Source organism: Furfurilactobacillus sp. WILCCON 0119, assembly GCF_053471565.1.
On sequence record NZ_JBPCCV010000005.1, the window covers coordinates 169394 to 227064 of the forward strand.

Below are 57671 nucleotides of genomic sequence, written 5' to 3' on the forward strand. Positions count from 1 at the left end.
AACAAAACATCACGTAAATGAACGTCTGGTGCCATCCCACCACAGGAGCCAACCCGGATGATCGTCTTAACACCGAAAAACTTCACCAGTTCGTTAATGTAGATCGACATCGACGGAATCCCCATCCCGGAACCTTGAACGGAAATGCGATGTCCTTTATATTCACCGGTGTAACCGAACGCGTTTCGCACAGAGTTGACCTGCTTAACGTTGGTTAAGAAGTTTTCAGCGATGTACTTTGCCCGTAATGGGTCGCCTGGTAGTAACACCGTGTCTGCATAGTCACCGTCATTTGCGCCAATATGTGTACTCATGTGTTGCTCCTTTCAATTCCGTCTGAATTAGTCGTTTGTCACTGCCGTTAAGAAACTGGTGCCGTCAGTCCCGCCGGTAACGCCGAAGTTTTCCAGAACCGTTGCGCCCATGTCAGCAAATGTCTTGCGGACACCTAAGGACTGGTTTGGTTTCGTCATTGATGGGGAGTAAGCCAACATTGGAACGAATTCACGGGTGTGGTCTGTCCCCTTGAAACCAGGGTCATTCCCATGGTCGGCAGTCAGGAGCAGCAAATCGTCATCCTTCAAGTTGGCCATGACTGTTTCAAGCCGCTTGTCAAAGTCCATCAGCGCTTGACCAAACCCTTCAGGATTCCGCCGGTGACCGTACATTGCGTCAAAGTCCACCAAGTTTGTAAAACAGAAACCGTGGAAGTCTGTCGCCATGACCGTGTCCACGTGGTCCATCCCGTCCATGTTACTTTCGTTGTGGTAACCCTTGGTGATGCCGTGACCAGAGAAGATGTCGTTGATCTTCCCAATTCCAATCACATCAAGACCAGCAGCCTTCAACCGATCTAAGTCCGTTTCGCCCGTTGGTTCTAAACTAAAGTCATGCCGATTTGCTGTCCGCGTAAAGTGGTCCTTATCTGGGCCGACGTAAGGCCGCGCAATGATCCGTCCCACTGTCCATTCTGGACCGTTAACTAACGTCCGGGCATATTCACAGATCTTGTATAATTCATCAACTGAGATCACGTCTTCATGCGCCGCAATTTGGAGCACTGAGTCGCCGGAGGTGTACACGATCAGATCACCGGTCGCCATCTGTTGTTCACCGTAATCATGAATAACATCAGTTCCCGAATATGGCTTATTCACGATCACTTTCCGACCAGAAAATTCTTCCAGTTTTGTTAAAATTTCTGCTGGAAAACCGTTTGGAAATGTTGAAAGTGGGTGGCGAACTGGCAAGCCCATCATTTCCCAGTGGCCGTCCATACTGTCCTTCCCCGCTGAGACCTCTTCCATCTTCCCAAAGGCACCGAGTGCTGGCGTTGCAACAGGAACCCCTTCAATGGGCTTGTCTGGGCGAATGTTGCTCAGCCCCAACTTAGCCAAATTTGGGAGGGCAAGGTTCCCCGCAAAGTGGGCCCCCACGTGTCCTAATGTATCTGCCCCAACATCATCAAAGTTTTCGGCGTCTGGTGCTTCACCAATCCCAACTGAATCCAACACAATTGCAAAAATTCGTTTATAAGCCATGATCAAACGTTCCTTTCCGTCTCTCAGAATCGTTCCTGCGTTATTTTAAAGCGCTTACATAATCTTGCCGGCAAAAATTCCGACAGTCTACTGTTCCGCTGCTTCCTTCAGGATCGCAACGGACGCAGAAACACCTAAACGGTTTGCACCCGCTTCAATCATGTTGTACGCGTCAGCCAATGAATGAATCCCACCAGCAGCCTTGATCTTGAAGTCTGGACCAACTGCCTTCCGCATCAATTCAACGTCTTGAACACGGGCACCAAACGTGGAGAACCCAGTTGACGTCTTCACAAAGTCAGCGCCACCTTTAACGGTCAATTCAGAAGCACGCCGTTTTTCATCATCTGTGAGCAGGGCATTTTCGATGATCACCTTCAGCAGTTTCCCCTTAGCATGGGTTGCGTCAGCAACGGCCTTGATGTCTGCCAAAACAACGTCATCATGGTTTGATTTTAATTCACCAATGTTGATGACCATGTCCACTTCATCAGCACCATCATCAATAGAATCGTTTGTTTCGAAGACCTTCACAGCCGTTGTGTTTGCCCCCAGAGGGAAGCCAATAACGGTACAAGTTGCCACGTCAGTTCCGGCTAACCCTTCGTGAACCCGCTTAACCCAGTATGGGTTGATGCAGACGGATGCTGTGTTATATTCACGCGCTTCCGCAATCGTTTGGTCGATCATGGCTTCCGTTGCTTCAGGCTTGAGCATTGTGTGATCCATGTATTTGGCTAATTCTGCTTGAGTTAATTTCATCGTTATGAAACCCCTTTCATTTCTTGGTTTCAGTATAGCAACACCCTTGAACATTTGTCCAGCAATTTCGCGAACATTTTTTCACATTTGCTTTTTTGCCGGGTAAACTCATCCGTTAAATGGCTGTTTTAGCCGGCTATCATCGCATTTCCTCCACGATAAGGATCAATAACAACACCAGCTACTCACCACGGGCATCTGACGCTAGTGATGGCTCAGATTGACGGATCATTTTTCAACCTGTGGCCCCTCGCGTTTATGCCAGCGCATCCACTACACTGTTCTCGACCAAAGGCCTTTGGATCATGCATAAAGGACGGTATCTCCATGACCAAAATTTGTTTGCACGATTACCCGGCACTCACTCAAGCCGGCTTTACCTTTATTTTGGCACCAGCAAATGCCCGCGTTTTATACGGGGTGGTCAAACGACTCCACGTCCGCCCAACCGATTCCTATTATGACGACGTCTGCTCCGAGGGCCGTTTACAATACGTCCAGGTGTACGTCGAATACGTGCTCAAGTTTACCAGCTACGATCCAGAACAATTACGCCGCTATGCATATCAACGCTTGTATTGGCGCCTCTTGGATTGGCTTCGTGCCACGACCCGAACAATGAGCCACCAAGCCCCCTTAACCGAGACCACCATTACCAAGACGACGACCACTGACTTCACGGCCCCCATCGCAGACCATGCGTTTTTGACGCAGGTCCTGGCGCGGTGTACAGACAGCGAACGCCAGCTGCTCACCGTCCTCTTGGTTCCAGATCAATCAGTAACCACTGCGGCCAGTCAACTTCACATTTCGCGCCCGACGTTATACCGCCGACGCCGAGCACTGGCAGCCACCCTGCGCCACCGATACCCAACCCTTTTTCCACCAGAATAACGGCCCCCCGTTAATCAACCAAAGAATGGCTGTCATCCCAGTAACATTAAGGGATGACAGCCATTTTTAAATTATCGGGATAAAATTGAAAAACCAAGGGCTTGGCTATCCGCTTTGAACCGTTTCACCGTTGCCAATGAATAATCTTCTAGCGGTGTTCCAAGAAGCGTCAATTTTTTCAAGAGTTCTGGTGGACATGTAATAATATCCGTGTGTGTTTGGGCAGCTTGCATGACGTTGTAAACTTCCCGTTGACTCGCCCACAGAAGCTTCAATTCTGGCTTAAAGTGAACAATGTCAGCGTATTTGGACATCAATGGGCGTGGGTCGACACCCGTATCAGCAATGCGTCCAGCAAAGACCGACACGATTCCGCCGGTTGTTTCGTCCAGCGCGTCAGTCACTTCACGAACCTGTTGCTCCGTAAAGATCGCCGTGGCATTGATCTTGATGCCCTTTTGCGATAGTTTATGAATCAACGGCACGGTTGATTCACCTAACGAATTCATCACCGGAACTTTAACGTAGACGTGCGTGCCAAAGTGACTGATGAGTGTTGCTTCTTTTTCCATCTCTTCTAAATCGTCACTAAAGACCTCAAACGAAATTGGCACATCAGGAATTGCGGCCACCGCTTGGTGGGCAAATTCAACATAGTCAGTTACCCCGGCTTGTTTCATTAACGATGGGTTCGTTGTAAACCCGCTTACGATGCCAGAGTGATAAGCTTCGACCATCTGATTAATGTCTGCACCATCTGCATATAATTCCACACCTAATTGATTCATTTTAACGTTGTTATTCATTGGTATCATCCTTTATATCTTTGTGTATAGCCAATCTTTTCGATATAATCATAATTGGTCTATGTAAAAAACATACTCGTTGCGATTATCAGCGACAAGCCTTGTTTTATGATAGAATGATTAAAAGACAGTTTTTCTCTCATATTGGTTAATCTTAAAATTGCTGGCAATCCCTAATAAATTGCATTTTTATCCCAATTGGTCTAGGTGATTTGCACCGGTTGCACAATTCTCATTAAATTCGTTACTAATTAACCCTTGTGACCAATTAAAACTGCCGTTTAGGAGGTTGATGTTATTATGAATAATGAAGAAGCGGTCGCATTTTTACGTGATCTCCTTCAAATTGATTCCCGTAACGGCCACGAAGAGGCCGTTGCCGACAGAATTGTGACCGAACTTGCGGCTCATCAGATTTCGGCCACCAAGATTCCGTACGCTCCTGGCCGTAGTAACCTCTTTGTTGAACTCGATTCTGGCCGACCTGGTAAAACATTGATGCTCACTGGCCATTTAGACACGGTAGCCGCCGATGAACATGATGACTGGCAGTTTCCACCGTTGGCAGGTCACATCGACCATGATGTGTTGTACGGCCGGGGGGCAGCTGACATGAAAAGCGGCCTCGCCGCCATGGTGGCTACGTTAATTACCCTCCATGATGCCCGCAAACCGACCCGCGGCAAACTCCAATTTCTCGCAACGGTTGGGGAAGAATATGGGGCTCCGGGTTCACGAATGCTCACTCAAAAGGGCTACGTCGACCATGTTGACGCCATGATTGTGGGCGAACCAACCAGTAACCAAATTATCTTTGCTCATAACGGTTCCATTGACTATTCAATTGATGCAACCGGTCGCTCCGTGCATTCATCGATGCCTGAACAAGGCATTAACGCCATTGATCTTCTTGTTCAGTTTATTAATGAAGAAGCCCATGCATTTGACGACGCCCCGATCAGTGACATCTTGGGCCCCGTTGTCCACGCCATCACGGTGATCAACGGTGGTGATCAGGTCAACTCGATCCCGGGAACGGCCCATTTAGAGGGCAACATCCGGCCGATTCCTGACTTCGATAATGACAAGGTCATTGCTCGCCTTCAACAACTTGTCGACACCATCAACGCCCGTCAGGAGGGCACCCTTGCCCTCACCGTTGACTTTAGTTTCTTCCCAGTCATTTCGGACCGCCAATCAGCCCTCGTCAAAACGGCGCAAGCGGCCTTTCAAACGGTTCACCAAGCCCCCGCGCAGTTGGCCGTTATTCACGGGGCAACGGATGCGTCTGAATATACAAAAGCAACCCATCAATTTCCCATTATCGTGCTTGGTCCGGGTCGTTGGGAACTTGCTCACCAGGTCAATGAACGGATCGAATTGACCGACTTTCAACAAATGATCGCTGTTTATCAGCGCATCAGTACCGATTTTCTAAACTAACCTACCGAAACAGAGGAGTTTTCATGACCATCAAACTTATCGCTGTCGACATGGACGGCACCTTTCTAAACGACGCAAACACCTATAATCACGATCGTTTTGCCGATCAATTACGCGCACTCACGGATAAGGGCATTCACTTTGCGGCAGCGTCTGGTTCCCAGTATCAACGCCTCGTCAAACAATTTACCGAATTCAAACATCAAATGGACTTCATTTCCGACAATGGCGCCATTGTCCACGCCAGAGATGAACTGCTCTTTGCCAGTCAAATTCCTGATGACCTCATCGTCCAAACGCTGCAAACGTTGAAAACGCACTTCCCCCAACCGTTTGCGCTGACCACTGTCTCTGGGGTTCGCAGTGCCTACGTTGATGGCATCACCCCGGATCCCGTTTTTGAACATATTAAACTGTATTATGATGCCCTTGACCGCTTAACCGATTTATTTGATGTCAACCCGCAGCAACTCGCGGACCAAGTGGTTAAAATTGCCCTCACCTTTGATCCTACACGGGTTACGCCTGCGCAAGCTGCAACGTTACCCGCGCTGCTTGATCCCCACCTCACCGCCCTGAACTCTGGTTTTGATACCCAAGATATCGGTCTTACCGGCATCACCAAAGCGACGGGTCTCCAGCACCTTCAGGAACGGTATCACGTTGCTAACGATGAGCTCGCCACGTTTGGTGACAACGAAAATGACCTGGACATGTTAACGATGACGCCCCATGGTTACGCCATGGCAAACGCTCATAAAAGCATCATTGACCAAGCCCCAAAACAGGCTGGGCACAACAACGATGACGGTGTCTTAAACGTGATCGATCAAATTTTGGCAGCAAACTAACTGCCCTCACCCAGCGCAATTAAAAAAACGGCGCCAAGATAATCATCTTGGCACCGTTTTTTCGTTCACACTGATCTTAAAAGTTCAGGGTTGTCTCTTTTGGCGTCGTTTGGGCAATCACCTTCCCGTGACGAATTGAATACAGCACCTCTGCGTGCTCATTTAGTGTGTTGTAGAAATCATGTTGGTTGTAAATGATGCAGTTTGCCGGTTTGCCCACTTCGATCCCGTAATGGTCCAAAATGTGGAGGGCCTTGGCTGCGTGGCTTGTCACAAATTCAAATGAATTATTGATTTCGTCATACCCCATCATGTGCCCAACGTGTAGCCCCATTGAAACGGGATCAAGCATGTTCCCATTCCCCATTGGGTACCACGGATCACGAATGTCATCCTCCCCAAAGGCAACGTTGATTCCATCAGCGGTGAGCTCCTTGACCCGCGTCATTCCCCGTCGCTTCGGATACGTGTCAAACCGACCACCCAAGTTTGTGTTCACCAGCGGATTGGCGATCATGTTAATGTCAGCCATCCGTAATAACCGGAACAACTTATACGCGTACGCATTATTATATGAACCCAACGCTGTGGTGTGACTTGCCGTGACACGGTCACCCAGACCCGTCTCGTAGGCGATGGTGGCCAGTGTTTCAAGGTGCCGTGAAGCCGGATCGTCAATTTCATCGCAGTGAACGTCGATCAAACGGTCGTAGCGTTCTGCTAACTCGGCAATGTAATGAAGTGAGTCGATCCCATATTCGCGGGTAAATTCAAAGTGCGGAATCCCCCCGATCACGTCGGCCCCCATCTTCACGGCTTCTTCCATCAGTTCTTTTCCATGTGGAAACGATAAAATCCCTTCCTGTGGAAACGCAACCAACTGTAATTCGACTTCATCAGCCATTTCTTCTTTAACCGCTAACAGGCCCTTTAATGCGGTAAAGCTTGGGTCCGTTACGTCAACGTGTGACCGAACCACCTGAATTCCGTTCGCAATTTGTTTGCGTAGGGTCAGCTTAGCCCGCTCCTTCACGTCGTCAACCGTTAGTGTCTTTTTTCGTTCAGACCAGATCCGAATCCCGTCAAACAACGTGCCCGATTGATTCCACTCTGGATCGCCAGCCGTCTGGGTCGCGTCCAAATGAACATGGGGATCAACCAGTGGTGGAAGTAACAGTTTATGGTCAGCATTGATGATCGTTTCACCATCTCGTGGTTCAATGTGGTGATCAATGGCCGTAAACTGACCGTCCTCAATTCGTAAGTCACATGGTTCTTGTTGATTGTTGATTAACGCTTGTTGGATAAGCATTCGTCTGGCCCCTTCCAAATATTGGTTTTACACAACAATAAAACTTTAATTTAGAATACGGCTAATTATGAACGATTGCAAACATTCACGCCAATAAAGTTCGTTAATTAATTCGATTAATCATTTTATTAATGACAAAAATCCATCTGGCGAGCACAAAAAAAGCGACCAGCCACAGTCGCTTTAGGAGTGAAACCAGATTTCATTAGATGGCTTGTGACGAGCTTTGCTCAACCGTTGGTTCGGGGATCGGCCGGGCCAACTTGAGGTTCGTTTCAAACCATTTTCGCTTGGCTTCGTTCAGTTCACGAATGCCAGCGGAGATCGAATCGGCTGCAACGCCCAAGCCCGTTAATTCAGGAATGCTAAGGGCAAAGTAGTGCTTGCCCGCGCCCTCCTCAATCGAATTAACGACCACCTGGTAACACAGCCCCATGTAATACTCGACAGACCGATTTCCGGATTGTCGCATTTGGACCGCCTCCAATAAAAAGAAGATGGACTTTCTCTCATTCGAACAGCCTTAATTTTACCGATGTAACAATTAAATGACAAGGATGTTACAAGGATTTTTTTGACCTTTAAAAAGTCTCAAACTTCTTTAATAAAAGCTTACCTTTACCACGTCAATTAATTAACTAAAACAACATAAAATGCCCCCCCCTTCACGATACGACATCATTGAATGGCTTCACGGTCAATCAATTAACGGACTTAATCGTTTGAAATGACTTTACAAGTTTGTTCTTGATTTTTGAAAAAACTTTTCATATAATCAAAGAGTAATAAAACACAAATACCGAAAGAGGGATTTCTCAAATGAAATTAGGTTTAATCGGTTTAGGTAAAATGGGCCTGAACTTAGCAGAAAACATGATGGACCACGATAACCAAGTTGTTGGTTTTGATTTAAACAAGGACTTCGTTGCCCAAGCAGTCACTGCTGGTGCAGAAAGCGCTGAATCATTGGAAGACATGGTTGCTAAGTTACCATCACCAAAGATTGTTTGGATCATGGTACCTGCCGGTAAGCCAACTGAAGCAACCATCGATAGCCTCCTCGACTTAATGAGTGCCGGCGACTACATCATCGATGGTGGGAACTCCTTCTGGAAGGACTCCGTTGAAGACGCCAAGAAGGCTGAAGCCAAGGGCATCAACTTCTTTGACTGTGGAACTTCTGGTGGTCAATCAGGCGCTCGTCACGACGGTAACTTCATGATCGGTGGCACTAGCGCCGAAGCCTTTGAAACACTACGTCCTCTGTACGAAGGTATCGCCCAAAAAGACGGTTACTTGTACACTGGCAAGCCTGGTTCAGGTCACTACCTGAAGATGGTCCACAACGGGATCGAATACGGGATGATGGAAGCCATTGGTGAAGGGTTCGATGTTTTGGAACACAGCCAGTTTGACTACAACAACGAAGACGTTGCCCGCCTGTGGAACAACGGTTCAGTTGTTCGTTCATGGTTGATCGAATTAGCGCAAGAAGCCTTTGCTAACGACGCTAAATTGGACAACATCAAGGGAACTATGCACTCATCTGGTGAAGGTAAGTGGACCCTTGAAGAAGCCATGGAACAACAAGTGGCAACCCCTGTTATCGCAATGTCACTGTTGATGCGTTACCGTTCAATGGAAAACGATACCTTTACAGGTAAGGTTGTTTCATCATTGCGGAACGGCTTCGGTGGTCACGCCGTTGACAAGGCCTAACCCAATTAATTGATTATCATTGCAACAGGTGACTGAAAATTCAGCCACCTGTTTTTTTTTGCTCAAAAAGCACCAGCAAATTCATGCATGAGGGTACAAAAAAACGATTATCGACTCCCCATTGAGTCAATAATCGTTTTACTTTTTTACCGGACCACCAGAACAGAAACTGGTGAGTATTTAGCAACATACGCTGCCTGGCTCCCAAAGTACTTGGCAACCCCTTGCCGTGATAATGATCCCACAATGACGAGGTCAGGATCAACCTGTGGAATGACCTGCTTCACGATTGTATCACCAGGATCCCCTTCAGCAATTAAGGTCTTAACGACCTTCACACCGGAATTTTCTGCAGTCTCACGGTAGTCATCCAGCCGCTTTTGAATGGCATCACGTTGCTGGTCCAGCATTTCTTTACTGAGCGCAGCGAAGACGTTCACATCCTGTTCTTCCAAGATGCTGACGATAACCAGTTCAGACTTGTCTTCCTTCGCCTGTTTGACCGCATATTGGTAGGCCAATTGTGCATCTGGCGAGTCATCGACCCCGACCAAGATCCGCTTATAATCGTACACTTTTCCCTTAATGACGTCGGCCTTGTTCTTGCCGCTCTTCTTTTCATTATCTGACATGGTTTACCCACCCCTTCTCTATCTATTGTAACCGTTAACAAACATGGAAAGCTAGTCAAAACGCTATTTTTGCAATTGATCCACAAATTCCTTCGTTGCGATCAACGTTGTCTTCGTTTGGGTCATTTTAAGCGCCGGTTTTTCAGCACCCGTAATGACCTTTTTCTTCGTGTTGACCGTGTAGTTCATTGGTTGACCAGCGGCGCTAAACGTCAACTTGCTGTTAAAAGCAGACCCGCTTTGGTGATAGTTTGCTGGTTTGTGGGCCTTCTGATCTGCCGCTGTCTTATAAACAACCGTTGCTGTCGATTCCGGCGTCAACGTCAGTTTGTTGCCATCCCGTTTGACCGTACCGTCTGTGACCTGTTGCTGAATCCCAGAGATGCCCAGTGAAGTCGTCACTTGTTGCGTAAACCGATTATCACCCTTGCTAAACCGAACCACCACTTTGTTTGTGAGTGATTTGTTCTTTCCGGCCGCACTTTGACTTTTAAACGTCCCTTGGTAAGCTTGCTGCTGCCAAAACGGTGTCTGTGTTGAAGCCTTTTTATCTGCATGCGCCGCTTGATTGCTCTGTGCTAAACAAAAACCCGCTGCGACCAGTAAAACGCCCTTCACTAAGTTACCCAACCAGCGTTTTGTCTGTGTTGTTGTCATTTATCCGTCTACCCCTTAATTAGCCCTGACTGCTTAACGATGCCAGTCAACGTCATTCTCCAGAATGACAGCTTTTTCTTTTTAGTTACTTCTGCTTTCTATTATCGCAAACATTAGCAAACTTTTCAGCGAAAAAAACTTGTTAATCCATTAGGAAACAACATCAATATTGGTCTCACAAACCAAACAGCCGCAGTCACGGGTCATCTAACCCACGGCTGCGGCTGTTTCAGATTCAATTACTGGTTGGCCAATTACCGGTGATCTGTGCGTTTAGCCCACCAATCACCAATGATTTGAACCAAAAATACTAACGCTAGGATGATGATCATCGCCATGATCGTAATGTCATTTTCAAACCGGTCGTACCCAATGCTGATGGCGGTGTTCCCAAGACCACCACCACCAATGGCACCCGCCATCGCGGTTAACCCGATCAAACTGATGATGGTCACCACAGACGTCCGAATGAGGTCTGGCAACGCCTCCCGCAGATAAACGCGGAAGATGATTTGTAGCGGTGAGGCACCAACGGCTTCAGCCGCCTCAATGATGCCCCGATCCACATCAACCAAGGCATTTTGAACTTGACGGGCATAAAACGGTGCACAGCCAATCGTCAAGGGGACTAATGCTGCCGTTGTCCCGATGGACGTCCCAACAATGAGCCGGGTAAACGGTGCGATCACTGCCAATAAAATAATGAACGGAATGGACCGAAAAATGTTGACCAGTTTATCCAGGATCCAGTACGTTGGCTGGTTGGCAAGAATGCCACCAGGTGCCGTCACCACGAGGGTGATCCCAATAATTAACCCTAAGATCCCGGCAATCACACCGGAAATCAGTGTCATGTAAATTGTTTCCCACGTTGACTGAATGAAAACATCCGTATTTGTCACAACGTTTGGCATGAGTGATGCCCAAAAACCACTTGCTAATACTGTTCCCATGCTAGTTCTCCTCCGTTTCAGCGGCTTCATCCGCCCGTTGTGCCAGTTCAGCACGGTAGGCAGGGACATCAATTTCACGAACCGTGACCCCTTGTTGCTTCACATAAGTCAACGCATCCGCCACCTGATGACCTTCTCCACTCAGCACAAGCCCGAGGGTCCCAACCGGCGTATTTTGCAAAATTTCGACGTTTCCAAACAGGATGTTTGGCGTCACCTTAAACTGTTCATACAACTGGGCAATCAGTGGTGCCTCCGTTGAATCCCCTGCATAAGACAAGACCACTAACCGATCATTCGCCCCCATTTGTTGGATGGCCGGTTGTTCGACAACGTTTGCCAAGGCGGAATCAACCTGTGACGACGTTTCAATGAACTCCTTTGTCAACTGCTGCGTTGGGTTTGAGAAGATCGTTAACAGATCCCCCCGTTCGATCATTTCACCATTCTGCATCACGGCAACCTGATTACAAATTGCCTTAACGGCCTGCATTTCGTGCGTGATTAAAACGACGGTGAGCCCCAACGTTTCGTTTAAATGCTTCAACAACGCCAGGATGGCTGCCGTCGTCTTCGGGTCCAATGCGGACGTTGCCTCATCAGAGATCAAAATTTCCGGGTCGTTGGCCAACGCACGGGCAATCGCAACCCGCTGTTTTTGTCCACCTGACAACTGAGTTGGGTAGTCATTCTTTTTTTCAGCCAGGCCAACCAGGTCCAGTAATTGGTCCACCTTCGCTTGTTTTTCCGCCTTGCTCAGCTTCTTGTTCAGCAACAACGGAAACATCACGTTATCACCAATGGTGCGCTCGTTCATTAAGTTAAAGTGTTGAAAGATCATCCCAATTTTAGTTCTGGCCTGGCGCAGTGTCTTCCCGGTCAATTGCCCCATATCCTGACCATTAACCACCACGGTTCCGGCCGTTTGCCGTTGCAGTTGGTTAATGACCCGGACGAGTGTACTTTTACCGGCACCAGAGTAACCAACAATGCCGTAAATATCACCGCGGTTAATCGTTAGGTTGACCTGTTTAACCGCTTGAACCGCGCGGTCAGCCTCTTTAAACGTTACATCAATGTCCGTTAACTCAATGATTGGGGTTGTCGTCGCCGTCGTTGTTTTCATCATTTTTTCCTTTCATTTCCCTGCCGATATGTTGCCGTAGTGCGGATGGTGCTTACTATTCTATGTATGGGGGCGTCTTTGCCCCCGAATTGATGCTTACTTTTCAATCTTTAGGTTCCACGCTGGAATGGATGTTCCGTTAAAGTCCTTCTTGATCAACTGTGCGTTTCGTTCAGTTTGGTAAGCCTTCACGATTTCCTTGATTGCCTTATTGTTCTTATCAGCCTTCCGTGCTGCGATGATGTTAATGTATGGCTTAACGTTATTATCGATCTTTTCAGCGTAAACGGCCTTTTTGATGTCGAGCTTAGCATCAACGGCGTACGTATTGTTGACCACAGCAGCCGTTGCAGAATCCAGTGACCGTGGTGTTTGGTCGGCAGCCACTGCGGTGATCTTAAGGTGCTTTGGATTAGCCGTAATGTCCTTTGGTGTTGGCAACTTGGCGTCATTCAGTTTGATCAAACCAGCATTCTTCAGAAGATTTAATGCCCGTCCCTCATTAGTGGCGTCGTTTGGAATGACAATTTGGTTACCCTTCTTGAAGTCAGAAACGTCTTTGATCTTCTTGCTAAAGAGTCCCAGTGGCGCAACCACCGTTTTCCCAACGGCTGTTAAATCTGTCTTGTGGGCCTTATTCCATTGGTCCAAGAAGTAGTAGTGTTGGAACGCATTGATGTCAATCTGCTTATCACTCAAAGCCTGGTTCGGTTGCGTGTAATCCGTAAACGTAACGATCTTCAGGTTGATGCCCTTTTTCTTCACGTCCTTGGCAATTGGCTTCCAAATTTTTTCATCGTCAGTGCCAACGATTCCCACTTTAACGGTCGTCTCGTTGCTTGATTTGCCACACCCCGTTAACACGACTACCAGCGCTAACAACGTTGCTACACCCAATAATAAATGCCGAATTTTTTTATTCATAATCATCTCTCCCTTAATGTTGTTAGGCGCATTGCGCCACCTAAATAATTTACGGTACGCTTCACATGACGACTGATTTGGCTGGTAAAACAAAAAAGCCCGCTTCTAATTATCAAAAATTAGAAGCGAGCCATCGCGTTACCATTCTAAGTTCAAGTCAAACTTCCATTTGACTTCTCATCAACCGACACAAAGAAAGGGTCTAGAATTCCTTAGTAACGGTGTGCGCGGTAATGGGCGCCAAGTCATTGCTAACTCACCACTAGTTACCTAGTGGCTCGCTAACACCAATCGCAGGCCATATTCGTCGGAGTCTCCCTGACCTGCTCTCAGCATACGCAGGCTTTCTGGACAGTTCAACTACGACTACTCTCCTGTTCAAATTGTTTAATCGTCATCTGAAATTAAATAAAGATTACCGCACTCAAAAAACGATGTCAACAAGTTTTTTGAGAAAATGATGAGGCTAACCGCGTTTTTCTCATAAATGTTTTTATAAAGCGGCCCCGTTAGCGGTTCAAAATACTTTCGATCTGGACCAATTCATCCGCCGTAAAGGCCAAATTATTCACGGCCTGAAGGTTACCTAACAAATGATCAACATGGGAGGCCCCAATAACAACACTGGTCACCACGTCATCATGCAAAAGCCAGGCCAATGCCATCTGCGCCAACGTTTGGCCACGGTCAGAAGCAAGCTTGTTCAGATCGTTCAGCTTTGCAACGACCTTATCTGCTCCCTGTTCAAGTGACAGTTTGTTACTCCAATGAATTGGCATGTCAGCAGGGATTCCCTTTAAGTAGCGGTCCGTCAGTAACCCTTCAGCCAGCGGCCCGTACGCAACGAGGCCGAGCTTATTGTCCTTTAACACGTCGAGTAAACCATCTGCTTCAACGCTTCGGTTAATCATGTTGTAACTGCTCTGGTTCACGACAAATGGCGTGTGGTGTTCCTTAAAGAGCTTGGTAATGGCGGCCGTTTGGTCAGCTGTGAAGTTTGAAACCCCAACGTATAACGCCTTTCCTTGCCGAACCATCAGGTCCAACGTTTCAACCTGTTCTTCTAATGACGTGTTAGGATCAAACCGGTGCATGTAAAAGACGTCGACATAATCTAAGTTCATCCGGGTTAAGGATAATTCCAGTGCGTTCATCAACGTCTTCCGTGATGAAAATTCACCGTACGGGCCAGGCCACATGTGAAAGCCGGCCTTCGTTGTAATGACCAATTCGTTCCGGTAAGGTTTTAGGTCTTGTGCAAAGACGCGACCAAAGGTTTCTTCCGCGGTCCCATTACTTGGCCCGTAGTTTGACGCATTATCAAAACTAAAAATCCCGTTATCAAACGCCTTCAGCATGACTTCCCGACTGTTTGCGTAGGGTTGTTGATCCCCTAAGTTCCGCCACAATCCAAAACTGACTGCAGGGAGCATAAACCCTGTGTCTGCGACCCGGCGAACGGGCATGTTGTTATAACGTGTTTCATCTGCTTGATACATATAAAAACTCCTCTCTCACCTGTTTACAGCTTTCTATTCTACCGTATTTTGCGGATGAACACGACTAAGAGACCGTCCTGACACGCAGTTGGGAGAATTGGGCTAACGCCTAATCGCTCATCTGTTTAGCTTTTCACCCATTGTTGTTTTAATGGTCTAAAAAAAGATCGTTCTTCCATGCATAGGAAAAACGATCTTTTTAAAAATCACGCTTCTGATTACCGTAACTTAACGTCCGGATTTTGCTTACTGATGAACAGTTCATCCACGGGTTGGTTGTTATGAATCCGCATGATGGCTTCACCCATCAATTCAGCCACCGAAATCACTTCCAGCTTATCAAACGCCTTCGTCTCAGGAACAGCAATTGAATCAGTCACAATAACCTTCTTCAGTGGAGATTGATTTAGTGTTGCTGCTGCATTTCCGGAAAAGACGGCGTGGGTTGCCACGGCATAAACATCCTTGGCTCCGCCAGCCTTCAACACATCTGCTGAAATGGCCATCCGGTCTGCCGTATCGATCATGTCGTCAATGATGATGGCCGTCTTGCCATCAACCTCACCGATAATGGAGTCTGGTTCAGGATCGAATTCATCCTCCGACCGGTTATCAATAATAGCAATCGGTGCCTTTAATAACTCGGCAAAGTTCCGGGCCCGTGAAACACCCGCATGATCCGGTGCCACCACGACCACATTGTCCAACAGATCATTTGTGTAGAAGTATTTGGCTAACAGTGGTGCACCCAGTAAATGATCCACCGGAATGTTGAAGAACCCTTGCACCTGATCAGCATGAAGATCAAGCGTTAACACCCGGTCAACACCATCGATTTGGAGGAAGTTTGCAACCAACTTGGCTGTGATTGGTTCGCGGGACCGCGCCTTCCGGTCAGCCCGAGCATAGCCATAGTATGGAAGAACCACGTTGATTTCACCGGCACTTGCCCGCCGTAACGCGTCAACCATGATCATCACTTGCATAAACGAACTGTTAACGGGATCACTAACAGACTGAATGACGTACACTTCGTCGCCTCGAACACTTTCATCAATGCTGATGGCAATTTCGCCATCGGCAAACGTGCTAATCGTGGTGGGACTCAGCGGAATGTCAATGGCCGCTGCGATTTTTTCAGCCAGTGGCCGGTTAGTGTTTAACGAAAACAGCTTAATGTTGCCGCTCGTATGTTGATCCTTCATGATTGCCTCCGTGTTCTTAAATCAATAATTTACCCACTCGTTGTGGGATGATGGCTGCCTTGCTTGACGCTGGGCGCCTCGTTACAGTCCGTTCATTTGAATACCACTATTATCGCAAGCCGCTCACGTAATGACAAGCCCTAAAGCAACCACGGGAGCGCTATCATGCTGATTTTTAATCAGTTCCAACTGTTTCATCCTGTTCACGGTGCGCTAACGCCCCGTTAAACCACCAGGCAACCCCCACTAATGCAAGACCTGAAGCCATAAAGATCCATTTGATGGCCACGACGTCTGCCAGTGGGCCAAAGAAGAGCATCGCCACTGGATAAATCCCGGTTGATACAATTTGGTAAATAGAGAACACCCGCCCCATCATGTTTGGGGCCACCGTTTCCTGAATTAAGATGTTACTGGTTGCCTGAATAATTGGCATGGCGATTCCGCTGATAAACATAAAGACCAGATATACATAAAATGGCTCCGGGACACCCATGAAGAAGAAGGCAACCCCGCTGACTCCTAGTGCAATCGCAATCACCGGCACCTTTTTACCGATGTGTTGATGACTACTGATCCAAATGCCACCAACGGTTGCGCCCGCCGTCCATAACAGTTCGTTTAGGGTCAGCAGCATGACCTTTCCACCAAACGTTTGCTTAACAAACAACGTAGATAACTGGGAACTCGGCGCGACCATGATAAACGCTAAGGCAATGAGGAGCATAAAGCGTTTCATAAAGGCGTGGTTAAACGTAAACGATAACCCACCGCGAATTTGTTTCAGTGTCGAGGTCACCGCGCCGGCTGTCACCTTTTGCTCCGCCAAAACTGCCGGTGCAATCCGAATGAACGCCAGTAATAAGAGTCCAACGGCGGCCGTTACAACGTCAATCACAAAGATAAAGATGATTCCTAACCGACCCAAGATAATCCCTGACACAATCGGCGTAATCAGTAAAAGAACGGCGTTGATCAACTGGTTTAACCCATTCATTCGCGTCAATTCATTTTTGGGCGCCAACTGTGGGAGTAAGGCGTTACCGACGGGCATTTCAATTCCTGTCCCCATGGAGCGAACCGCTGCAATCAATAAAAGTAGCCACAGGTCCCGCCACCCGAAGTAAAACAATAGCGCAATTCCAAGCGTCACAACGGTGACCATTCCGGTTGCCCACATCAATAGGTTGCGACGGTTAGAACGGTCGGCCCACACGCCAGCCCACAATGAAACCAGGATTTGTGGCAAGCTCTGGGCCAGTGTCGCCAGCATCATCCACGTTCCGGACGACGTTTTTAACGCAATGTACCATAAAATGGCGAAGAAAACGGAGGACGACCCAAATAAAAAGAAGTTTTGCGCCGCCAAAAATAGTCCCGTATTTCGCCGCCAGTGTTGTTGAACGGCCACGTTGGCCGGTGTTTGTGTCTCTGACATGTTCCTCTCCCCCTCAATCAATCCTTACGCAAAGTCGCCTGGTGTCAGCGCCGCCATGCCGATCATAGGATCCACCTCACCACTAAGAACCATCGCTGTGGTGAGCGACGTTAACGCTGGCACACTTGGTTCATCATGAATCACCGGCGCTGGTGTTATTTCACCAGCCGGTTGTTTGTCGTCACTAGGTTCGGCGTCGCCAACTGATGGCGCCACTGGTGCAGTGACTGGCTTCTCATCTTCACGGTGGAAGACCGTCTTCAGACGTTCTTTCAATGTGGTGTGCCGCACCGCAGAAGCATTTTCAGCAGCTTGGACAAACGACTGTTGATCCCCCACCAAAATCAGCCACTGCTGTGCCCGTGTGACGGCCGTGTATAACAAGTTTCGTTGGAGCATCCGCCGAAACTGTGGCACTAAGGGAACAATGACCAATTTGAATTGTGACCCCTGTGCTTTATGAATAGAGACACAGTACGCTAAAGTTAGCCGATCAAAGTTTTGGCGCCCATACGTGACCTCCGTCTGATCAAACGCAATCGTTAGCTGGTCGACGTGATCCTCATTCCCCTTGTCGCTTGCTAAATCGATTCCGACAATCTGTCCCATGTCACCATTAAACACGTTGTTTTCTGGACTATTCACCAGGTGGAGCACCTTATCGCCAATCCGAAAATGTTCCCCGTGAGCTTCCAGTTCCTTGGTCTTTGGCCCCTTCTTCGGATTCAAAACGTCCTGAAGGGCCGTATTCAGTGCGTTAATACCGGCCGCCCCACGATACATCGGTGCAAGCACCTGAATGTCTGCCTTAGCAAACCCTCGCGCCTTGGCCCGGTCGACCACCTGACTGATCAGGGGCACAACCTGAAATGGTTTTGCCGCAAAGAAACTTCGGTCACTTTGATTCTGCGTAAAGTCCGCCGGTAAGCCGCCCTCTTTAATTTCATGGGCCAGCGGAATGATCGATGACTTATCGTCCTGTCGGTGAATCCGGGTAAGTTCCATGAATGGCAAACACTGTGAATCCAGCAGGTCGGCAAAAATTTGCCCCGGGCCAACTGATGGCAATTGATCACGATCTCCGACGAGAATCACTTGCATGTGATTTGGAACCGCCGCAATCAGGGTCTTAAACAAGAACGTATCGACCATTGACATTTCGTCAACGATCAACAGCCCGCCCTCCAGATCCTTACCAGATTCCTGACTGTCCTCATCTTCTCGCCCGGTCAATCCCAGCAACCGGTGAATCGTTCCGGCCGGCAGATCGGTCACCTCACTCATCCGTTTGGCAGCACGCCCTGTGGGGGCTGCCAGTAAAATAGGAAAGGTGCCTGCTTCATACTCGTTGACATCTAAGGACACCTCGTGAATGCGGGCAAACAACGCGACAATCCCGTTAATAATGGTCGTCTTCCCGGTTCCAGGGCCACCCGTCAACAGGTAAACTGGCGATGTAATGGCTGCTTTCAGGGCCGCTTTTTGCGCATCATCATAATCAATACTCAGCTGGCGTTCCACCCAGCGAATTTCATGATCTAAATCCACATCCTGTGTTACCGGCTTTTTCCGGTTCTCTTGCAACCGCATCAAATGTTCAGCGCTCTCCCATTCTGTATCATACATACTTTTGGGATAAACAAGTTGCCCGTTACCAACAATGATTTGATCCTTTGCCAAGGCTAGCATTTGATCAGCGAGCGCATCGGGGGCGATCCTGACGTTTCGCGCCGATTCTAACAGCCGGGTGGCGCCCGTCATGAGGGGTTGCAACTGCGCATAAGTATCCCCAGATGAAAAACACAGTTCATTAAGGGTCTCGACCAGTGCGGCGCGAAGTCGGCCCGGCGCGTCAGCGTCAAAACCCATCTGTTCAGCGACCTGGTCCGCCCGTTTAAAGCTAACCCCGTTAATGTCTTCAACCAGCTTATACGGGTTGTCATGGAGAATGTTCAACGTGTCCCGCTTATACTTGTCGTAAATGCTGGCCGCCAGTTGGCTCCCAAAACCAAATCCGTTCAACCCAATAATGATTTGTTCCGTCCCGTGGTTTTCACTTAAGACCTCAACCAAATGATCCTGAACGGACTTTTTCAACCCGATCCCGTTTAAAACAGTGGGATCCTGGGCCACTTTATCAATAACATCTAATCCCACCGTCTCGACGATTCGTTCTGCCGTCTTCTTCCCGAGTCCCGGAAAGATGTCACTTGAAAGGTATTTGATGAGCCCCGTCTTTGACGTTGGTGTTTCATTTTCATAATTGCTAGCCGCAAATTGCTTCCCGTACTTTGGGTGATCCACGATTTTTCCAAAAAAGCGGTACGTGCCCTCTTCGTTAACATCCCCAAAGGACCCCGTTACCACGATTTCATCTTCCACCCAGTCCAACGTGGTCTCATTAACGTGAACAAGCAAAACCTTGTAAAACGAGTCACTGCTACTAAAAAAAATGGTGGCCACTTTGCCCACCACATAATCCGGTTTGAATTCTGAATCGTCAAAAAGACCGATGTTTTCTGACATCATGGTCACCCCCTTCATTCATCTAATGTGTTTGTTGCTTCCGATCGTTGATCAGTGTCACGATGTCATCGATTCGCTGCTGCCCATCCGCCACGAATTGTGGATCGGCTGCTGTGGCAGCCGCCATAAACCTATCAGGGTCTTGATCAAGCACCATTGCGGTCAACGCGCGGCTAAAGTTGACCGGGCCATTTTTAGGGTCACTGGCAAGTGACTGATCGTAAAAATCGGCCGCCTGGTTAAAGTTTCCCATGGCTAGCAGGATGTCACCAAGCATCGCATTAACCGTTTTGTCCTGGCGCTTAGCGTCGTGAACTGTCAAAGCAAATGCAAACGCCTTTTGATAGTCATTCTGCTGCATGTACGTTTGCGCCAACATTTGGTAGGCCTCGACCTGCAACGTTTTGTCTGTTACCGCGCCAAACGCGGCCGCCGCTTTATCATAAAGGGCCGCCTGGTAATAAACGTTTCCTAGCCCATACGTAAGTAAGGCGATTGCCGCTTCATCATCCGGGAATAAACTCCGGGTCTTTAACAGCAACTCTTCGGCCTGCTCATAATCCTGCATCTCTAACAAAACCGTCGCCAACTCATAACTCAAATGATAATTTTGTGGTGCTTCATCAATCTGCTTAATGAGCTTGGTTACCGCGGCATTGGCAGCCGCCGTTTGGGCTGGCTCCGTCATATGGTGTTCAGTCACTTTTTTTGTCTGCTTTTTGTGATCACTCATTGTCTTGCTCCCACTTGTCGTGTCCACGTGTTCGCCTAGATGGTGTTAGTGGCACTCGCCTGTTCATTTAAATAACTCGTAATGTTGCGGTCAATTAACGTAAACGACTGGCCACCATCCGTTGTTTCCAAAATGGTGGTACTGGTGTTTGCCAGCCCACCCTTGGCGCGCATCTCCGCCAGGGGCACATTAAGTAACCCATTGATCCCGGCGTTTAACGCAGCACCATGTGACACAAACAATAAATTATCCGTTTCATTTGGGTGAACGGCGGCCGCCTGCCGGATAACGGGTGTCATTCTCGCAATCACGTCAGCAAAGGATTCTCCGTTGATTTCTGCCGGATCATACTGGTCCGCGTGGTACCGAAACCCATCATACGCCTTGGGAAATTGCTCTTTTACGTCTGTAAACGTCATGCCTTCCATTTTACCAAGGTTAAATTCCTGTAGTCCAGAGGCCAGCGTTAGGTCTGGATGTTGCTTCAAGCCTTGCAACAGCCGCATGGCCGTTACCCGTGCACGTTTAATTGGACTGGCATAGGCGTGAACAAACGGGACATCCCGCAAATAATCTGCCAGCCGTTCAATTTCCTCGTAACTACTGGGCAATAATGGGGAATCACCATTAGCCCCCTGGTACCGCCCTGATAAATTCCATTCCGTCTTACCATGACGAATAAAGTATAATTTGGTCACAGTTTTGCCACCCTAATTAAAAATAATGTGTTTTCATTATGGCATTTTTACCGCTTAAATAAAAGCCAACCGTGCTTTCCATCATAATGAAACGGGCGCCCTGACTGATTCGTCAAGACGCCCGCTGTGTTAGTTGATTTACGTTAACGCTTAAACGTACTGAAGTGTCTTCGTTTCGTTAAAGGCAGCATCAATGATGCCACTCCCAAGACACTCTTCACCATCATAGAACACCACGGCTTGGCCCGGTGTAATGGCACGAACAGGTTGGTCAAACGTCACGGTGGCCACCGTGCGGTCCTCGTTTAGGTGAACCGTCACACCGGTATCCTTTTGGCGATACCGGAACTTGGCCGTAACGTGGAAGTCATTTTCATCACTTTCATTGACCCAGTTCAGGTCAGAGGCGGATAAGCTGGTTGCCAACAAGTGCGGATTGTCAAAGCCCTGACCCACATACAAAACGTTCTTGCTGAGGTCCTTGCCAATAACAAACCACGGCTCGTCGCCTTCCTTTTGACCACCAATGCCCAGCCCCTTTCGCTGACCGATGGTGTAGTTCATTAACCCGTAATGGGTTCCCTTGACTTCACCATCGAGCGTCAACATCTGGCCTTCTTGCGCTGGCAGGTACTGGTTTAAAAAGCCCTTCCAGTTCTTCTCACCAATGAAACAGATCCCAACGGAATCCTTCTTTTCAGCGGTAGCAAGCCCAGCCTCCTCGGCCAGCTCCCGAACCTGCGGCTTCTCGATCTCACCCAGTGGGAACATAACCCGGTCCAACTGGTCAGATGAAAGCTGACTCAAAAAGTACGTCTGGTCCTTGTTGCTGTCCTCACCACGAAGCAAGTGACTATGCCCGTCTTCATCGTGTGTCACACGGGCGTAGTGCCCCGTTGCGATATAGTCGGCACCAAGTTCCAACGCATAGTCCAGAAAGGCCTTAAACTTGATCTCCTTGTTGCAGACCACGTCAGGGTTCGGTGTCCGCCCCTTTTTGTACTCGTCCAAGAAATACGTGAACACACGGTCCCAGTATTCCTTTTCGAAGTTCACGGAGTAGTAAGGAATGCCAATCTTGTTGGCAACCTTTGCAACGTCCTTATAATCTTCTGTCGCCGTACAAACGCCATTATCGTCGGTGTCGTCCCAATTTTTCATGAACACACCAACCACATCGTAGCCCTGCTGCTTGAGCAAGAGCGCCGTTACTGACGAGTCTACCCCACCACTCATGCCGACGACAACACGGGTCTTGGAATGATCAACTGCTTGATCAGTCATGGTATCACCATCATTTCAATTAGATTCTGAGAATCAACGATTTGAAGGTCGTTATTATCAGTGAGAATAAGTATAACAGGTGACACTTACCATTTTCAAGTGCTGACTCACGGGAACAAAAACCGCCTAGACGATGTCACGCTTCCGTGACCGCCCAGGCGGTTTAATGATGGCTACTTTTCAACAGGTGTTAAGACGTTTCGTTCCACCAAATTTGCCACTTGATAACCATATTGTTCCACCAACACATCGTGGTTCGCGTTGGTAAAGATGTTAACATTACCGGTCCCACTAGGATTAACTGTGCTCATTTTAAACACATCAAGGTTTTTCCCAATTAGCACACGAAGTTTAATTGAATCCGCCACGCCAGCAGCTGGGTCCAACGGCCGTTCTAAACTAAAACCACCCGCATTTGTCTGTGTGAATCCAAGGTCGCGCAGCGTGTATTTTTTAATTTGATCGCTTAATCCGTACGTTGTTGAATCTCCCGTAACCGTTACTGTTTTTCCAAATGCCATTAGTTTTCCTTCTTTCCGACAGCCTGTGGTTGTAACCGTGCTGCCACTTCAGTTAGTGCGTGAACAAAGCCGTCAATATCGTCTGTGGTCGTATACCGGCCAAAACTGAGGCGAATGGACTGCATAATGCGCGGTGACCCTTCACCAAACATGGCGACCAGAACGTGACTTGGGTCTAATGAGCCAGCCGTACATGCGGACCCAGCGGACACCGCAACCCCGGCCAGGTCCAGGTTTGTCAACAAGACGTCATTTTCTACGCCCTTGATCCACAGATTCAAAACGTGCTGTAAATTATCGGATTTGAGACTGCCGTTGACTTCAAACATCACACCGGCATCCGTCAGTCCATCGATCACGGCCTGTTTGAAACCAGCATACTTGGCCTGACGGGCAGCCTTTTCATCCGGTGTCAACGCCGTTACGGCCGTTGCAAAACCAGCGATGGCTGGAATGTTCTCCGTGCCTGCCCGCCGCTTATCTTCCTGGTCTCCGCCCTTCATGAAGCTTGGGAACTTAATGCCATCTCGACGATACAAAAAGCCCATTTGCTTCGGACCGTTAATTTTGTGCGCAGACGTGGATAACATGTCAATGTGATCACGGTTTACATCAATGTCCAATAACCCATAGGCCTGCACGGCATCCGTATGGAACCATGCCTGATGATCCTTTAACAGTTCCCCAATTTCGTGAATGGGCATTACAGACCCTACTTCATTGTTTCCCGTCATGATGGAGACCAAAATGGTGTCATCAGTTAAGGCTGACTTGAGGTCGGTCAAACTGATCTCCCCGGCCTCGTTAACGGGCAAGTACACAATGTCAAAGCCATTTTCACCCAGCCACTTGGCCGTTTTCATCACGGACTCATGTTCAATGGCGGTGGTGATGATCCGCCGACCAAGTGCTTTTCTCGCGGTGGCTGTTTGCATCCACACCGTATTGTTGCTTTCCGTTCCACCAGCTGTAAAGACGATTTCATCATCATTCGCCTTAATACTTGTTGCAATAACGTGCCGCGCGTCATCAAGAACGGCCCGCGCCTTTCGACCAAACGCATGAACGGAACTTGCGTTACCAAAATCATGCTGCATTTGGTCCATCATCGTTGCAACCACTTCGTCACTCATTGGCGTTGTGGCAGCATTATCTAAATAAATCGGTTGCACGAATCTGCCTCCTCACCTTATCACTACTTATGCGGTTGCTTGGTTAGCAAAGAAGTTTAACAACATGTTTGCTGACCGCTGACCGGCTTCAATAATAAACTCATCGAATGACACACCAGCGTCACCGTTTCCTGTATCGCTCATCGCACGGATCACTAGATATGGCACGTTGAACTGGTGGGCCACCTGACCAACCGCAGCCCCTTCCATTTCACAGCTTAGCGCCGTTGGGAAATGTGACTTGATCATTGCCGTCGTGGTGTCACTGGCAACAAATGAATCCCCCGTCACGATCAGCCCCCGTTTAACAGCGAGGCCCGTGGCGTCCGCCGCCTGTGTGATGGCTTCTGCCCATTTATTCGAGGCCGCAAACCGTGCTGGTTGTTGTGGAAGTTGCCCATAAACGTAGTTAAAGGCGGTGGCGTCAACATCCCAGTAGGCTGTTTCGTCAGCAATGACCACATCACCCACGTTCAAGCCCTCACCGATTCCACCGGCAGAACCACTGTTGATCACAACGTCGACTGCAAAGTTTGTAATTAACAATGCGGTAGTTAAACCGGCCTCAACCTTACCGATTCCTGATTGAACCAGCACAACGTCTTGCCCACTAATGGTTCCGGTAAAGAAATCAATGTTTCCAACCGTCACAATTTGTTCGTCAGCCAGTTGGGCCGTTAATTCCTTGATTTCTTCTTCCATGGCACATAAAATTCCAAATTTCATCATGATCCCCTAACGTTTACTTTTATTAATGTGCTGCAATCGCCCTAGCCGATAAACCGCAAAATGACGTAGACCACTGCAATCAGGGCCACTAACGTAATGATTACAACGTTCAGTCGCCGTGCCAGCCGTTGACTTTTCTCTTCACCAGTCAGCTTGCCGTCCGGTTTAACCCGGCTTTCCGGCTGATTGGGATCCACAGTGGGCGTGACGGGTTCCGTCGTTTCATTTTTTTGTGACCGGCGCCGTAACCAGGTTGGCCACTGCCATCCCCGACGTTTTTGTGTTGCCCGTCTTGACGGCTCAGCTGCCGCACTCGTTGAAGGTTCTGGTTGCGCTGTGGCCTGTTCACTACCACGTTTTCGGTACTGTTCACGCGTTAAATTGGGCTCAGACCCAGGTTGTTGATCATCGTTCATCTTGTTCCCTCAATCAATCTTTCGCTTCGCATCGGTTAGGACAGTCTAATCTTCAAACGTCACTAACCCGGCATCAAATAACTGCCAGTAATAAACGGCCATCACGGTCTTTTGATCATCAAGCTTTCCGTCAGCCAACAATTGTTTGGCTTCAGCCAGTGTGTATTCGTGCAGGACGATATTTTCATCTGCATCCTGTGGCAACGCGTCGGCGACAGGCTTCAACCCCGTCACCATGTATAACGTCATGTATTCATCCGTAAACCCAACCGAGGTGTAAAAACCAGCGATTTTATGAATTTCGGTTGCTACATACCGCGTTTCTTCGTTTAACTCACGAATTGCGGCCTCTTTCGCGTTATCGGCGTCACGATCATCCAGTTTCCCTGCTGGGACTTCCAACGTGGTCTTCCCGATGGGGGCCCGCCACTGTTCTTCAAAGATGGCCTTGCCGTCTTCTGTAATGGCCAACATTGCCACCGCGTCTGCATGGTGAACCACATCGCGGTGCGCAATCCGGCCATCGGGTAACGCAACGGTTTGATTTTCAACATCAATGATGGCGCCGTGGTACTTGGGGCTTACTGCTGTCACTTTTTCTTCAAAGTTCATTGTGCGTCCGTCCCTTCACCGCGTTTGGTTACCTTCGCGGCTTGCGGGCCACGAACCCCTTCAACAACGACAAAATCGACTTCATCGCCAACCGTTAATGATTTAAAGCCGCTGCCCTCGATTGCCGAAAAATGAACAAAAACATCTGGGTTACCCATAACGGCAATGAAGCCAAACCCCTTTTCTTGATCAAACGTTTTAACAACACCGTGTTCACGGCCATCCGCTAATTTCGCCATGGTTACTCTTCTTTCATGTTTAGACTTTTGTCTAAGTATATGAAACATTCAGCATTTTTTCCAGTTCTGCCCGCTGACTGAGCGAATCTTAACGTTCCCCAATTGATTTTTTAATACATTTTTTAGAAAAGTGACTAAAAAGGTGGTAAAACCGCGATCTCATCGCAATATTATTTAATTTTATTTTTACAATAAGGTTTCTTAAAAATCATGCAGAACATTGAATATTCTGTGATTTAACAGTCTTTGTAGGTGCATGATTTATTTGTGAAAGTTTGTGGATGAATCCGGCTGAACAGCGGCCCGGTTGCGTTTTTCTGCCAGCCCTGTATAATTTCTTTGTCATGAATTACTCAAATTTTCAGACAACCTTTTGAAATTACCCCCTTGGAGGTGGCTAACTTGTTAGGAGTTTTATTGAAGGAACAACGCCTTAACCGCAACATGACGTTAAGACAGTTGGCTGCAACGTTGAACGAACGTTATGGATTGAACCTTTCAGCTGGAATGTTGTCTCGTTATGAAAACGGCACAAACGTTTCAACAGGCAATTTATTCTTCATTGCAGATTTTTTTGAAATTGACTTAACGTCTTTTGCAAAAACATTTGTGGACCAACGCCGAACGGACTTAGCCCGTTAAGCATTAGATCGTCAACCGTCTGAACCTAACCAGTCAGACGGTTTTTTTGTGTTCTCAACCGCAATCGTCTCAAGTGCAATTAAAAGCCGCCTTCCAATAACTGGAAGACGGCTTTTAACTAAGCAAGGTTTATTCCTGAATGGTTACTTTTCTAACCCATCGGTAACAGATTCTGGAAATTCAGTCCGCACAATGTGGGCACAACGCGCACATAACATTGGGTAGGCGTCGTCACTACCAACATCAGTTTTGATCATGCGACAACGTTGACAAACATCCCCTTCGGCGTGGGCAACCACCACCGCAACATCATCATAATGAGCGGCTTCTTGTGGTGCTTCTTCCAACGGATGAACATGAAGTTGCGACACGATCAATACTTGCGCCACATCACTGTTCAACGTGTTCAGAACATTCGCGTAGTGATCACTAACGTACAGGTCAACAGCTGCTTCCATTGGGCGACCGATCAGCTTCTCGTCACGGGCTTCTTCCAATGATTTAAGCACGTTTGACCGGATCTGCATAAAGTCAGCCCACTGTGCAATTAACGTCTCATCCTGCCATTCTGGTTCGATCTCAGGCATTTCTGATAACTGCGCGTACGCAACATCTTCATGAAGGAACGGCCAGATTTCTTCAGCCGTATGAGGCAGCATTGGCGTCATTAACTTAGTGATCCGTGCGATCACTTGGTACAACACCGTTTGCATGCTCCGCCGGGTCTTTGAATTTGCGGCATCAATGTACAAAATGTCCTTTGCAAAGTCCAGGTAGAAAGCGGACAGATCATTCGTGATGAAACTCAAAAGTGCCTTCGAAACGTCAATAAAGTTGTACGCATCGTAGTCGGCCCGAATTTGTTCAACCAGTTTGTTCAACCGGCTTAACATGTACCGGTCTGCACCAGCCAAATTAGCATACGCAACGCCATTTTCTTTAGGATCGAAATCCGTGACGTTTGCTAACATGAACCGCATTGTATTCCGCAATTTCCGGTAACTTTCAGAGATTTGGGTGAAACTTTCCATGGAAACACGAACGTCGGCAGATGAATCAATGGAAGCAACCCATAACCGGAGAATTTCTGCCCCCATCTGCTTGATGATGTCATCGGGTGAAATTGTGTTCCCGATGGACTTACTCATCTTCTTTCCGTCTTTATCCAACGTAAACCCTTGGCTCATAACCGCCTTGTATGGCGCGTGACCAGAGATTGCAACGGAAGTGATCAAACTTGAGTTAAACCACCCACGGTACTGATCTGAGCCTTCAAGGTACAGGTCAGCAGGGTATGTCAGTTCATCACGAGCAGCCAAAACAGCCTGATGACTTGAACCAGAATCGAACCAAACATCCATGATGTCCGTTTCTTTGGTAAACGTGCCATTTGGTGAATGTTCTGAAGTGAACCCTTCTGGCAGCAATTCCTCGGCGTTATGTTCAAACCAGTAGTTTGAGCCATGTTCAGCAAAGAGATCAGCCACATGGTTAATTGTTTCTTCCGTCATGATCGGCGTGCCATCTTCTGCATAGAAGATTGGGAGCGGTACACCCCAGGCCCGTTGCCGTGAAATGACCCAGTCACCACGATCTTTGATCATGTTGTACAAACGCCGTTTCCCCCAATCAGGGTAGAACTTAACGTCTGCTAACGCATCCAAGATCTGTTGACGGAATGAAGACACACTGGCAAACCATTGCGGCGTTGCCCGGAAGATGATTGGCTTTTTGGTCCGCCAGTCAAACGGATAACTATGCGTGTATGGCATGTACTTCAATAACAGGTTATTTTCCTTCAGTTTATCCAGACTGATCTTGTTGGCATCCTCATAGAAGACCCCTTCAAAACCAGGGGCTTCTTCGGTCATCCGCCCCTGTTCATCAACTGGTGACAAGATTGGGAGTCCGTACTTGCTTCCGACGTTAAAATCATCTTCACCAAACCCAGGGGCCGTATGAACCAAACCAGTTCCGGCATCCAACGTTACGAAACTCCCGTTCATCACAAGAATGTCACGGTCATAGTATGGGTGGTGCGCCGTCATGTTTTCTAATTGGGCACCCTTCAGCGTTGTGACCGTCTGAACATCTTCCCAGTCCAGCTTTGCGGCAACATCGGTTAAGAGTTGCTCAGCCACAACAAACTTCCGGTCATCGCCAGCAACGGTCACAACCGCGTAGTCAAAGCCAGCGTCAACGGTAATCCCCTCAGAAGCGGGAATCGTCCATGGTGTCGTTGTCCACACAACAAAGTAAGTGTTGTCATCTAACAAACCGTGGCCATCCTTTACCTGTTCAGCAAAGAATGCGGATGGTGCTTCAACGTCCTTGTAGTCCACTTCGGCTTCCGCCAAAGCAGATTCAGAGGACCATGACCAGTAAACGGGTTTTTGTCCCTGGAAGATGTAACCACGTTTAACAAATTCACCAAAGACCCGAATTTGAGCGGCTTCATATTCTGGTTGAAGTGTGATGTATGGCGTGTCCCATTCACCAGCGACCCCTAACCGTTTGAAACCAGTCCGTTGCTTATCAATTTCCTTCAGGACAAACTGCTTACATAGTTCACGGAACTCAGCGGTTGACATCGCTTTACGGTCAACCCCTTGATTTGTTAAGGCTTGTTCCGTTGGCAACCCATGAGTATCCCACCCAGGCACATATGGTGACCGGTAGCCACTCATTGATTTGTAACGAACGATGAAGTCCTTACTGATCTTGTTCATTGCGTGACCGATGTGGATGTCACCATTGGCATATGGCGGGCCATCATGAAGAACAAACGTTGGCTTGCCCTCGTTTAACTTTTGTCGCTGCTCGTACACCTTGTTTTCAGCCCAAACATTTTGCCGTTCAGCTTCCGTTACAGGTAAATTTCCCCGCATCGGAAACCCGGTTTTGTTCAGGTTCAATGTTTCTTTAATCCGCATTATGTGAGCTCCCTTCCCTTATTTCCATTTTGAACACAAAAAAACTCATCCTGCATCAGGACGAGTTCACTCGTGGTACCACCTAAATTTAGACCGTTTCTTGCCCACCCGTCACTTTGGGCGGATGAGTCAACAAATGATCCCTTAAGACCGGATAACGGACGGCGCCGCTTTTTCTTACTACCATTGCTGGCGTTCAGAAAAACACTTCCCAAAGTGATCACTCACCGCATGGTGCCGACTGATCTCTCACCACGTGATCAGTTCGCTGTTCGGACATGCCGTGAGCCCTGGTTTTGGGCACATTACTACATTGCTTATTTAAAATCTGGGTTTGTTGGGGCCTGGCTCATACTCCCGTCCTGTTGGTCATCATTTTCAGGGAAAATCACCACAGTCTGTGATTGTGCCGGTGCTGCATCGTTACTGTCAGCAGCCCCACTTGAATGAACTGGTGTTGAGGTTGCCATGTGACTTGGTGCAACCTGGCTGATGGCTTGTTGCAGTTCAGGATAGTTATCTAACCCGGTTGGTTCCAAGAGTGGACCCCAGTTATCTGCATTCACCAAATCAAGTTGTGATTGTAACATTGCTGCTAACCGTTGCTGGAAGACCTTAGTCTCCTCACGCAATGCGTTCGATTCATTGTTCAACCGGGTTGCATTGTTAGCGGCATCAGTCGTAATTTGGCCAGCCTTTGCCTGTGCTTCAGCAACAACCGCTTGTGCTTGTTGTTGGGCTTCACGGGAGATGTTCCCTGCTTGGGCGCTGGCTTCTTGCTTCACCTTGTCGGCTGCTTCTTGGGCCACCAAGATTGATTGATTCAGCGAGTTCTTCATTTCATCATACTGGCTCAGGTTATGGTTCGCCTTATCCAGTTGATCTTGTAAATCTTTGTTCTGGTTCAGAACCTGTTGGTACCCAGCAATGATTTCATCCAAAAAGTCGTCGACCTCTTGGGCTGCGTAACCGTTACGGCCCTTACGTGTAAATTCTTTGTTGTGAATATCCATTGGACTTAATGCCATAATGACTTCCTCCATCCGAAACGAAATCCGTAAATTGCTTACGTCTTCATACATCCTTAAGCATAAGTTAACTACGGACAACTGACAAGTCGATTTTTAGTTTATCTTTCCGTGTTTTACCATTTAATGCATCTAGCCGAACCCGACCAAAGTGCCGGACAGAAACCATGTCCCCTGCGCCAAGGTCAGCGTCCGCATGTTGATTGGTCATCCAGTTTAAGCGAACGTCACCACTTTCAATGATGCCCTTCGCACGGTTTCGAGACAGATTGAATGCCTCTGCGACCACCGTGTCTAGCCGTAGTGACGCCACTAACCCAGTTATGTGCTCCCAATCAATCTGGGGCCGCGCCATGTCGCCAAGTTCACGTTCACTAAGATGAACCTTAATCTTACCGATCCGGTCCACCTGGAGTTTGAAATACTCGGCCATGTTCTGGGCCACCACAACCTGCCAAACCCCATCATCAGTCACAATGTCACCAAAAATGGTGGGGTCGATCCCCTGGTTAGCCAGGGTCCCTAAAATTTGTGAGTGATGCAGCTCGGCAAACTTTGTTGGATAAACGATTTCAAACAATTGTAACTCAAAATCCGCGGTTTGGGGGGTGTAATAATCTGGGAAGATCAACGCCCGTTGCTGTTCAGCACCAGGATACCCACCATTCATATGAACCGCTAACCCGTCTTGCCGATTAATCAACGTTTGCAAGATGTACAGCTGGCGCGGATTTAAGAAGCCCGTTAAATACGGGCGGTACTGACTGGCCGCGGTTGCGATCCATGTCTGTGCCGTTTCAACAAACGGGGCTTCTTCGGCACGAAAGTGTTGTTCAATGTTCCCTTGCCCTACCAATGCCTTCGCACCTCCCTCACCGAATAACGGTCAGATTACAGTAATGTCAACAGGTACTGCACACCGCGTTGCGCCAATTGCAGGACGATGATCCCAACCAATGGGCCAAAGCTCAACCCAAAGAATGGTGGGACGAAATCAAACATCCGCAGATAAGGTTCACAAAGACGGGTTAAAAATTGACCAAATGCTGTTCCATAGGCGTTAGGAAACCATGACATGAGAATGTAAATCACAATTGCTAACATGTACAGTTGAAACGCCGAGTTAATGACAAACCCAATAAAACCAAGTACAGCCATAACGAAAGTTACTCCATTTCACACGTAACCACTGTTGTTACGTAAGTTCTAAAACGACGAATTCTGATCAAACCGGGTGCTAAGATCACCCGAAATTTCAAAGTTATTTGGCGTGCACAAGAAAATTGTCTCACCGACCCGCTTGATTTCACCACTAATGGCAAACACCGTTCCGGTTAAAAAATCAACAATGCGTTTACTTGACTCATCATCCAACTTTTCAAAGTTAACGATGACCGCCTGATTTTCAATCAGCTGCTGAGCGATGCCCTTCACATCTGAGTAAATCCGGGGTTCAAACAGCGCAATGTGCGTTGGCGCTGCACTGCGCCCAGCCATGTCGACCACCTTTGCCGCCGTCCGCTTCGTGTTCATGTTTGAAGCTGAGGCAGTTGAACGAGGCATGGACTGTGTTTGCGATGTTGGCTCATCCATTTCTTCTGTGCCAAAGAAGTTGCTAAAGCTAAATGCCATGTTAATCTCCTCTAACAATAAAGTCACTCAAACGCTTGAGTGACTCGAAGTTATCAATTTACCTAGTCTTTGTCCTGACGGTGACGCCGCCGGAAGAACGCTGGCGTGTCTAAGCCATCATCTGAACTTTGGCTAGCTTCACTGGTTGGTGCGCTGGCCGCAGAGTTATTAAAGACATCAAAGTCCGGTTTGTCAACGCCCGCAAACTCACCGTTCGCTTGTTGTTGCTCGCTTGTTGGCCGGTTGTTGGTCGTTGGTTGTTGCCGGATGTCCCAGTTACCAAACGGATCTGTGTTAGTAACCGTTTGTGTTGGGGCTGCACTTGCAGGTGTTTCATCAAACGGTGTCCGTGTTGATGTTGCACCTGTTGAAGCGTTATTTGCTGACCGGCTAGCCTTCTTATGGTCGATTCCAGTCGCAATAACCGTCACGCGGACTTCATCACCTAAGTTTTCATCAATTGATGTCCCGAAGATAATGTTAACGTCCGTTGTGGCTGCTTGCGCCACAATGTCTGATGCCGTTTGGGCTTCAAACAGGGACAGGTCTGGGCCACCAGTGATGTTCAGTAAGACCTGTTCGGCACCATCAATAGAAACTTCCAAAAGTGGTGAAGAAATGGCCGCTTTGGTGGCATCACCAGTCCGGTTTTCACCAGAAGCAGAGCCGATTCCCATCAGGGCAGTTCCTTGGTCCTGCATAACTGTCTTCACATCCGCAAAGTCCAAGTTAACGTAACCAGGTGATGTAATCAAGTCAGAGATCCCTTGGACCCCTTGACGCAACACATTGTCGGCTTCTTTGAAGGCTTCCATCATTGGCGTCTTCTTATCAACCATTTCTAACAACCGGTTATTGGCAATGATGATCAATGTGTCAACGTTGCTCTTTAAGTTGGCAATTCCTTCAGCGGCGTAACGCCCCCGCTTTGGTCCTTCAAACGTGAACGGACGGGTAACAACCCCAACCGTTAATGCACCCTGTTCCTTGGCGATCCGCGCAACAACTGGTGCAGCACCGTTCCCGGTTCCACCACCCATCCCGGCCGTCACAAAGATCATGTCAGCGCCGGATAGTGATTCAGCAATTGCATCTTCACTTTCTTCCGCTGCCTTTTGACCAACTTCTGGGTTGGACCCTGCGCCCAATCCACGGGTCAATTTTGGCCCTAATTGGATTTTAGTGGTTGCGTTGCTGGCATCTAATGCCTGAATATCCGTGTTGGCAACAATAAAGTCAACTCCGGTTACCCCTTCATCGATCATTCGGTTGACGGCATTGCTACCCCCACCACCGACACCGATGACTTTGATTTTTGCGCCAACTGGTTGGCTGAAATCCGTTGCGTTTTCCATGTTATGGTTCCTCCAATAACTTAATCGAAGAAGTTGCGGAAGAAATTACGAACGCTACTCGTCCGGTCCTTCTTAACTTCTGCGGTGTCACTTGATTGACTGTTGTTTGTTGATTGTTGACGTGCTGTTGGTGCGGCAGCACTAGCGGCCTGACGGCGTTGTGCTTGCCGATCAACGGCCGGTTCAATTGGCGCTTGGGGCACAAACTCACCCATTAACGCATCCTTTACCAACCGCTGCGTTTCTGTTTGCCAGCCACTGTACGTAATCAACGCCAAGGCCGTTGCGTTTTGTGGATGGCGCAGTCCCATTTGATCAGGTACATAAATGTGGACATGAACGCCGAACACTGATTCGGCAAGTTCCACAATTCCTGGTAATGCGGCAACCCCACCAGTGAGCATGACCCCACCAGGGAGTTCAAGCGCAGCAACCTCATCAAGTGAGGCGCGTAACGTTTCGAAGATCTGCCGTAACCGTGCTTCAATGATCTCAGCTAAATAGTGTTCTGTCACCTGAACTGGCTCGCTTTGACCAACAACATCCACTGGAAAGCGATTTTCTTCACTAGCAGCGCTTGCAATGGCAAAGCCATAATCACGCTTTAAGCGCTCCGCGTTTTCCATTGAGGTGTTCAATACCACGGAAATGTCCTTGGTAATGAAATCGCCACCCTCTTGGTCCACAACGGCATACTTCAATTTGTGATCGTGAATGACCGCTGCACTAGACTGACCACCACCGAGATCGATGATGACAGTCCCAAAATCTTGTTCACCATCATTTAGCACAGTTCGACCAAGTGCCAATGGCGTGACGGTTACGTCAGCCACATGGAGTCCGGCCTGCTCAACCGCCTTTTTGGCGTTATGAACGATGGTCTTTGGACCGGTGTACATCGTTCCGTGCAATTCTAACCGAACACCCATCATGCCACGAGGGTCTTTGATTTCATCAAAGTCGTCCACAACAAATTCATCTGGCGCCAGTGCGATGATTTCACGTTCAGGTGGCAAACTTTGAAACAAAGCTGCGTTCGTCACGTTTTGAACGTCACGGTCTGTGATTTCACGTGCTTGGTTACCATCAGCGACGGCAACCATCCCAGTTGTTGGTTCAATTTTTAGCTGGTTAGCTGGAATTCCTAAGATGATCGAGTCGATGTGAACATTGGCCTTTTGTTCGGCTTGCTGAATGGCACTCCGAATGGCGCTTGCGGCCTGATCGATATCAACGATCACCCCACGACTAAGGCCGTGTGATGGTTGTGTTCCTGCTCCGATCACGTTCATTTCGCCGTTGTTATTTTCGGCAACGATCACCTTGATTGTGGTGGTCCCAATATCCAACCCGACGAAAATTTCCGCATTATCCATATCTACCGGAACCTCCTAAAAATTATGCTTCATCAAAATAATTTTGTTTTAATCATTCAATTCATTGATTTTGTTGATAATACAGAGTGTTCACTCCATATTCCAATTACTAAAAGTTTACCATACTTAGGGTAAGTAACGCACCCGGATTTGAAAAAACACCGCACTAGAGCGGCGTTTTTAACAACATTTCCCACAATTTAATTTTTTCATGACTTTTGCCGTCATCGTCACGAAAATTATTGCGTTGTCACCTGACTCTGGACCACATTTGATGACGCGGTTGTCGGTGATTTTTCAGATGAACTTGAGCTTGTTTGACTCGTTGAGCTTTTGGCCGCCTTAAACGGGTGCGAATAAGCCCCAACTTCAAGGTTAATGACACCTTTTTTGTTCATTGACGCTGCAATCTCCGGATAATACTTCATTTTAGCGCCAAATGTGTCTGCTGTCGCGTAAACTTCATTGCCATCGTTCATAAATAGATGCAACCGGTCCGGATTTTCTTTAGTTGGCGATAAATCAATTTGTGAAATTCCGCGCTTTACGTCCGCCGATAAACCAGCATACTGTTTAATCACCGTTGCAAACGTATCGTCTGATTTAAAGCCACCGTAAACGGGGTAGCCAGATCCCGCCACCGGATGATCCTGAGCCGTTTTCAAAATTCGCCCATTTTCGATGACGACATAATACTTATTGTTCTGCATTAAGTACCCTGCCTGACGATACTCTTTTGCCGTTAGCTGAACCGTCCACCCATTTTGAATCTTCACAGAAAGGTGCTGAATAAGGTCATTATTCTTGGTTGCGGTGGCCTCAAGTTGCCGATCATGGCGCCAAATTGTCCACAGCGGCTGACCGGACTTAACACCACTAGCCTGAATGATTTGCTTACTGGTCAATGTTTTAGTGTGGTTAGCGGTCACTGAATGCACCATTAATAGTGGTGATCCCATTAGCCCCACTAACAACAACAATCCGGCGAAAACGCCTCCCACCAAATGACGGCGGTGCCGATTAACGACATCACTGTGTGGCGGCTTTGGTGGGGTCGCGTTAATCGGCTTTATTTTCGGCGTTGTCCTTGCACCACGACCTGACCGGAACAGTCGTGCCCGTTTCTTTGGTGGAACTGTTTGTGAACCAATTCGATTTGCGATGGCCAACGCCTTCCTTCTTTGATGAACTTAACCGTCCCCATCGATGGTAAAGACGGGAACGTCCCCTACTTTAAATTGATTACTTTGATTGAACAAGTGCCGTTACGGCGTCTAACAGCTGGTCGGCAGCGTCTGGTACGCCCATCTTTTTAGCAGCCGCGGCCATCTGTGTCCGCTGGGCATCATTTGTCATCAACTGATCCACAACACTCATTAACCGGTCCACCGTTAGTTCAGGTTCCGTGATCATTTCCGCGGCCCCAACCTTTACCAAACTTTTGGCATTCTTTGTCTGATGATCGTTTGTCACGTATGGACTTGGAATTAAAATGGACGCAATTCCCAGTGCCGTAATTTCTGCCAGACTTGTTGCCCCTGCCCGGCCAACAATGGCGGCTACCCGTGGCAATACTTCTGGCATGTTACTGATGTACGGTTTAACGACCACATTTTCAGCGGGGTGAATGCCATCCGCTTCTAACTGGGCCATCACATCGTCATAACGCTTCTGCCCAGTCACAAAGACAACCTGGTACGGCCGCTGATTAAATTCAGGAATTGCCTTTTCACTAACGGCATTAATTTTTAATGCCCCCTGGCTTCCACCAAAAATCAACAGGGTCGGCACATCATCCTTCAGCCCGTAGCTCGACCATTGAAAATCACTGTGCATCGTGGCCACTTGTTGGGCCCGCGGGTTTCCGGTGAAGATAACCTTTTGTTCTGGAAATTGATCACGGGCATCCTCAAACGCAATGGCAATCTTATCCACAAACCGTGCCAAAAACTTATTGGTGACCCCGACAACGGAATTTTGTTCATGAATTAGCGTTGGAATGTGCATCCGGCTAGCCGCATACAACACGGCTGAACTGACGTAACCACCGGTTCCCACAACAACATCCGGTTTAAAATCTGCAATAATTCGGCGTGCTTCCCGCACCCCTTCAATGAATAACCGGAGGGTACTAATGTTTGTCGTTAACCCGTGCCAGTTTTTTTGCCGTGAAAACCCCTGTAATTTAATGGTCTCAAACCGGATTCCACGGGCTGGCACAATTTTGCTTTCCAGGCCGCGTTGCGTTCCAACATAACAAAATTCAGCCGTGTTGTCGTGCGCCTTTAAATCATCAATTAATGCCAACGCAGGGTAAATATGCCCCCCGGTGCCACCACCAGATACCATTAATCTCATGCGTGTTGCTCCTTTTGTCCCGTCAATTGTTCAACAGCTTTAATGTATTCGTCCCCGCGCACCTCAAAGTTCGGGAACTGATCCCATGAGGCGTTCGCCGGTGAAAGGAGAATAATGTCACCCTCGTCACTCATTTGATAAGCGGCAGGAACAGCAGCCGGAGCGTTTTCAGCAAACTGAATGTTTGTAATGCCCGCCTTTTTGGCAGCATCAGCTAACAACTCTTTTGTCTGCCCGAATAAAACAACGCCCTTCACGTGCGCCTTTAAATCGTCAACCAACCGGTCAAACGTAAACCCGCGGTCTAAGCCCCCAGCAAGCAAAACGATTGGCCGGCTAAACCCACGAAGGGCCATTTGGGTTGCTTCAATGTCCGTCGCCTTGGAATCGTTATAAAAATCCCGGCCTTCATACGTCATCACATACTGTAAGCGGTGACGAACACCAGCAAATGTCCGCAGTGTTTTGGCAATGGCCTCACTTGTCTGCCCGGCAATCTTGGCGGCAGCCAGTGCAACCAGCGCATTTTCAACGTTTTGTTCACCCGGGACGTTAATCGCGCTAACCGGCAAAATTGCTTCGCCCCGCCACATTAACTGACCGTCAGCCACATAGGCGTCAGTCTCAGGTAAGCCTTCTCGTGACACTTTGATGATCTGTGCCTGTGATTGCTTTGATAACTCGCGTAGTTCAGGCAAGTCCCAGTTCATCACCAAGTAATCATCCGCTGTTTGATTCATGGTAATCCGCATTTTGGCAGCCACATAGGCGTCACGACTTCCATGCCAGTCAATGTGAGCAGTGTAAATGTTTGTGATCACCGCAATGTGCGGGTGCAAGGTTTGAATCCCTGCCAGCATGAAACTAGACAGTTCTGTCACCAAAACATCTTTTTCTCCGACCGTCTGGACCACCTGACTGGCCGGCACACCAATATTTCCGGCGTACTTTGCAACGCCCACCGTGCGATCCTGGTTCAACATGTTCGTAATCATGGTGGTGACCGTCGTCTTGCCGTTTGTACCGGTAACCCCAATGAGTTCAGCGTCATTTACCTGAGCAGCCAATTCAACCTCTGAAATCACCGGAATGTGGTGCGCCTGAGCGGCCTTGATCAACGGATTACTGTAAGGAATTCCTGGGTTTTTCACCACAAGGGCAAAGTCTTCTTCTAATAACGACACCGGGTTACTTCCTGCAATGACCCGAATTCCGTCAGCAACGAGTGCCTTTGCCTCTGGATTTTCATCAAACGGTTTCGCATCGTTTGCCGTGACCAGGGCGCCCAGTTTCTTTAGTAAGCGCGCGGCATTCGCCCCACTCTTTGCCAATCCTAAAACCAACACCTTTTGATTTTTATACGTCGTTATTTGTTTCACAGTGTGCACCCGTTTCTTTAAATTTTTAAAGCTAAAAGTCATATGTACCCGGTTGATCACATTCAATCAACCGGACAGTTAATCATTTACATTATTAATATGTTACCACATCGCCCAGATGCCGGTAATTGCCATCACGGCACCAATTGCCCAAAACGTCAGGTCAATGCGCCATTCACCCCAGCCATCCAGTTCAAACTGATGGTGGATCGGCGTCATTTTAAAGAGCCGCTTTCCGTGTGTGATGTGGAAGTAGCTCACCTGAATCATAACCGTGGCCGTTTCCGTAACGAACACACCACCGACCCATAGTAGAGATAACTCATGGTGTAACAAAATGGCAACGGCTGCTAAGGCCCCACCCAGTGCTAAGGAACCCATGTCCCCCATAAAAATCTGCGCTGGCTTATGGTTCCACAACAGAAAGGCTGCTAAGGCCCCAACGGTTGCTAAACAAAACGTCATGACCCCGTATTGCTGTTGGTGCTGAGCAATGATGCCGTACGCAAGAAAGGCAATGATGGAAAGCCCCGTGGCTAAACCATCCAGGCCGTCCGTTAAGTTGACCGCATTTGAAAAGCCGATCAGCCAGATGATTGCAAACAGGCCATACCCGATGCCAAGCGGCACATTGCCAACAAACGGCACATGCAGGTTCATGGAAAAACCAGCGATTGCAAACATAATGACGAACACAACGGCTCCGATAATTTGCCCAAGCATCTTTTGTCGAGCCTTCAGACCATCGTTTTGCCGATTAAACACCTTAATGGAGTCATCCCACATGCCCAGCGCCCCATAGAAAATCATGGTAAACATAAGCATTCCGGCACTGCCATCAAGATGGTGTTGTACCAGCCCCACAATAAGCGTTGTTACGATGGCGGCCACAATGAACATCAGGCCTCCCATCGTTGGCGTACCATTCTTTTTTTCGTGCCAACTGAGACCCTTTTCCCAGATGGTTTGGCCCTCACCGTGGGCGCGGAAATACCGAATTAAAAAGGGTAAAAAGATTGCCGTAATGGCAAAAGCCACCACAAGTGACCAGATCCAAATATTGAGTTGCATAACGCTACTATCCCTACTTTCACATAATAAATGATTGGTGCCGGCTACTTAAATTTCACCACTAACTGTGCGTTTCGTTGAATGGTTTGGCCCGCCGCAATGTTCTGCTCGGTCACATAGCCACTGCCTGAAGTTGTCACGGACATCCCGGCTAGTTTAGCATACGCTAACACATCCCCCATTGACCATCCCTTCATGTCAGTCATGGTCAAATTATCACCTGCCCGTAAGAAGATTCGTTGGTTCGTGAGACTCGTGTCACCACCCTTTGGCGATTGCGCCGTGACCTTTTTACCATCACCGATCACAATCGGCGTTAACGATTTTGCCGTTAGCTGTTGGCTGGCGTCACTCACCGCCGTCCCCGTTAGTGACGGGACCTTGACCGTCGCTGTCTTCCCGGTTTTAGCAGTGTCATGGTTCATTTCCAGGGCCTCTTGCATCACCGGTTTGAACACGTCACTTTCCCACTTCGTAATGGTTTGATCAGGCACTTGCTTTGGTTGGTTAACGGTCACGTACAACAGGTACCGGGGGTTCTTGGCCGGTGCCATTCCAATAATGGAGTTCAGCGTTGAATCCATGCCGTCCATGTACTGCCCGTTACTCCCAACAACTTGCGCTGTCCCAGTTTTAGCGGCAACTTTATACCCGTCGATCTTAAAGTCCTGCCCCATCCCGTAGGATTTATACACATAATCCGTCATGTGATCGCGGACCGACTTAGCGGTTGCCGCACTGATTGGGTGCCCCACCACGGTTCGTTTGCCCTTATAGACAACTTTCCCGGTGTTCGGGTCAACAATTTTATCAATGTAGTACGGCTTGATCATGGTTCCGTCACCCGCAATTGCCGTGTACGCCTGCAATAACTGCATGGGGGTCACCGTGATCCCCTGACCAAACGCCGTGTTGGCCTGTTCAATCGGCTGTGAAAACTGCATGGTTCCACTTGCTTCGTTTGGAAGTCCACTCTTGGTCGACTTTAAGAACCCAAACGCCTTGATGTACTTCTGCCATGCGGTAGCGCCCATTTGTTGCTCCAAATGGGCCATGGCAACGTTACTGGATAAGTCAAACCCTTTAGAGTACGTGATGGTTCCCCACCCATTGGGGTTCCAGTCCGGAACGACTGAGTTATCAATTTTGTACCGACCCGACTGATACGTTGCATTCCCGTTGAAGTTCCCGGTATCGATGGATGCTGCCAGTGAAATACTCTTCATGGTTGACCCTGGTTCAAACGGATTTTCCACCAAGAGATCACTCCACTGATCGTTCAATCCTTCCATCGTTGACGCATTAAACGTGGGCCGTTGTGTTGCGGCCACGATTTTACCAGTTTTAGTGTCCACCATCATGGCCACCATGTTCTTTGGCTGAAGTTTGTTATATAAAACCTGCATTTGATTTTCCAGCAGGTTTTGTAACGGGCTACTCAACGTCGTGTACACGTTATCCCCGTTTTTAACGGCTTTCTTGTTTTGCTGTGAATTCGGCAGTGTATAGCCAGACGAATCGTGCTTTGTCTGCTTAATTCCGTTTTCACCGGTCAACTTTTGATTCAGCTGCTGCTCGATTCCCATCTTACCGACAAGTGCCGTGAGCCCGTTTGAATCTTCCACCGGTTGCGCGTAGCCAATAATGTGGCTGGCAAAAATGCCGTTTGGATACAGCCGCGCACTTTGCGTGGTAAATTCAATCCCACTCAGATTGGCCTGCTCGATCTTACGTTTTGTGGCAATGGATAGGTTCTTCCCGGCGGCACCAAATTCCACCTGGAAGGTATCCTTTTTTGCCGACGTTAACGTCGCCATGATTTTCTTTTGGTCAACGTTCAGTGCTGCCCCCAAGGTCTTTGCAACCTTCGCTTTATCCGTCACATACATTGGTTTCCCAGTCGTCGATAACTGTTCCTTATTCAGGACCGCATAGACGGTGTATGTATTTGTATCCATCGCAATGGCGTTACCCTCTGCGTCATAAATCGTTCCCCGTTTGGCATGAACCGTCTGCTGCTCCGTATAGAGCGCCTGTGCCTGTTTCGACAGACTCACGTTTTGAACATGCTTACCCACGGCAATATAAACAAAACGAATGCCCAGCAAGATAAACACCGCAAGAATTGCAATCAGCAGTGTATTACCAAAATGCTGACGATTACGACGGGTGTTACCTAAACTAGACATTCGTTGCGGATCTTTTTTCATTATTTACTAACATTCCTTATGTTTTGACTGGACAGCGTCAACCCATTTTTAGCAGCGACCGCATCCAACCGGGACCGGCTTGAAAGTTCACTGATTTCTTGGTTGGCAGAGGCATTTTTTGTGTTGACCTTGCTTAACTGAGCCTGCGTAGTCTGAAGCGTCCGTTGCGAAGCTGTAATGGCAATCTGCGTATGAATGATGTTGATCGCAAAGCACACCACGATAATGCTGCAAACTGCACCCAGCAACACTTCAAAGCCAGAAAGTGGCAATCGTTTAAACCGGGGGTTTTGTTGGTGATCCGACTGACCAGCTGGTGCGGCTTGTCGTTTTGGTTCTTCTGGTTGGGGTTGCGCTAAATTCTGTGCCATTAAGCTTAACTTCTTCCTTAAATTTTATGTGTAACAGTCATTGCATCATTCAAATGGTGGCCTAATCAACCACCGCGTTGCGTTCAATGACCCGCAACTTTGCACTATGTGAACGGCGGTTATCTGCCAGTTCCATTGCTGTGGCCTCAATGGGTTTTCGATTGACCAGGTGGAACTGGGGTAACATGTCATCCGGAACCACCGGCAACCCAGCCGGCAACTCTGGCAACTCCGTTTGTTCCTTAAACATGGTCTTAACCAACCGATCTTCTAATGACTGGAAGGTGATACAACTGACGCGGCCACCAGGATTTAGGAGCTTCAATGCTTGCTCCAAAGAACTTTCCAGTGCGCCTAATTCATCGTTGACCGCAATCCGAATGGCCTGAAAGGTCTTTTTGGCCGGGTGCCCACCATGTCGTCTGGCCCCCATGGGAATGGCATTTTTAATTAGTTCGGCCAGTTCCAACGTGGTTGTGATGGGGTGATCTGCCCGGGTCTTCTCGATTTGCCGCGCAATCTGCTTGGAAAATTTTTCCTCACCGTAACGGTAAAAAATCCGAACCAGTTGGTTGTAATCCCACTCGTTAACCACCTGCATTGCTGATAAGTCCTGGTCTTGATTCATCCGCATATCAAGCGGCGCGTCCAACCGGTAGCTAAAGCCCCGCTGTGCGTCATCAAACTGCGGGGAACTTACACCGAGGTCATACAAGACACCATCAACATGGGTCACGCCCTGGGCCGCCAATGCAGCGGTCAATTCACGAAAGTTTGCTTTGATCAGGGTCAATGTACCAGCCGCTATTGCCGCGGCCAAATGTTCTTTATTGTAATCCAGTGCCGTTTGGTCCTGGTCAAATGCGTATAGGTGACCCGTCGTCAATGCACTCAAAATCTTAGCTGAATGTCCGCCACCGCCAAGGGTACAGTCGACATAGACGCCATCAGGTTTGATGGCAAGTCCATCCACTGCTTCGTTTAGTAACACCGTCACGTGATTAAATGTTGCCATGCCGCCCTCCTCTCAGTTATTCAGCCCATTAAAAATCAAAATCTGCCATCGCTTCTGAAATATCATCAATATTATCTGCAGTTGTTTCATTGTATGCAGTCCACTCATCAGCGGCCCAAATTTCAAACCGGTTGGACACCCCAACAATGACACACGCTTTTTCTAACTTCGCATGTTCGCGTAATGGCGTGGGAATGTTGATGCGGCCCTGCTTATCAAACTCACATTCAGTTGCGCCGGCGAACAAAAACCGAGCAAACGCACGGGCATCACGTTTAGTTAACGATAATGCCTGAGTCTTTTCGACCAACTGGTTCCAATCGGCTTCAGGGTAGCCGAATAAACAGCCGTCAAGTCCCCGTGTCACCATGAATTTATCGCCCAGTTGGTTCCGAAATTTGGCGGGAATAATGAGTCGCCCTTTGTCATCAACGTTATGCTGAAACTCGCCCATGAACATGTTTGACTCACCTCCCCAACCAATTTTGTTTAGCTTCATTAGGAAACCCTTACCAATGTTGTTTTCAACGGTGGTTACACGGTCTCCATACTGCTTACGAAAAAAAGCTTACCACAATCCCCCACTCTCTACCACGTGAAACAGAAAATTGTATTATTTTTGTTAAATAATTGTTTTTTAAATGGATTAAAAAAGCTTCTCAATCATTGTTAGGCCGGGCCTAATTTCCATTTAATCCCGTTTTTGGGAAATGGTGGGGGATTTTTGTAAACTGTCCCAGCTACCAGCAACAAACGTCGCCAAAATAAAAATCGCTAAGGTCAGGATGTCACACGGTATCCTGACCTTAGCGATTTTTATTTTTTTACACAGTTGGCATTACTACCTGCGCGTCATTAGAACGACGATCACCGTGATGATGTACATGGCAAGCCAGTAGAGATCACTACTGCGCCAGTACACGACCGCCCATTTTTGGTAGCTAACGGGTTTGCGCCCCTGAAAGATTCGCCACGCTGTAATGATCCCAATCAAAAACCAGCCGGCAACCGCCCATAAAAATAGTGGGCGAACACTAAGCGTGCCCATTAAAAAAACGTTTAACACGAGCAACACCGGTAACAATGCATCCAGTGGATGAATCCACGCTGGCCAGTGCTTATGGGTTAACCGCCGCAAGAGAAACATAATGATGGCTAACAGAATTAAACACGCCACCTGAATGATAATTTCGTTGATCACACTACCCACCTCGTCATTTTTTACAGTGTTAGTATACTGGTTTGAAAACAGTGACGCAATCGCCTACACTCTATGTTATCAATTGCACTTAGCGGTTAACAATAAGTTAACCAGAAGGATACCCACATGATTGAATACTATGTTAACGACACAACGGGCCATTTGCTCCCCGTCGCCGGTCCCACGACCGACTGTTGGATCAACGTGATCCAACCCACGCCAGATGAAATCAATGAACTTGTTGCCCGCTACCACTTTCCGGCCACTTACATCAGCGCCATTTTGGATGACCGTGAAAAGTCGCGGGTCGACGGGATCGATCCCAACCGACCGAAGCAGCCGCTCCACCTGCTCCTCCAATTTCCGCAATATGAAACAACGCCCCTGGGCTACCTTGGCTTTGCCACCTATCCGTTTTCGTTCATTTTGACGGAGACCGCCGTCATCACCGTAAGTGCCCACCCGGCACCGTTCATTCATAGCTTCATCATGAACCCAACGGATACGGCCATTAAAATTGCCGACCGGCAGGACTTCATTTTACGGTTTGGTTGGTACATTGCCCATGACTTTGTCCATGCGCTCACCCTCACCGAACGCCAAACAAAAGCCCTGGAACGTGAATTGACCACGGCCACCCGTAACGACCAACTGTACCAAATTATGGCGCTGCAAAAGTCACTCATCACGTTCACCAACGCTTTAAACGATAACCGGCCGGTGTTAGACCAAATTTCCACAGCACCCGCTTATTTCAACGGCCCCGACTTTCAAGAACTGTTGGCCCAAATCATTATTGAAACTAACCAGGCTCAGTCGATGGCTGTCATCCAAAATGACATCCTCACCCAGTACAGCAACATGGTTTCTGCCATTGTTTCCAACAATTTAAATGAAGTGATGAAACTGTTAACCTCCGTCACGTTGATCATGACCATTCCAACGGTGATCGCCGGAATTTACGGCATGAACGTAACGCTCCCGTTTGCGCACTTTGCCCATGCGTTTGCCCTTGTGATGGCAGCGACGGTCATCATCTGTCTGCTCACGGCCAACATTTTGCGGCGTCATGACTGGCTCTAACTGGGAATTAGTCGCTTCTCCCTTGTACTTTACCGGAGAACACGTTAACATGAAGCATAAAAGTTTTAAGGAGTAGTTCATTTATGCAAGGTAAGAAAAAGCGTAGTGGCTTTGAAAAATTAACGATGGTCGTTGTTTGGTTCATGATTATTTTGACCCTCGGTGGGGTCATTTTAGCGGCCTTGCAACCACTAAATCTCTTTTAATCAGCACCAATTTTGCTCATCAACCACCTAAAAACCCGTTCGCGTGTCTAAAATGACACGCGAACGGGTTTTTAGGTGGTTTTGTAATTAACCTTGTGACTGCGGCGATTCTTGTTGGTACACCTGGCGCGGTCGTGAACCATCAGCTGGTCCAACGATCCCCTTGGTCTCCATATCGTCAATCATCCGGGCAGCCCGGTTATAGCCGATTCGAAACCGTCGTTGCAGTAGCGATGTTGACGCCTTTTGTTGCTCCTGAACAAAAGCAACTGCCTCATCAAACAGTTCGTCCATATCGTCTGCACGTTCTTCATCAGCAGTTTCCGCTAAGTCCGCATCGCTCACCGTCATACTGTCATCGTATTCGGCTGTCTGTTGTTCCTTAATGAAGGACACCACGGTCGCCACATCTTGATCCGAGATAAATTCCCCCTGAACCCGGGTCGGTTTGTTCTGGTCAATGGGTTCATACAGCATGTCCCCACGACCCAACAACCGTTCAGCCCCGTTACTGTCCAAAATGGTGCGTGAATCGATCCCACTGGAAACAGCAAACGCAATTCGTGACGGCACGTTTGCTTTGATTAATCCCGTGATGACATCCACAGATGGGCGTTGCGTCGCTAGGATCATGTGAATCCCAGCGGCCCGGCCCATTTGCGCAATTCGAATGATGGCATCCTCAACCTCTGACGAAACGGTCATCATTAAGTCAGCCAATTCATCCACAATCGCCACCACATACGGCAGCTTCGGTTGCGCCACATTGGTGCCCCCGTTGTTATGTTCAGCCAGTTTGTTGTAGCCATCGATGTTTCGAACACCGTAATCAGCAAACAACTCATACCGCCGCGTCATTTCGGCCACCACCTTGTGGAGAGCCTTGGCTGCCCGCTTTGGTTCCGAGACCACCGGCGTGAGCAAGTGAGGAATGTCGTTATAAACGGACAGTTCGACCCGTTTCGGATCGATCAGCATAAACTTCACTTGATCTGGCTTCGCCTGCATCAGTAAGCTTGTAATGATCCCGTTGATGGCCACTGACTTCCCTGATCCTGTTGATCCGGCAATTAACAAGTGCGGCATCTTCGTTAAATCACACATCACGATGTTCCCGGTGACATCACGCCCCAGTGGCACATTCAGTACCTTATTGGCGTGAGCCGGGGCATGTTCAATCACATCCCGGAAGGAAACCGTGGAAATCTCCTTATTAGGGACTTCAATTCCGATCAACGGTTTCCCTGGAATTGGCGCTTCGATCCGAATGTCCTTCGCTGATAGTGCAAGCGCCAGGTCATCCGCTAAGTTAACGATTTTGGAGACCTTGACCCCAATGGCCGGGTGAAGTTCATATTTTGTGACTGACGGTCCTAGACTGACGTTTTTCACCTCAGCCTCCACGTTAAAACTCGCGAGTGTTTCCTGTAAAATCCGGGAATTCTCCTCAATCGCGTTATATTCACCGCTTTGATCCGTTGGCGGGATTTCTGTTAACAAACTCGCCGTTGGCAACTGGTAATCAGAAAGGTCTGCTGACGTACTTGCAAACGGTTCGGGGTCTGTCTCCGGAAGCTTGTCCGTGTGATCAGCCGCCACCGTGATTTTTGGTGCGATTGGTGGTGCTTGTGTAACCGGTGTTGCTTTTTGAGCCGGTGCTGTCACTGGTGGTTGTGGCTGTACGACTGGTTCAGGTGTCGTTTTCGGTTCTGACTGTGGTTTGACTGGTTGATCTGGTGTCACGGTGTGCTCCACCGCTTCAGAAACGAAGTGCCGGCTCCACATCGCCACATGGCGACCGGTGCGCGCCAAGAACCGCCACAGCCAAACTAGTCCCCGACCAACCGTTGAGAACGGAATATTAAGAAGCAACATTGCCCCAACAAACAGTAGTACGGTGGACAGCAATGCTGCCCCTAAGTTAGCCACTGTGTGTTCAAACAGCGCATAGACCGCCGCGCCAATCATGCCACCGCCGACGTTCGTATTCAGGGTGCCACCCCGTAAGTTTTCGCCCAAAAACCCCCAGGTCAGTGCGATAAACTTCGTGTGGTAATTCAACCCCATAAACAGTCGTAAGTGATCGTAAACGAGCACCCCGAGGTACACGAGCAGCGCGCCCGTTACCTGCTGCCGCGGAAGTCGCGGCCACCGCCCCGTGACACCAAGAATGAGGCCGCCAAGGACCAAACCAGCCGCAAGCACCTGGTTTGTGTTTCCCACCAAAATTGAAAAACAGTTGGCAACAAACGTTCCCGCTGCCCCGAGTCGTAAACAGGCAATGAGCGATAACAACGCGAGCCCAAACCCGACAACGTTTTTTGTATACCGAAATTCACGGGTCGCTTTTTTAGTTTGCGGACGCTTGCGCTTAGTGGCCGGCCGTTTACGGGTGGTCTTTTTTCGTGCTGGCATGTTACTGCGTCCCCCTTTGTTCATTGACTACCATGGTTACTTTAATTTGTCGTTTTTGTACCAGTACGTTTGGTCAAGCTGATTGAACCCCTGCTGGCGGACAGCTTCATAAATAACGATTGCCGCTGAATTGGATAAGTTCAGTGCCCGAATGTGCGAATCATCCTGAGGAATCCGAATGGCTTCATCAGGATGCTGGCGCATAAATGGTTCTGGCAACCCCGTTGTCTCCTTCCCAAACAAAAACCAGTAGTCGTGATCAGGCTTGGAATAATCTGGATCAACATACGTTTGGTTGGCAAATTTCGACACTAAAAACAGTTCATCTTCTTCAGGGATGGCCGCCATAAACGCCTGGAGGTTCTTATGGTATGTAATGGCAACCTTATCCCAGTAATCCAATCCCGCCCGTTTTAAGTGGGCATCATCTGTCGAAAACCCTAGTGGTTCGATCAGGTGAAGGGCTGTATCTGTCCCAGCACAGGTCCGGGCAATGTTTCCAGTATTTGCAGGCATTAATGGTTCAAATAAGGCAATGTGATTAGTCACGATAAAACTCCTTTTAAGCGCATTAGTTACAATCAATAAAATGTAATAACGAAAATAAAAACGTAGTCACCTCGGTATCAAGATACAGCGAGGCACTACGTTAATGAAGTCCAACTCTGAAAGTCACTAACGAAAAAATTTCGATATTGGCTCCCGAATGATTCCACAAGCATCGTAGCACTTGTGCAACACCACTGCAATGGTCGAGACCACGTAACGCTTGTGCGCCTATGCACCAACCGTGACGGACAGGATGCTAACATCCACAGTCACAGCCGCAACTGGATCCTGTTTAGCGGCCTTGCGATGCACGTCATCGGTACCCCAGCTTAACGGTGTCATGGCCAGCATGTCATCGATCCGCTCGGCACCAATGGAGAATTGATACTGCACTTGTTCACGGGTCATCGTCGGGTAGTGTTGCTCGAAGAGATCAACCACCCGCTCATTTTGATAGTGATATTGCGGGTCAGTTTCTTCATACAACGCGTGACGCAATTCCACAAGGTAATTTGCGTTTGGCACCACCTTAATGATCTGCCCCCCAGGCCGGATAACCCGTTCAAATTCACGGTACGCTGACGGCGAAAACAGTTCAATGACGGCATCAAACGACTGGTTTGCAAACGGCAGGTTCGCCAAGTCTGCCACGCAAAAGAAACTTTTGGTGGCTAACTGCGTGGCTAGATTCACGCCATCTTTTGAGATATCAAATCCGATCAATGTATCCGCCGGTTGTTGGCGTAGCTGATCCAACTGTGCTAACGGCGTCCCCTCACCCGTACCAACGTCAAGAATCCGTTGGGGGGTTGGCGCCAACTGTGCATTGATCTCCTGCACGATTGGGGCAAAGAGCCCCGCAGTCAGCATCCGCCGGCGGGCTGCCAGCATCAAGGCGTCATATTCGGTCGCCACCGCGTGATTTAAAAAGTACAGACTGCCCTTTCGGTTTAGGTCCAGGCTGTGGCCGCGTGAGCAAACCACGGTGTGACCGGCCACATGATCGTAAGCGTCACCACACGTTGGGCACCGAAACAGTGCCAAATGTTCAGTTATAAATTGAGTGCCCTCGTCGATTTTTTTCATAACATCAATTATACCATTTGAAGTGTTGACCGACCGGAAAAACAGTTAAATGGTTGTGCTAATTCTTCAAAAATAAACGTACCCCCAAACTCACTTCTGGAGTCCGGTGGTACGTTTATGGCTAATCTTGCTTGTTTTCTGGTTGTGGGGCCTGTGCTGCTGGGCTAGTTACCTCAGCTTGGTACCACCGCGCGTGCTCGCGCCAATAGTGATAGCAATGTGTCCCGATGACTTTCAAAATGGCATAGCCGGGAACCCCAAAAATAACACCCAAAACACCAAAGATTTTTCCCGCCGCTAACAGCACAATGATGATTGTAACCGGGTGAATTTTCAGGCTCTGACCAAGGATCAATGGTGAAATCAGCCGGCCTTCAATGGTCTGCTCAATGGCAAAAACAATCAAGACTTCTACCAACATCCACGGTGATGTAAACACACCAACCACAACAGCCGGCACCATTGCTAAAAATGAGCCGAGGTATGGAATCAAATTTAGTAGGCCCGCCACAATACCTAGTGTCAGGGCAAACTTTAAGCCAATGATGAGGTAACCCACGTAAAACATCAGGGCGACAAAGAACGCCACCGTCAGCTGCCCCCGAATGTAATTGGCAACCTGGTCATTGATTTCCTTTAACACGGTTAAAAACGAACCCTGCAACCGTTCGGGCAGTAGTCGCGCCGCAGCCCGGGGTAGTTTTCTGCCTTCCAATAACATGTACCACAAGATGAATGGGAAGGTCACCAGAGCAACCAACCAGGTGGTCACAGAACTCACCACGCTGCCCAGCCCGCCGATCGTGTTACCGGCTGTATTCTTAACCACTCCACTCAGACTCTTGTTCAATTGGGTATCGTATTGGTCCAGCAAGTGCCGCAGCCACTTCAGATTAGGGTCTTGCCACAGTGACGTGGTGGAGTTAAGCACGTTTTGCCAGTACCGGGGCCAATTATGGATGAGACCACCAATTTGTGTCTGAATAACCGGAATAACGCTCACCACGCCCCAGATAAGTAGCGCCCCCACAATAATGAAGAGCCCAATGATCGACCACGTTCGTCGAACATGGAACCGGCCACGTTCTAGCCAGTCCACCACCGGGTTCAGCAGGTAATAAAAGACCCCCGCTAAGATTACAGGGCCACCAATAATACTGAAAAATTGCTGAACCGGCTTAAAGAACCATGCCACCTGCTGAAACAACCAGAGAATGCTGAGGGCCAGCAAGATGATTGCTAAATACATCAGGATCCGTTTAGCACCGGCACTGCTCAATAACCGTGGCGTTTTTGTCGCGCCCTTTTTTCGTTCCATCACGTGTCCTCCCCTGAACGGAATTTCTTGCTTGCAAGTATAGCATAAACAACCGCCAGCCCATGATTTTCCGGCTTTTTCCCCCGTTATTTGGTGACGACAATCTGCTTGTGAAACTTTAAGTAATCGTTTTCACTATGCTATACTAGGCACCAATAAGACGAGGAGGCATCATCACTATGTTAGAAAAATTTCTTGTTGGTACATACACAAAGAAGACAAGCGCCGGGGTCTACGAAATGACGCTCGACACGGACACCGAATCACTGAGTGCCCCAACGCTTGTTGCCCACGCAGACAGCCCAACCTACCTGGCCCTTTCTAAAGCGCACAAGCTGTACGCTGTTGATAAAGACGCGGCCGCTGGTCAGGGCGGCACCTCAGCGTTTGACCTGTCAACAACACCAGCCACATTGCTGAACCATGTTTTCTCAAACGGTTCCAGTGCTGCCTATGAAGCCATTGATGAGGCACGCCAACTCGTTTACGAGGGGAATTACCACACGGGGACCGTTAAGAGTTTTACCATTCAACCAGATGGCTCCCTCGCCCTTGCTGACGTGATTACGCACACAGGCACCGTTGGCCCCAAACCAGAACAAGCTGATGGCCCCCACGTGCACTACACCAACCTGACACCAGATAACCGCCTCATCGTTTGTGATCTCGGCCTGGACCAAGTCATGATTTACGATGTCAGTGCTGCCGGGAAATTAACGCTTGTTTCCACCTACCAAACGGAACCCGGGTTTGGCCCCCGTCACGTTGTGTTCCACCCAACAAAACCCTTGTGTTATTTAGCTGGTGAATTAAGTAGTCAAATCGCCGTATTGGCTTATGATGCCGCCACTGGCACCCTCACCCATGAACAAACCGTTTCAACCATTCCAGCTGACTGGACGGCCCATAACGGTGCCGCCGCCATTCGGATCTCACAGGATGGACAATTTGTTTACGTCAGCAACCGTGGTTTTAATACACTAGCTGTGTTTGCGGTCTTAGAAGATGGTACACTGTCTCTACGGCAACAAATCAGTACCGAAGGCGATTTTCCTAGAGATTTCGATCTCGATCCATCCCAACGGTTCGTGGTTGCGGTTAACCAAAACACGGATAACGCGACCCTCTATCGTCGTAACGCCACCACTGGTCAGCTCACGCTCCAGCAAAAAGACGTTGCGGTTCCTGAAGGTGTCTGTGTCCTGTTTGAATAACCATTTGCCGATTACACATAGGTAAAGGAGAATTACTGTGAGCGTTCAATTTATCTCAGAAGTCGCCGTCGAAAATTACACAACGGTTCCCGCCGCCATCGCTGCTGGTGCAAACCGGATCGAACTAAACGATAACTTAGCCGTTGGCGGAACAACCGTTAGTCGTGGGGTGATGAGTGAAACAGCTCGTTACGCCAGTGAACACCATGTTCCTGTCACGGCCATGATTCGCCCCCGGGGCGGTGACTTCGTGTACAACGATACCGAAATCAAAATCATGGAAGCAGACCTCTTTTCCGCGCAAGAATTGGGACTGGATGGCGTTGCCTTTGGTGCGCTCACGCCTGATCACAAACTCGATGTCGATGCGTTGGAACAGTTGATTGCCGCAGCTAGCGGCATGAGTCTAACGTTCCACATGGCGTTTGATGAACTCGCGCCTGCTGACCAGTTAACCGCCATTGACTGGCTTGTGGATCATGATTTTGACCGCATCTTGACACACGGAGGACCACTGACCGCGCCCATTAGTGACCACCTTGATCACCTTCAGGCGCTGATTACCGCGGCGGCTGGGCGCATCACGATTCTTCCAGGCGGTGGTATTACGGCTGAAAACGCAGCTACCATTGCGGAAACACTTCAAGTCCACGCGCTTCACGGAACAAAGGTTATTGACTACTAACTAACCGATCAATTGTAACCTACTGTCATCCACGTTCACGTTGATCATGTAAAAAGGCTGTTATCCTCACTGGGATAACAGCCTTTTTACATGAGTTGTTGTTTTAGTTTGTCCGGCGGAGTTGCCAATCCAGCCCTAATAAGCTCGCCGTGGTCACCAGTCGATCCGGGAGTGTACATTTTGCCACCACGGAGTCCGTTCCTTGATCAGACGTCAGGTCAAACTGAAAGTACCCGCTCCCTAGCTCTTCGGTCGTAACGCGATAGTGACCAATTCCCGCTTCATCAACGTGTTCTTCGCCATCACAAATCAGTTCTGTCATTTATTAACCCATCCTTGCCATAATTGTATTTATTCTACGTTATTTGTAAATTAATAATTAGGTAGTATAGCACTAATCTACACCCGGTCAGCCGTTCACCCAAAATTCATTCAGGATCATAACAAATCTTAACTAAAAGGATTACAAGTCCACCCCCGCGGTCTTGTAATCCCCTTTTTTAATTCTGCTTATTCACTTGCTGCTAATAATTGAACAATATCTTGCTCCGGGGCCACATGCACCGTTTGTTCCTGCCCCACAAAGGGGTCAAAGAAACGAATATCGGTGCAGGCAAGCGCCTGCCGCTCGATTCCCCAATCCAACGGGCCCTCGTACAGCTCGTCACCAACCAAGGGGTGCCCAATACTGCTAAAATGCACGCGGATTTGGTGCGTTCGCCCGGTGTGTAACCGCACTTTGACAACCGTGAACCGGGCTGTCTCATTGAGTACCCAAAATTCGGTGTGCGCACTCTGCCCAGTGGGCCCCGTTGTTCGTTTAACAAACGACGTCTCATCCCGCAAGATTGGCGCGGTGATGTCACCGTGCGCTGGCAAGCCGACACCGGCCACCACCGCAAGGTACGTTTTGGCCATACTGTGATCCTTCAATTGTTTATCCAACACCGAATGAGCCATATGATGTTTACCAAACAAAACGATGCCGCTGGTCCCCTTATCCAATCGGGTCACAATGTGGGGCACCTGGAGGGCCATCCCGTGTGTGATGAAGTAGCCCTTTGCTCGGTTGACCATCGTGTCATTGCCATAATGGTGCGCCGGAACGGACGCCACCCCCGCCGGCTTATTCACAATTAAAAAGTTGTCATCCTCGGCAACAATCGTTAACGGGGCGTCAGAAATCGCAACCGCCGCGTTAGCCGGTTCCGGTGGTAATGTGATGGTCACCACGTCTTGTGGTTGCACCAGATCCACACTCCACGCCGGCACATGGTTAATCTGCATGCTTCCACCATGAAACTTGATTTGAATCAAAACGGCGTGAGAAACCCCGTGAGCGCTTAAAAACGTCCCCAGTTTGACCGGTTCATCCCCCTGATGACGCCACTCAAACTGCAATGGATACGCCATTATAAAACGTCTCCAATAAAGGATTCACGAACGCGTTCCCAAAACGCCGTGTGCCGATACTCCGCAAAATAAATGCGCTGCTCAGAAACACGAAACGTAATTTCCTTGATCAACCGTTCTGGCGTTTGGAATTGGTCACAAGTGATGGCAAAGTTATCGGCATCCTCAGAGCGTAAGGTCACCCATTCATCCTTGCCGATCACAAAAGAAGCCCCCAACGTCCGGAAGACCCGGTTATTAATGGACGCAATCTCAGCCATTTGGATGGCCTCAATTTCTGGATGTAAAACGGCCCCACCCAGGGATTTATTGTAGCCAGTTGACCCTGTTGGCGTTGAAAAACACAGGCCATCACCACGGAATCGTTCAAAAAGCTGATCCTTAATGTAAACATCGCAAACCAACGTTTTGGCGGCTTTTTTAACGGTTGCTTCGTTTAACGCTAAGAACTGACGTGGCTGTGTTTCACCCTTATACGTGATGTTAATATCCAGTAGTGGATAACTCACACTTTCGCCGTTGTCATGCGTTAAGCTGGAAACCAGTTGGTCAATCTCATAATCGCGCCAGTCTGTGTAAAAACCTAAGTGTCCCGTATGTAACCCGACAAACCGAACGTGGGCAAGCATTGCTCGGTAATGGTGAAACGCGGATAACATGGTGCCATCACCGCCGACCGAAACCACAATGTCCGGATTTTTATCATCAATGCTTAAATTGGCCTTATTTAACGCCACCGTCAGTTTTTCAATGACAGCCCGCGTTGCATCATTTGGATAATAACTGTAAATTGCAATCTTCATCTGCAACCTCTACTCTCTTTGCACAACCGTTCCTCACGCTTGTGGCTTCGTTGCTGTGTGCTCATCAGGTTTATCGCCGTCAGTCGCTGGTTCTTCTTCGGGCGCTGGTTCTGGTTGCGCCTCCGATAAATCAGCCCGAATGGCTGACATTTCTTGATCCAACCGAAACGCTGCTTCACCAGCCCGTTCCAACCGTTCCTGAAGTTCCTTTGGAAATTCACCCTGATACTTGTAGTTTAACGAATGTTCAATCGTTGCCCAGAAATTCATGGCAAGCGTCCGAACCTGAATTTCGGCTAAAATTTTCTTTTCGCCGCCCATCATTTGAACGGGATACGAAACTACAATGTGGTAAGAACGATAGCCGCTGGGCTTCACGTTTGAAATGTAATCACGTTCTTCTAAAATCGTCATGTCCGTTCGCTGGCGTAACAGGTCAACGACTTGATAAATATCATCCACAAATTGACACATAATTCGGAGGCCGGCGATGTCTTGCATATCGGCCTCGATTCGGTCCTCCGCCACGTGACGACGCACCATTTTTTCCTGAATGCTCCCCACTGGCTTCACCCGGCCCGTCACAAATTCAACGGGGGATTCTTGACCAGCATCCTTATATTGTCGCCGAATTCCACGAAGCTTAACCTTGAGTTCTTCAACGGCTTGTTCATAAGGGAGCAAAAAGTGGTCCCAGTCTTCAATCATCTGATGACCTCCCATAGATGTTCTCCAGTGTTAGAGCGCTCAGCCAATTCAACTGAACGATTTCTAACTTACAGAAAATAGTTTACCATATTTACTGCCCTGACGGGGATTGTCCGCCCGTTAACCTCATAAAACGTTTGACTTTACTTTCTGCAAAAAATCGGGCATGATAGTTCCAGTTGAGCGAGAGACACGGATGCCATCCCATGGCATTGCAACCGGTTGTCTGTCGCTTTCATTGACTGCTTAACCATCATCGGGTAAGCTAATTCAGTAAAAACAGATTACACTCATCATTTTATGGAGGTCGGACCGTGTTAGAAGTTTATCTGTTTGTTAATCCCCTTGGTTCTACTTGTTATACATGTGAACAGCAAGTGAACCGGGTCGCCGCCCAAACGAAGAGCAAACTCCAAATTCAGTTTGTCCCGATGCTTACCTTACAGACGATCAGCGAAACTTTTCACCGATTAAATGCACAGCATCCTGGTACAATCGAGCGCAACCAACTGGCACAACAAATGTATCAAATCATCATGGACTACAAGGCTGCCTCCTTTCAGGGCAAACGCCTCGGCCGGCAATTCTTTCTTCAACTTCAAGGCCACTTGCTAGAACAACACGAAGTCTACACAGAAGCACTTGGTCGCAGTGTTGCTGAAGCATTGGGACTCGACCTTGAAATGTTTGACGACGACCGCCATAGCAAACTGGCAGAAGAGGCCTTCGCGTCTGATCAGCATCTTGTTTCTGAAATGAACATTGATCACCCTGGCGAAACGGTCATTTTCGATGTCGATGATTTCGACTACGGTCTCTTAATGGACGAATTCGATTACGAAACCTTATTCGAAATTAGCGAACACGCCAGCAACACGAACATCGCCAGCCTGTCTCAGGCGGTAGAACACATGACAGATAAGGCTAA

Annotated in this window: 58 protein-coding genes (2 of these 58 running past the window's edge); 10 read left to right on the forward strand and 48 right to left on the reverse strand. The window is 48.5% G+C overall.

Features of this window, described 5'->3' with window-relative positions:
• The 3 genes from deoD to deoC form a co-directional block, all read right to left on the reverse strand.
• Window positions 1–314: the start of a purine-nucleoside phosphorylase gene (deoD, locus tag ACRYI5_RS09315; RefSeq protein ID WP_448225076.1), read on the reverse strand. The gene continues 397 nt to the left of window position 1, outside the view; the window shows 314 of its 711 coding nt (coding positions 1–314); the start codon lies at window positions 312–314; its stop codon lies beyond the left edge, outside the window.
• A gap of 27 nt (window positions 315–341) precedes the next feature.
• On the reverse strand, window positions 342–1541 hold the full coding sequence (locus ACRYI5_RS09320; protein ID WP_448225077.1) for a phosphopentomutase: 1200 nt from the start codon (window positions 1539–1541) through the stop codon (window positions 342–344).
• A gap of 87 nt (window positions 1542–1628) precedes the next feature.
• A complete protein-coding gene (deoC, locus tag ACRYI5_RS09325; RefSeq protein ID WP_448225078.1) occupies window positions 1629–2303 on the reverse strand; it encodes a deoxyribose-phosphate aldolase in 675 nt (224 codons plus the stop codon).
• Between the two features lie 327 nt (window positions 2304–2630).
• Here deoC and ACRYI5_RS09330 point away from each other — a divergent pair, with 327 nt between their 5' ends.
• Window positions 2631–3197: a hypothetical protein gene (locus ACRYI5_RS09330; RefSeq protein ID WP_448225079.1), complete on the forward strand. Its 567-nt coding sequence runs from the start codon at window positions 2631–2633 to the stop codon at window positions 3195–3197.
• A 71-nt stretch (window positions 3198–3268) separates the two neighbouring features.
• Here ACRYI5_RS09330 and ACRYI5_RS09335 read toward each other — a convergent pair whose 3' ends face one another.
• The gene (locus tag ACRYI5_RS09335; protein WP_407879838.1) at window positions 3269–4003 is read right to left on the reverse strand and encodes a transaldolase; all 735 of its coding nucleotides are present in this window, start codon (window positions 4001–4003) and stop codon (window positions 3269–3271) included.
• Between the two features lie 300 nt (window positions 4004–4303).
• On the opposite strand from ACRYI5_RS09335, the gene ACRYI5_RS09340 reads away from it, so the two are divergent.
• Both ACRYI5_RS09340 and ACRYI5_RS09345 read left to right on the forward strand, forming a co-directional pair.
• Window positions 4304–5446, forward strand: coding sequence for an ArgE/DapE family deacylase (locus tag ACRYI5_RS09340; RefSeq protein WP_448225080.1), 1143 nt, complete (start codon window positions 4304–4306; stop codon window positions 5444–5446).
• Window positions 5447–5469: 23 nt separating this feature from the next.
• Window positions 5470–6297 (forward strand): Cof-type HAD-IIB family hydrolase, encoded by an 828-nt coding sequence (locus tag ACRYI5_RS09345; protein WP_448225081.1) that lies wholly within the window; start codon window positions 5470–5472, stop codon window positions 6295–6297.
• Between the two features lie 76 nt (window positions 6298–6373).
• On the opposite strand, the gene codA is transcribed toward ACRYI5_RS09345, so the two are convergent.
• Window positions 6374–7609, reverse strand: coding sequence for a cytosine deaminase (gene codA, locus ACRYI5_RS09350; RefSeq protein WP_407879844.1), 1236 nt, complete (start codon window positions 7607–7609; stop codon window positions 6374–6376).
• A gap of 205 nt (window positions 7610–7814) precedes the next feature.
• Window positions 7815–8081 carry a type II toxin-antitoxin system HicB family antitoxin gene (locus ACRYI5_RS09355; RefSeq protein WP_448225082.1) on the reverse strand — a complete coding sequence of 89 codons (267 nt, stop codon included), beginning with the start codon at window positions 8079–8081 and terminating at the stop codon, window positions 7815–7817.
• Window positions 8082–8428: 347 nt separating this feature from the next.
• Here ACRYI5_RS09355 and gnd point away from each other — a divergent pair, with 347 nt between their 5' ends.
• The gene (gnd, locus tag ACRYI5_RS09360; RefSeq protein ID WP_407879848.1) at window positions 8429–9328 is read left to right on the forward strand and encodes a phosphogluconate dehydrogenase (NAD(+)-dependent, decarboxylating); all 900 of its coding nucleotides are present in this window, start codon (window positions 8429–8431) and stop codon (window positions 9326–9328) included.
• Window positions 9329–9474: 146 nt separating this feature from the next.
• Here gnd and ACRYI5_RS09365 read toward each other — a convergent pair whose 3' ends face one another.
• From ACRYI5_RS09365 to ACRYI5_RS09450, 18 genes are all read right to left on the reverse strand, one after another.
• Window positions 9475–9960, reverse strand: a complete 486-nt coding sequence (locus ACRYI5_RS09365) for a universal stress protein (protein ID WP_407879850.1) — start codon at window positions 9958–9960, stop codon at window positions 9475–9477.
• A 63-nt stretch (window positions 9961–10023) separates the two neighbouring features.
• Window positions 10024–10617: a hypothetical protein gene (locus ACRYI5_RS09370; RefSeq protein ID WP_448225083.1), complete on the reverse strand. Its 594-nt coding sequence runs from the start codon at window positions 10615–10617 to the stop codon at window positions 10024–10026.
• Window positions 10618–10871: 254 nt separating this feature from the next.
• Window positions 10872–11570, reverse strand: coding sequence for a methionine ABC transporter permease (locus tag ACRYI5_RS09375; protein ID WP_407879853.1), 699 nt, complete (start codon window positions 11568–11570; stop codon window positions 10872–10874).
• A 1-nt stretch (window position 11571) separates the two neighbouring features.
• Window positions 11572–12696, reverse strand: a complete 1125-nt coding sequence (locus ACRYI5_RS09380) for a methionine ABC transporter ATP-binding protein (RefSeq protein WP_448225122.1) — start codon at window positions 12694–12696, stop codon at window positions 11572–11574.
• Between the two features lie 96 nt (window positions 12697–12792).
• On the reverse strand, window positions 12793–13620 hold the full coding sequence (locus ACRYI5_RS09385) for a MetQ/NlpA family ABC transporter substrate-binding protein (RefSeq protein WP_448225084.1): 828 nt from the start codon (window positions 13618–13620) through the stop codon (window positions 12793–12795).
• A gap of 509 nt (window positions 13621–14129) precedes the next feature.
• Complete coding sequence (locus ACRYI5_RS09390) at window positions 14130–15119, reverse strand: aldo/keto reductase (protein ID WP_407879856.1); 990 nt, start codon at window positions 15117–15119, stop codon at window positions 14130–14132.
• A gap of 218 nt (window positions 15120–15337) precedes the next feature.
• On the reverse strand, window positions 15338–16324 hold the full coding sequence (locus ACRYI5_RS09395; protein WP_407879857.1) for a ribose-phosphate diphosphokinase: 987 nt from the start codon (window positions 16322–16324) through the stop codon (window positions 15338–15340).
• A gap of 175 nt (window positions 16325–16499) precedes the next feature.
• Window positions 16500–17762 carry an MFS transporter gene (locus ACRYI5_RS09400; protein ID WP_448225085.1) on the reverse strand — a complete coding sequence of 421 codons (1263 nt, stop codon included), beginning with the start codon at window positions 17760–17762 and terminating at the stop codon, window positions 16500–16502.
• A gap of 24 nt (window positions 17763–17786) precedes the next feature.
• The gene (recD2, locus tag ACRYI5_RS09405) at window positions 17787–20291 is read right to left on the reverse strand and encodes an SF1B family DNA helicase RecD2 (protein ID WP_448225086.1); all 2505 of its coding nucleotides are present in this window, start codon (window positions 20289–20291) and stop codon (window positions 17787–17789) included.
• 19 nt (window positions 20292–20310) lie between these two features.
• A complete protein-coding gene (locus ACRYI5_RS09410) occupies window positions 20311–21021 on the reverse strand; it encodes a tetratricopeptide repeat protein (RefSeq protein ID WP_448225087.1) in 711 nt (236 codons plus the stop codon).
• 35 nt (window positions 21022–21056) lie between these two features.
• Window positions 21057–21719: a histidine phosphatase family protein gene (locus tag ACRYI5_RS09415; RefSeq protein ID WP_448225088.1), complete on the reverse strand. Its 663-nt coding sequence runs from the start codon at window positions 21717–21719 to the stop codon at window positions 21057–21059.
• 150 nt (window positions 21720–21869) lie between these two features.
• The gene (mnmA, locus tag ACRYI5_RS09420; protein ID WP_448225089.1) at window positions 21870–23003 is read right to left on the reverse strand and encodes a tRNA 2-thiouridine(34) synthase MnmA; all 1134 of its coding nucleotides are present in this window, start codon (window positions 23001–23003) and stop codon (window positions 21870–21872) included.
• 173 nt (window positions 23004–23176) lie between these two features.
• Entirely contained in the window at window positions 23177–23524 is a 348-nt protein-coding gene (locus ACRYI5_RS09425) for a DUF1831 domain-containing protein (protein WP_407879867.1), read from the reverse strand.
• Complete coding sequence (locus tag ACRYI5_RS09430; protein WP_407879869.1) at window positions 23524–24696, reverse strand: cysteine desulfurase family protein; 1173 nt, start codon at window positions 24694–24696, stop codon at window positions 23524–23526. The genes ACRYI5_RS09425 and ACRYI5_RS09430 overlap by 1 nt, the downstream gene beginning before the upstream one ends.
• A 27-nt stretch (window positions 24697–24723) precedes the next feature.
• Complete coding sequence (locus tag ACRYI5_RS09435; RefSeq protein WP_407879871.1) at window positions 24724–25422, reverse strand: 5'-methylthioadenosine/adenosylhomocysteine nucleosidase; 699 nt, start codon at window positions 25420–25422, stop codon at window positions 24724–24726.
• A 44-nt stretch (window positions 25423–25466) separates the two neighbouring features.
• Window positions 25467–25841 carry a hypothetical protein gene (locus ACRYI5_RS09440; RefSeq protein WP_448225090.1) on the reverse strand — a complete coding sequence of 125 codons (375 nt, stop codon included), beginning with the start codon at window positions 25839–25841 and terminating at the stop codon, window positions 25467–25469.
• A 45-nt stretch (window positions 25842–25886) separates the two neighbouring features.
• Window positions 25887–26453, reverse strand: coding sequence for an NUDIX hydrolase (locus ACRYI5_RS09445; protein WP_448225091.1), 567 nt, complete (start codon window positions 26451–26453; stop codon window positions 25887–25889).
• The gene (locus ACRYI5_RS09450; protein WP_407879877.1) at window positions 26450–26692 is read right to left on the reverse strand and encodes a cold shock domain-containing protein; all 243 of its coding nucleotides are present in this window, start codon (window positions 26690–26692) and stop codon (window positions 26450–26452) included. Before ACRYI5_RS09450 ends, ACRYI5_RS09445 begins: the two co-directional genes overlap by 4 nt.
• A 402-nt stretch (window positions 26693–27094) precedes the next feature.
• Between ACRYI5_RS09450 and ACRYI5_RS09455 the strand changes: the two genes are divergently transcribed.
• A complete protein-coding gene (locus ACRYI5_RS09455) occupies window positions 27095–27334 on the forward strand; it encodes a helix-turn-helix domain-containing protein (protein WP_407879879.1) in 240 nt (79 codons plus the stop codon).
• A 143-nt stretch (window positions 27335–27477) separates the two neighbouring features.
• Here the strand turns inward: ACRYI5_RS09455 and ileS are convergent, their stop codons facing one another.
• The 16 genes from ileS to ACRYI5_RS09535 all read right to left on the reverse strand — a co-directional run bounded on the left by ileS (window position 27478) and on the right by ACRYI5_RS09535 (window position 45263).
• Entirely contained in the window at window positions 27478–30267 is a 2790-nt protein-coding gene (ileS, locus tag ACRYI5_RS09460) for an isoleucine--tRNA ligase (RefSeq protein WP_448225092.1), read from the reverse strand.
• Between the two features lie 317 nt (window positions 30268–30584).
• On the reverse strand, window positions 30585–31295 hold the full coding sequence (locus ACRYI5_RS09465) for a DivIVA domain-containing protein (RefSeq protein WP_407879883.1): 711 nt from the start codon (window positions 31293–31295) through the stop codon (window positions 30585–30587).
• Between the two features lie 67 nt (window positions 31296–31362).
• Window positions 31363–32151, reverse strand: coding sequence for a YlmH family RNA-binding protein (locus tag ACRYI5_RS09470; RefSeq protein WP_448225093.1), 789 nt, complete (start codon window positions 32149–32151; stop codon window positions 31363–31365).
• Window positions 32152–32186: 35 nt separating this feature from the next.
• A complete protein-coding gene (locus ACRYI5_RS09475; protein WP_407879886.1) occupies window positions 32187–32453 on the reverse strand; it encodes a YggT family protein in 267 nt (88 codons plus the stop codon).
• A gap of 48 nt (window positions 32454–32501) precedes the next feature.
• Window positions 32502–32927, reverse strand: a complete 426-nt coding sequence (locus tag ACRYI5_RS09480) for a cell division protein SepF (protein WP_448225094.1) — start codon at window positions 32925–32927, stop codon at window positions 32502–32504.
• Between the two features lie 62 nt (window positions 32928–32989).
• Window positions 32990–34282 carry a cell division protein FtsZ gene (gene ftsZ, locus ACRYI5_RS09485; protein ID WP_448225095.1) on the reverse strand — a complete coding sequence of 431 codons (1293 nt, stop codon included), beginning with the start codon at window positions 34280–34282 and terminating at the stop codon, window positions 32990–32992.
• A gap of 20 nt (window positions 34283–34302) precedes the next feature.
• On the reverse strand, window positions 34303–35658 hold the full coding sequence (gene ftsA / locus ACRYI5_RS09490) for a cell division protein FtsA (protein WP_448225096.1): 1356 nt from the start codon (window positions 35656–35658) through the stop codon (window positions 34303–34305).
• Between the two features lie 239 nt (window positions 35659–35897).
• Window positions 35898–36827 carry a cell division protein FtsQ/DivIB gene (locus tag ACRYI5_RS09495; RefSeq protein WP_448225097.1) on the reverse strand — a complete coding sequence of 310 codons (930 nt, stop codon included), beginning with the start codon at window positions 36825–36827 and terminating at the stop codon, window positions 35898–35900.
• A 73-nt stretch (window positions 36828–36900) separates the two neighbouring features.
• A complete protein-coding gene (gene murG, locus ACRYI5_RS09500; RefSeq protein ID WP_407879893.1) occupies window positions 36901–38016 on the reverse strand; it encodes an undecaprenyldiphospho-muramoylpentapeptide beta-N-acetylglucosaminyltransferase in 1116 nt (371 codons plus the stop codon).
• Complete coding sequence (gene murD / locus ACRYI5_RS09505; protein ID WP_448225098.1) at window positions 38013–39395, reverse strand: UDP-N-acetylmuramoyl-L-alanine--D-glutamate ligase; 1383 nt, start codon at window positions 39393–39395, stop codon at window positions 38013–38015. Before murD ends, murG begins: the two co-directional genes overlap by 4 nt.
• Window positions 39396–39497: 102 nt before the next feature.
• Window positions 39498–40466 carry a phospho-N-acetylmuramoyl-pentapeptide-transferase gene (gene mraY, locus ACRYI5_RS09510; RefSeq protein WP_407879895.1) on the reverse strand — a complete coding sequence of 323 codons (969 nt, stop codon included), beginning with the start codon at window positions 40464–40466 and terminating at the stop codon, window positions 39498–39500.
• Between the two features lie 44 nt (window positions 40467–40510).
• Window positions 40511–42676 carry a penicillin-binding protein gene (locus ACRYI5_RS09515; RefSeq protein WP_448225099.1) on the reverse strand — a complete coding sequence of 722 codons (2166 nt, stop codon included), beginning with the start codon at window positions 42674–42676 and terminating at the stop codon, window positions 40511–40513.
• Window positions 42676–43047 carry a cell division protein FtsL gene (gene ftsL / locus ACRYI5_RS09520; RefSeq protein WP_448225100.1) on the reverse strand — a complete coding sequence of 124 codons (372 nt, stop codon included), beginning with the start codon at window positions 43045–43047 and terminating at the stop codon, window positions 42676–42678. The genes ACRYI5_RS09515 and ftsL overlap by 1 nt, the downstream gene beginning before the upstream one ends.
• 61 nt (window positions 43048–43108) lie before the next feature.
• A complete protein-coding gene (gene rsmH / locus ACRYI5_RS09525; protein WP_448225101.1) occupies window positions 43109–44062 on the reverse strand; it encodes a 16S rRNA (cytosine(1402)-N(4))-methyltransferase RsmH in 954 nt (317 codons plus the stop codon).
• Between the two features lie 28 nt (window positions 44063–44090).
• Window positions 44091–44522: a division/cell wall cluster transcriptional repressor MraZ gene (mraZ, locus tag ACRYI5_RS09530; RefSeq protein ID WP_448225102.1), complete on the reverse strand. Its 432-nt coding sequence runs from the start codon at window positions 44520–44522 to the stop codon at window positions 44091–44093.
• Between the two features lie 381 nt (window positions 44523–44903).
• Entirely contained in the window at window positions 44904–45263 is a 360-nt protein-coding gene (locus ACRYI5_RS09535; protein ID WP_448225103.1) for a DUF3397 family protein, read from the reverse strand.
• Window positions 45264–45389: 126 nt separating this feature from the next.
• Here ACRYI5_RS09535 and ACRYI5_RS09540 point away from each other — a divergent pair, with 126 nt between their 5' ends.
• Both ACRYI5_RS09540 and ACRYI5_RS09545 read left to right on the forward strand, forming a co-directional pair.
• Window positions 45390–46346 carry a magnesium transporter CorA family protein gene (locus tag ACRYI5_RS09540; protein ID WP_448225104.1) on the forward strand — a complete coding sequence of 319 codons (957 nt, stop codon included), beginning with the start codon at window positions 45390–45392 and terminating at the stop codon, window positions 46344–46346.
• A gap of 83 nt (window positions 46347–46429) precedes the next feature.
• Window positions 46430–46552, forward strand: a complete 123-nt coding sequence (locus tag ACRYI5_RS09545) for a DUF4044 domain-containing protein (protein ID WP_407879906.1) — start codon at window positions 46430–46432, stop codon at window positions 46550–46552.
• Between the two features lie 87 nt (window positions 46553–46639).
• On the opposite strand, the gene ACRYI5_RS09550 is transcribed toward ACRYI5_RS09545, so the two are convergent.
• The 4 genes from ACRYI5_RS09550 to ACRYI5_RS09565 form a co-directional block, all read right to left on the reverse strand.
• Window positions 46640–48967, reverse strand: a complete 2328-nt coding sequence (locus ACRYI5_RS09550; protein WP_448225105.1) for a DNA translocase FtsK — start codon at window positions 48965–48967, stop codon at window positions 46640–46642.
• Between the two features lie 36 nt (window positions 48968–49003).
• The gene (locus tag ACRYI5_RS09555) at window positions 49004–49516 is read right to left on the reverse strand and encodes a tRNA (cytidine(34)-2'-O)-methyltransferase (RefSeq protein ID WP_407879908.1); all 513 of its coding nucleotides are present in this window, start codon (window positions 49514–49516) and stop codon (window positions 49004–49006) included.
• 228 nt (window positions 49517–49744) lie between these two features.
• Entirely contained in the window at window positions 49745–50602 is an 858-nt protein-coding gene (locus tag ACRYI5_RS09560) for a methyltransferase domain-containing protein (RefSeq protein ID WP_448225106.1), read from the reverse strand.
• 121 nt (window positions 50603–50723) lie between these two features.
• Window positions 50724–51920, reverse strand: coding sequence for an AI-2E family transporter (locus ACRYI5_RS09565; RefSeq protein ID WP_448225107.1), 1197 nt, complete (start codon window positions 51918–51920; stop codon window positions 50724–50726).
• A 179-nt stretch (window positions 51921–52099) separates the two neighbouring features.
• On the opposite strand from ACRYI5_RS09565, the gene ACRYI5_RS09570 reads away from it, so the two are divergent.
• Entirely contained in the window at window positions 52100–53134 is a 1035-nt protein-coding gene (locus ACRYI5_RS09570) for a lactonase family protein (protein ID WP_407879912.1), read from the forward strand.
• A gap of 37 nt (window positions 53135–53171) precedes the next feature.
• Window positions 53172–53819, forward strand: coding sequence for a copper homeostasis protein CutC (locus tag ACRYI5_RS09575; protein WP_448225108.1), 648 nt, complete (start codon window positions 53172–53174; stop codon window positions 53817–53819).
• A 103-nt stretch (window positions 53820–53922) separates the two neighbouring features.
• Here the strand turns inward: ACRYI5_RS09575 and ACRYI5_RS09580 are convergent, their stop codons facing one another.
• The 4 genes from ACRYI5_RS09580 to ACRYI5_RS09595 all read right to left on the reverse strand — a co-directional run bounded on the left by ACRYI5_RS09580 (window position 53923) and on the right by ACRYI5_RS09595 (window position 56743).
• On the reverse strand, window positions 53923–54141 hold the full coding sequence (locus ACRYI5_RS09580) for a hypothetical protein (RefSeq protein ID WP_448225109.1): 219 nt from the start codon (window positions 54139–54141) through the stop codon (window positions 53923–53925).
• A 188-nt stretch (window positions 54142–54329) separates the two neighbouring features.
• Window positions 54330–55232 (reverse strand): RluA family pseudouridine synthase, encoded by a 903-nt coding sequence (locus ACRYI5_RS09585; protein ID WP_448225110.1) that lies wholly within the window; start codon window positions 55230–55232, stop codon window positions 54330–54332.
• A complete protein-coding gene (locus ACRYI5_RS09590; RefSeq protein ID WP_448225111.1) occupies window positions 55232–56035 on the reverse strand; it encodes an NAD kinase in 804 nt (267 codons plus the stop codon). Before ACRYI5_RS09590 ends, ACRYI5_RS09585 begins: the two co-directional genes overlap by 1 nt.
• 33 nt (window positions 56036–56068) lie before the next feature.
• Window positions 56069–56743 carry a GTP pyrophosphokinase gene (locus ACRYI5_RS09595; protein ID WP_407879918.1) on the reverse strand — a complete coding sequence of 225 codons (675 nt, stop codon included), beginning with the start codon at window positions 56741–56743 and terminating at the stop codon, window positions 56069–56071.
• A 314-nt stretch (window positions 56744–57057) separates the two neighbouring features.
• Here ACRYI5_RS09595 and ACRYI5_RS09600 point away from each other — a divergent pair, with 314 nt between their 5' ends.
• On the forward strand, window positions 57058–57671 hold the 5' portion of the coding sequence (locus tag ACRYI5_RS09600) for a DsbA family protein (RefSeq protein ID WP_407879919.1). It continues 16 nt past the right edge of the window; only the first 614 of its 630 coding nucleotides appear in the window; it begins with the start codon at window positions 57058–57060; the stop codon falls past the right edge of the window.

What these genes read in the sequence shown, in the direction of transcription:
- ACRYI5_RS09320 (WP_448225077.1), bottom strand. Translation starts at nt 1,541, where the DNA reads ATGGCTTATAAACGAATTTTTGCAATTGTGTTGGATTCAGTTGGGATT.
- deoC (WP_448225078.1), bottom strand. Translation starts at nt 2,303, where the DNA reads ATGAAATTAACTCAAGCAGAATTAGCCAAATACATGGATCACACAATG.
- ACRYI5_RS09330 (WP_448225079.1), top strand. Translation starts at nt 2,631, where the DNA reads ATGACCAAAATTTGTTTGCACGATTACCCGGCACTCACTCAAGCCGGC.
- ACRYI5_RS09335 (WP_407879838.1), bottom strand. Translation starts at nt 4,003, where the DNA reads ATGAATAACAACGTTAAAATGAATCAATTAGGTGTGGAATTATATGCA.
- ACRYI5_RS09340 (WP_448225080.1), top strand. Translation starts at nt 4,304, where the DNA reads ATGAATAATGAAGAAGCGGTCGCATTTTTACGTGATCTCCTTCAAATT.
- ACRYI5_RS09345 (WP_448225081.1), top strand. Translation starts at nt 5,470, where the DNA reads ATGACCATCAAACTTATCGCTGTCGACATGGACGGCACCTTTCTAAAC.
- codA (WP_407879844.1), bottom strand. Translation starts at nt 7,609, where the DNA reads ATGCTTATCCAACAAGCGTTAATCAACAATCAACAAGAACCATGTGAC.
- ACRYI5_RS09355 (WP_448225082.1), bottom strand. Translation starts at nt 8,081, where the DNA reads ATGCGACAATCCGGAAATCGGTCTGTCGAGTATTACATGGGGCTGTGT.
- gnd (WP_407879848.1), top strand. Translation starts at nt 8,429, where the DNA reads ATGAAATTAGGTTTAATCGGTTTAGGTAAAATGGGCCTGAACTTAGCA.
- ACRYI5_RS09365 (WP_407879850.1), bottom strand. Translation starts at nt 9,960, where the DNA reads ATGTCAGATAATGAAAAGAAGAGCGGCAAGAACAAGGCCGACGTCATT.
- ACRYI5_RS09370 (WP_448225083.1), bottom strand. Translation starts at nt 10,617, where the DNA reads ATGACAACAACACAGACAAAACGCTGGTTGGGTAACTTAGTGAAGGGC.
- ACRYI5_RS09375 (WP_407879853.1), bottom strand. Translation starts at nt 11,570, where the DNA reads ATGGGAACAGTATTAGCAAGTGGTTTTTGGGCATCACTCATGCCAAAC.
- ACRYI5_RS09380 (WP_448225122.1), bottom strand. Translation starts at nt 12,696, where the DNA reads ATGAAAACAACGACGGCGACGACAACCCCAATCATTGAGTTAACGGAC.
- ACRYI5_RS09385 (WP_448225084.1), bottom strand. Translation starts at nt 13,620, where the DNA reads ATGAATAAAAAAATTCGGCATTTATTATTGGGTGTAGCAACGTTGTTA.
- ACRYI5_RS09390 (WP_407879856.1), bottom strand. Translation starts at nt 15,119, where the DNA reads ATGTATCAAGCAGATGAAACACGTTATAACAACATGCCCGTTCGCCGG.
- ACRYI5_RS09395 (WP_407879857.1), bottom strand. Translation starts at nt 16,324, where the DNA reads ATGAAGGATCAACATACGAGCGGCAACATTAAGCTGTTTTCGTTAAAC.
- ACRYI5_RS09400 (WP_448225085.1), bottom strand. Translation starts at nt 17,762, where the DNA reads ATGTCAGAGACACAAACACCGGCCAACGTGGCCGTTCAACAACACTGG.
- recD2 (WP_448225086.1), bottom strand. Translation starts at nt 20,291, where the DNA reads ATGATGTCAGAAAACATCGGTCTTTTTGACGATTCAGAATTCAAACCG.
- ACRYI5_RS09410 (WP_448225087.1), bottom strand. Translation starts at nt 21,021, where the DNA reads ATGAGTGATCACAAAAAGCAGACAAAAAAAGTGACTGAACACCATATG.
- mnmA (WP_448225089.1), bottom strand. Translation starts at nt 23,003, where the DNA reads ATGACTGATCAAGCAGTTGATCATTCCAAGACCCGTGTTGTCGTCGGC.
- ACRYI5_RS09425 (WP_407879867.1), bottom strand. Translation starts at nt 23,524, where the DNA reads ATGGCATTTGGAAAAACAGTAACGGTTACGGGAGATTCAACAACGTAC.
- ACRYI5_RS09435 (WP_407879871.1), bottom strand. Translation starts at nt 25,422, where the DNA reads ATGAAATTTGGAATTTTATGTGCCATGGAAGAAGAAATCAAGGAATTA.
- ACRYI5_RS09440 (WP_448225090.1), bottom strand. Translation starts at nt 25,841, where the DNA reads ATGAACGATGATCAACAACCTGGGTCTGAGCCCAATTTAACGCGTGAA.
- ACRYI5_RS09445 (WP_448225091.1), bottom strand. Translation starts at nt 26,453, where the DNA reads ATGAACTTTGAAGAAAAAGTGACAGCAGTAAGCCCCAAGTACCACGGC.
- ACRYI5_RS09450 (WP_407879877.1), bottom strand. Translation starts at nt 26,692, where the DNA reads ATGGCGAAATTAGCGGATGGCCGTGAACACGGTGTTGTTAAAACGTTT.
- ileS (WP_448225092.1), bottom strand. Translation starts at nt 30,267, where the DNA reads ATGCGGATTAAAGAAACATTGAACCTGAACAAAACCGGGTTTCCGATG.
- ACRYI5_RS09465 (WP_407879883.1), bottom strand. Translation starts at nt 31,295, where the DNA reads ATGGCATTAAGTCCAATGGATATTCACAACAAAGAATTTACACGTAAG.
- ACRYI5_RS09475 (WP_407879886.1), bottom strand. Translation starts at nt 32,453, where the DNA reads ATGGCTGTACTTGGTTTTATTGGGTTTGTCATTAACTCGGCGTTTCAA.
- ACRYI5_RS09480 (WP_448225094.1), bottom strand. Translation starts at nt 32,927, where the DNA reads ATGGCATTTAGCTTTAGCAACTTCTTTGGCACAGAAGAAATGGATGAG.
- ftsZ (WP_448225095.1), bottom strand. Translation starts at nt 34,282, where the DNA reads ATGGAAAACGCAACGGATTTCAGCCAACCAGTTGGCGCAAAAATCAAA.
- ftsA (WP_448225096.1), bottom strand. Translation starts at nt 35,658, where the DNA reads ATGGATAATGCGGAAATTTTCGTCGGGTTGGATATTGGGACCACCACA.
- murG (WP_407879893.1), bottom strand. Translation starts at nt 38,016, where the DNA reads ATGAGATTAATGGTATCTGGTGGTGGCACCGGGGGGCATATTTACCCT.
- mraY (WP_407879895.1), bottom strand. Translation starts at nt 40,466, where the DNA reads ATGCAACTCAATATTTGGATCTGGTCACTTGTGGTGGCTTTTGCCATT.
- ACRYI5_RS09515 (WP_448225099.1), bottom strand. Translation starts at nt 42,676, where the DNA reads ATGAAAAAAGATCCGCAACGAATGTCTAGTTTAGGTAACACCCGTCGT.
- ftsL (WP_448225100.1), bottom strand. Translation starts at nt 43,047, where the DNA reads ATGGCACAGAATTTAGCGCAACCCCAACCAGAAGAACCAAAACGACAA.
- rsmH (WP_448225101.1), bottom strand. Translation starts at nt 44,062, where the DNA reads ATGGCAACATTTAATCACGTGACGGTGTTACTAAACGAAGCAGTGGAT.
- mraZ (WP_448225102.1), bottom strand. Translation starts at nt 44,522, where the DNA reads ATGTTCATGGGCGAGTTTCAGCATAACGTTGATGACAAAGGGCGACTC.
- ACRYI5_RS09540 (WP_448225104.1), top strand. Translation starts at nt 45,390, where the DNA reads ATGATTGAATACTATGTTAACGACACAACGGGCCATTTGCTCCCCGTC.
- ACRYI5_RS09545 (WP_407879906.1), top strand. Translation starts at nt 46,430, where the DNA reads ATGCAAGGTAAGAAAAAGCGTAGTGGCTTTGAAAAATTAACGATGGTC.
- ACRYI5_RS09550 (WP_448225105.1), bottom strand. Translation starts at nt 48,967, where the DNA reads ATGCCAGCACGAAAAAAGACCACCCGTAAACGGCCGGCCACTAAGCGC.
- ACRYI5_RS09560 (WP_448225106.1), bottom strand. Translation starts at nt 50,602, where the DNA reads ATGAAAAAAATCGACGAGGGCACTCAATTTATAACTGAACATTTGGCA.
- ACRYI5_RS09565 (WP_448225107.1), bottom strand. Translation starts at nt 51,920, where the DNA reads ATGGAACGAAAAAAGGGCGCGACAAAAACGCCACGGTTATTGAGCAGT.
- ACRYI5_RS09570 (WP_407879912.1), top strand. Translation starts at nt 52,100, where the DNA reads ATGTTAGAAAAATTTCTTGTTGGTACATACACAAAGAAGACAAGCGCC.
- ACRYI5_RS09580 (WP_448225109.1), bottom strand. Translation starts at nt 54,141, where the DNA reads ATGACAGAACTGATTTGTGATGGCGAAGAACACGTTGATGAAGCGGGA.
- ACRYI5_RS09585 (WP_448225110.1), bottom strand. Translation starts at nt 55,232, where the DNA reads ATGGCGTATCCATTGCAGTTTGAGTGGCGTCATCAGGGGGATGAACCG.
- ACRYI5_RS09590 (WP_448225111.1), bottom strand. Translation starts at nt 56,035, where the DNA reads ATGAAGATTGCAATTTACAGTTATTATCCAAATGATGCAACGCGGGCT.
- ACRYI5_RS09595 (WP_407879918.1), bottom strand. Translation starts at nt 56,743, where the DNA reads ATGATTGAAGACTGGGACCACTTTTTGCTCCCTTATGAACAAGCCGTT.